A 57671-nucleotide genomic window follows, 5' to 3' on the forward strand; every position below is an offset into this window, starting at 1 on the left:
ACGACATGATCAAAATTCAGCAAATAATTCAGCGGCAGGCTTAGCAAGATCAGGGCATAAATCGACGCCAGCATGACCGATGAAAACATCATGGAAAACGCATGCATGCGCCTCATCAAGGGCATGTCCTGCTGCCACATCTGCCCCAGGTGCTTGAAGGCACTATGAATCAGCCCCCGCCCCCAGCGTTCCCGCTGCACACGGAAGGCGCTGATGTTCTCGGGCAAGGTGGACATGGACACCACATCGCGCAAATAAGCGTACTTCCAGTCACCAAACTGGGCCCGATAACCCAGGTCCACATCCTCGGTAATGGTGGAGGCATTCCAGCCACCCAGGGCTTCCACGCAAGCGCGTCGCCAGACACAGGAACTGCCACTTAAGGAAGCCATATCCCCGTCTTCGCTCAGCCCCACCGTCACATATTGCTGGTGGCCCATTTCCATGGCCTGAAAACGGGTCAGAAAAGAGTGGTCACGGTTTTCATAGCCAATACCCGTCTGCAAAAAACCCAGCTTCGCGTCCTTGAAAGGCGGAATGGTTTTCTGCAGGAAGTCGGCTGGCGGTAAAAAGTCCGCATCAAAGATCGCAAAAAACTCGCCCTGGGAATGCTGAATGCCATGCACCAGATTCCCGGCCTTGTAGCCCGCACGATCAGCACGCTGAATGCGGCGAATGGGCACACCTTGCCGAGCACACTGATCCACCTTGTTCTGGGCCAACAGCGCAGTCTTGTCTGTTGAGTCGTCCAGCACCAGAATTTCCAGCGCGGACACCGGATAATCCAGACGACAAGCCGCATCGATCAAACGCTCGACAACAGCAGCCTCGTTATAAATCGGTAATAAAACGCTGACCTTGGGATACCAATCCTGCTGCAAGGAGGCGGACGTCTGCACCAGCTCGCTTAGCTTACGACGCTCCACCCGTCGCGAGATCAGCAGTACCCGCAGTTCCAGAACCACGTACAGGGCAAAGGCCCCCACAACCAACAAGAACAGCGCCTGAATCAGGTACGCAAAAATGCTCACAATCATGAAAACAAGCGCACCCTAGAAGCCGACCACATCAGCCAGCTCCTGGAGGCGATGCTCCCAGGTGTGGAACTGACGCACATACGCCGCCCCCGCCGCCGCACGCTCGCAATCCTGCGCGGTGGGGCCCTGGCGCAGACGTGCAAACAACTCAGTGGCCTGCTCACGGGAATGCACCACGTGGCAGAAATCGCGGAAATAACGATCCACCGCACGACCGGGATTAGTCACCGCAATGCCCCCACTGGCCAGAATCTCCAGCAAGCGGCGCGAGCACATGGTGTCAGAATCCGTGACCGAGTTCACGTTCAGGCACATCACATGTTCTTTGTAGATACGCCCCGTCTCGCGGTGCGGAACCTGACCATGAACCTGCACATGCGTCGAGCGCGGAAAGCGGAATTCGATATGCCGGGACAATCTGTCGTGATTTCTGTCGTAGGCATTAAGCTGCATCTGCGCATCTTCACAGGCCCCGAAAATCATGTCCAGAAAGCGCCTACGTTCACTCAGGATGCGGCGGTAATAACTGCCCGTAAAGCACCCTTCCTTGCGTGTGAAATCAAAGCCCGTGAAGTTATGAAACGCAGGCTGATACGGCATGCTCAGGGTGTTCACAGGCACATCAGGATTCAAGCGAGCACGATAGCGCGGCAGGCAATCACTGTCCGTGGTGAACACATAATCAAAGGCCTTGGCCACATCAATGAAGTGCTCGAAATACGCCCCGTCGTCCTTGTTCCAGAACACCGTGGGCACACCCTGATCCTTAGCGAACTGCACCAGCTTGTAAATCGTGCGAGGCGTACGCAAACGGATCAGTCGCGACTGCTTGGCCAGCTCGTAGCGCCACGCGCCACCCAGCCCATGGAACACGGACTCCACAAAAAGCAGATCAGGCTTCCAGGAGGAGATGACCTCCTCGTAATTGCGCGGGTTCAGAATACGGATAGAGCATTCGGCTGACAGGCAGTCTGCCGTGAAATAGTCCGACACCAAGGCTACTTTCAATTGCCCAAACTGCCCCGCGGGCTTGCCGTCTTCGCTGACGGTTGGGTGCGTATAGATGCGCGCCCCCAAAGCCCGGATTGCGCGACCGATCATGAATTAGCCCCGGCCGGCAAAGCATGCACCACAAAGTCAGCCCAACTGCGACGCTGCGTGGCCTCTTCACGTGCCAAGGCACCATCCTGGGCCAACACTTCCGGACCTGCCTGAAAGGTTTCATCCAGCACACGAGCCAAGTCCTGCACATCACCTGCTTTAAAAAAACGCACCGAACGACATGGCCCAACTTCGTCTTGAAACACCGGCAAATCCGGCACCAGAACAGGCTTGCCCATCGCCATCGCCTCAACCAGCTTGATGGGGGGGACAATACGGCACACCTCAAAGGGACGGCGAGGAATACATACCAGCGCGGCCTTGGCCTGCAAGGCGCGAGCCTCCTCAGGCGAGACCCGACCAGCAAACAGCACATGCTTTTCCATACCCAGGCTTTGCACCTGAGCCTGCAACTGAGCGCGCGCCTCCCCATCCCCAATAATGGTCAGGGTCACATCCTTGCCACGGCCAGCCAGATCCGCCACGGCGTCGATCAAGACATCCAGCCCTTCATAAACAATCAGGGAGCCAGCATAGACAATCGTGTTGGGCTGCACATCCTGGGCAGCGCCAGGGGTAAAGCGCGAGGGGTCGACGCAATTGGGCATCAGGCCCATGCGTGCCGGGTCAACATTCCAGTGCTCGCGAGCGTACTGCCCCAACTGCTCGGAAATCACAAACAGCCGGTCTGCCTGACTAGCAACCAGACCTTCCAGCTCCAGACCCTGCTTGAAGCCCTGCGAGTCACGGAACTCCGGCATGCGGGAGGCTCGGCTCAGCTCCCACAAACCACGCATTTCATATTGGAACGGAATACCTAACTGGCGCGCGGCGATCAAGGCTGGCAAGGCATTGACGTGGTTAGAGGCAGCATGAATGACGGCGACACGCTGTTTGATGGCTTCTTGAGCAATGGAGGCGGCAGCTTCTATGGCGAACTGCATGACGGGGCGGTTATTAGCCGGACGTTGCACATGAACGTACCGGACTTGATCCACCGCTGTTGTCTGCGCTGAAGCATCAGCCAATCTATCCTTGCGATCCCACGGATAGCCAGGGCGAGTCAAGACACACACATCGCCACCGGCCTCCTGCAAAGCCTGAGCGATAGCATGTGTACGAGTGGTATAGCCACTGATGTGATACGGCAAGGCACTGGCCGCCACGTACAGCATGCGACCTTGTATCGGTTCATAAGGGGTTTGCACCGCGCCACGCTGCTGCGTCCTGCGACGCAACATGCGTACGGTCAAAAACCGATTAAAGGCTAACCAGGGTTCACCCAGTAGCCTTTGTAAGAATTTCAGCGCCATCGCCTTAAGCCTTTGCCTTCGCCTTCTTGTTTTTTTTCGGTGGAGGCGTGTACTGCGCTAACGATAAATCCACGGACTGCGGCGTGGATATCTTGCCTCGAGCATGTAAATCCAAAAACTCTGCTGTCGTTATCACATCGTAATCCTTGGTCAGGCGCGACAACATCTTGCGATACCCTTCCAGACGGCTATCGTCCCGGTACTCGCCCAAACCGTTCTCGTCCCAATACAAAAGAGACCAGGAGTGCAACAAGAACACGGCAAAAGACGGGCTACCGCTAACAGCATTTAGCAACAAATTTCCCCACCATGGCCGGAACCGGAAATAGCGGGACTCTGGGTAAGTCAGGCGAACCCACCAATCTGGCTTACCTAACTTACCCAGAATCCGCTTCTCGGTCGTGGGAACCTCAATGACGCCATTGGACCAAACATAAGGGTCATTGGTGGCCTCACTGTATACGCATTGGCCATTGTGCACAGCACATATCGAATTATTAAAAGACAGTGGAATTCCCACTTCCTTCAATGCCCGGATCGTATCGGCATTCCAGCGAAATGAACCTGCACGATGCGCCAGAACCGGTTTCCCCGTCTGCTCAGTCAACAAATCTGCAAAGTGCCGAAAAACAAACTCGGCCCGAGCCTGGTCCGTGTACTGGTTCATGTACTGCGGACGGTTGGACAGGCCATGCTCTTCCCAGAAGCTGTCAGGCAAATACTCAGGATGCGTATGCAGCTGCACGTCCTGGCCCTGCTCATCCAGCCATCGTACGACGTCCTTCAGCTCGTCCAGGTAGGAGTAGGCCCCACACAAGTCTGTAAAAAATACATGCTTGGCACCGAACTCATCACCGATCTTGCACATCTCGGCAACACCAGCTGTGCCCTTCGGAAATCGCCCCCAGATCAGACGATTGACGTGGTCCGTAGACGCGCGCTTGGGCAGCGCCTCCGTATCCACCGTAATCATTGCGTAGCGCTCCCTCATACCTGTGCTTCTACCTGCTCTAAATTAACTGTTCGTGAAATGTCGATTTTACCCTGCGCATGTAGCTCCAAGAATTCTGCGGTCGTGATGACCTCACAATCCTTGACAAGGCGGCGCAAAAATTTGCGGTAACCCTCCAGCAATCGATCATCTCGATATACCGCGTGTCCTGCTTCATCGCGCTCAAGCAAAGACCATGAGTGTAAGAGCACCACCGTGACTGGTGCTGGCTTAGGTGCAAAAGGATGTTTCCAAGCAGGGATGGGGCGTGAGCCGAATTTGAAGTATGGAGACTCGGGGTAAGTCAGGCTGACCCAACGATCCGGGCGAAAACCAGGAACGCCGGGTACCCAGCGCTCAGTAACAGGGACTTCGATGACACCGTTGGACCAGATGTAAGGAAGACAGTCAGGCTCACCGTGTACGCCTCGACCACTTTCCATGGCTCGCATGGATTGGTTGAATGACAAGGGAATATTGAGTTCTTGCAATGCCCGAATCGTTAAGGCATTCCAACGGAATGAGCCTGCGCGGTGGGCAAGAATTGGCTTACCAGTTTGCTCAACGAGCAACTTAGCAAAGTGCTGCACAACAAACCGAGTTCGCGCTACATCCCGATACTGGTTCATAAACCGCGGAATAGCCGGTAAGCCTTGTTGATCCCAAAACACTTTGGGCAATGCTTCAGGATGGGTATGTAACTGCACATCATGGCCGTGGGTACTCAGCCACCGAATAGCTTTCTTCATATGCTCCAATTCTGCATAACATCCACACATATCCGCAAAAAAAACGTGAGGAGCATTAAATTCCGCGCCCAGCTCACATATTTCGCGAATCCCAGCAGTCCCGGCCGCATGCCTTCCCCAAACCAGGCGGTCAACATAGCTACTCATAGCTCGACCGGTTAAAGCCTCTGTGTCAACTGTCAGCAGTGCATAACGCCCATTCAACATCAAACACCCAATTCTGCAATAGAAGACCGATCTATCAAAAACAATGGAGCCCCACCACCATAAAACACCGTCCACCGCATTGCATTCGAACCAGAATGCAGCTACACCCAGCTTTAAAAATCGCAAAAACTAGTATCTAAATAACTAGCTACTATCTCAGTTTGCTTACCAGTCAAGAAAAAATCGTCTTCTACACCCCAAGTGTGAGCTGAACTATCACTGCTACGCCATTGAATAAAATTAAAAGGATCAGTCGCATAAATTCGCACCCCATCCCTTTTCATTCTAGAGATCAAATCCGAATCCTCCCCCCTATTTACAGGAGAAAATTTATATTTTTTAAACACCTCCGCCTTCAAAACGAATGTTGGTCCAGCCACAAAATCAACATCTCGATGTTTCATGCCCGGAAATCTTTTTATTAATTTATTAGACCCAGAAAGATAAACATATGTTTCCGTTTTACCAACCATACCATAATCCCCATACTGAAACGGAAGCAGCATATCAGACAAATAGTTAGAAAAATAGAAATCATCATCATCCATTTTTGCAATAAACTCCCCACGGGAAATAGCAACAGCCGAATTAAACCTTTCCCCCAAAGAATCATCGCTATTATTCACAACTATCTCTATTCTTTTTAAATTTGACTTTACGGATTTTAATTTATTATTAAGCTCATACACCTGTTCAGCTGTAAAACCTTGCACAACTAGTAATAGTTCACAATTTGAATATGCCTGCCTCGTCATATTCAAAACAATCCGGTCTATCATATGAGGCCGACATGTACATGTAACGATACTCACCAGCGGTTTAATATCATTAACCTCATACCCTAAGGCCCTTTCAATTAATCGAGCCCTATCGTGGTAAGTATGCTTAGTCATGACCTCACGGTAACCCAAATGTGACGATTTTTCCCAATAAAACTCATCAGACAAGAGCTTATTAATAATAATACTTGCTTCCTTGGAGTCGTTAGCCACGTGTACGACTCCAGGAAATTGCTCATCAATCGCTTTTGATGGGGTTGAAACAACCGGTGTACCACATGCCAATAGCTCATACACCCGTCTGGACATCATTGTGGGGGAATCAATAATCGTATTGACGTTCAAAAACACCTTGAATTTTTTGTACAGCTTCACGATTTCTGTGAACGGTACAGCGTCCCTGATGAAAGGCTGATATTGAGGGGGGAACTTATAGCGATCACCTTCAATTTTTGACATACGATCGTAAATCGCACCATTAAAATCAATAATAGATGGAAGCAACGCATCCATTTGTCGCTTACGCTCATCATGCCCCACACCATAATATGAGCCAGCAAAACACACGGACTCAGAAGGTAGCCGAAATCGATCCGACGGATTGCATATTTTTTCTTGCGCAGCAAATGGAACGGCATAAACCTCCGCCCCTGGCACATCACGAATATAGTCTTTAACCTTATTGGAGTCGGTAGTAAAGATAATGTCAGCAGATTTTGCAATCGGAAGATATCGATCATAATGCATAGGGTCTTCTTTATTCCAGAAAACCAAAGGCATTTTATTTTTCACATTATCGATCAGATCCAACAATGCCTGTGCATTCGCATGCTTGAGACCAGGAGAAGTAAAAGCATACTCCCATGTCCCTTTATTCCCCTTCCAGCAACTTTCCAGAAAGCAAAAATCCGACGAGGATTCCACAACCTGTTTTTTGTAGTTAGTTCTATTAATTGGATAGCATTTCATTTCATGCCGCCAGCACTCTTCTGATATCTCATCCAAAATAGATATTGCCCTCAATCTACCGTTCAGCTTTCCTTTATTTTTCAAGGATGCATGCTTTCCAGTTTGACTTAGCAAGGCTGCCCCCGCAGCCTTGTCCGATCCATGCAATCTTTCATAGCACAGATCTACATTAACTTTAAAAAACTCGGAGCCCAACCTTGCACTTAACTCTCTATAAAGAGCAATAGCAGTTGAATAATCCCCATTCCGAAAAGCATCTGCAGCTTTCTTTACGCCGGTTTGCGCCATGATTTTAAACTTCCACTTCCAGTTTCATTAGTCAGCAATGAATTAAGATCAATGTATTCCATCTATTTCTAGATATTCTTAGAAAATCATTCCTACGACATCAATTTTTACTGGGTGCTTGGCAATCTTCTCAGCCGCAGCAATGAAAGGCTGATGCTTAACCAGAACGCAAACCACATCGGCATTATCCAGAGCAAAGTCTAGCGACACCAAGGAGACATTATCCGCGGCTAGCTTTCCTGGCAAGGCATCCACATTAGGCTCTACAGCCAAAATCTGACATCCAAAATTGCTTAATTGCCGAGCAATCAACGCAGCAGGACTTTCTCGCAAGTCATCGATATCAGGTTTGAACGCCAAACCGAGGCAAGCCACCTTAACATCCGCCATACGAGCGTCAGAACGTACAGCCAAGACCCCGGCCATTGCAGCCTTCACTTTCTCAACAACCCATTCAGGCTTGTAATCATTGACCTCACGCGCCATCCGAATAATGCGTGCTTCCTCTGGAGTCGTGTCAACAATGAACCAAGGATCCACGGCGATGCAGTGACCACCAACCCCAGCACCGGGCTGCAAAATATTAACGCGTGGGTGACGGTTAGCTAGGCTGATCAGTTCCCACACATTAATATTCAAGCGATCGCAAATCAGGGAGAGTTCGTTAGCAAACGCGATATTCACGTCGCGAAAGCTGTTCTCTGTCAGTTTGCACATTTCAGCGGTGCGTGCATTGGTTGGCACCAAAGCGCCTTCCACAAAAATTCGGTACAGCTCAATTGCCATCTCGGTCGCTTTTTGAGTCATGCCACCAATAACACGGTCGTTGCTAACCAGCTCATGCACTACGCGACCGGGCAAAACACGCTCTGGGCAGTAGGCCACCTGAATATCAGCCTCCTCGCCTGCTTGCTGAGGAAAGCTCAGATCAGGACGAGCTTCAGCCAGCCACTGCGCCAATTGCTCGGTCGTACCAACAGGAGACGTCGACTCCAGAATAACCAGATTGCCTTTGGCCAGCACTGGCGCAATGGTTTTAGCGGCGTCGGCGATATAGCTCAGGTCAGGCTTGTTGCCTTCCAGAAAGGGGGTCGGGACGGCGATCAGAAACGCGTCAGCAGGTTCCGGGGTCAGCGTAGCGCGCAAGTAGCCACCGTGCACGGCGGCCTGCACCAGCATATCCAGTTCAGGTTCAACAATATGAATCCGGCCTTGATTGATCGTGTCGACCGCGTAAGCGTTCACATCAACGCCAATGACCTTCTTGCGGCGTGAGGCAAATAATGTTGCAGTAGGCAGGCCAATATAGCCCAAGCCGATCATGGAGAGAGTTTCAAACATGCTGGTCTTCCGAATCAAGAGATCAAGGTTTTTAAAATTTCACTAATGCGGGTAGCGGCCTTGCCGTCCCCATAAGGATTGTGCGCCCGTGCCATACGCTCATATTCTGCAGCGTCATCCAGCAGTTGCGTGGCAGCGCTGACAATGGCTTGTGTTTCTGTTCCCACCAAACGCACAGTTCCTGCATCCACGGCTTCAGGGCGCTCGGTCGTGTCTCGCATCACCAATACCGGTTTCCCCAAGGAAGGCGCTTCTTCCTGAATGCCCCCGGAGTCAGTAACCAAAAGGTCACAACGATCCATCAGGTAAACAAAGGGCAAATAATCCAGTGGTTCAATCAAATGAACATCGGAAACGTCGGATAGGATACGACGTACTGGTTCCTGAACATTTGGATTCAAGTGCACTGGGTACACCACCTGCACATCGCCACGGGAGGCAATCTGGCGCAAGGCCAGGCAGATGTTTTCAAAACCAGAACCAAAGTTCTCGCGACGATGCCCCGTCACTAAAACTAAGCGTTTGGCTGGGTTGATAAAAGAGAACTGAGCCTCAAAACGGCTACGTAGTTCCGAGTCCTGACGTACGCGTGCTGCTACATCCAGCAGCGCATCAATTACGGTATTACCCGTGATGTGTACCGTCTTGGGATCAACACCCTCACGCAACAAATGCGATTGTGATTGCTCGGTTGGGGCAAAGTGCACATCAGCCAGCACGCCTGCTTGGCGACGATTCATTTCCTCTGGCCATGGCGAGTACTTATTGTGAGTGCGCAATCCAGCCTCGACGTGGCCAACCTTGATCTTGGCGTAATAGGCCGACAAAGCTGCGGCCATGGTGGTAGTCGTATCACCATGCACCAGGATCATGTCTGGTTGCCATTGCTTGTAGACATCACGCATGCCCAACAGCACGTTACTGGTGATGTCATACAGGTCCTGACCTGGCTTCATCAGGTTCAAGTCAAAATCAGGTTTGATGGAAAAAATATCCAGAACCTGATCCAGCATCTGACGGTGCTGGCCAGTAACGCAAACGCGCGCATCAAACGCTGAGTCGGCAGCCAATGCCTTAACGACTGGTGCCATTTTGATGGCTTCCGGTCGTGTGCCAAATACGGTCAAAATCTTCATAAAATTACTTTGTATCTTTAGGGTGAACTGTTATCAAACAGGCATCTTTCTCAAACTTGTACTCTGTCAGAGCTCCGGGCACTTCGGTCAGTTTCAACTCAGAGAGCCAACGCTGCGCCGTTTCTTTTTCATCCTCACGGATGTAGTCATCCAGAACAAAATCAATATGGGCTTTGGGAAAGCTATCGGCGATGATCGGTCCAGCTGGATAGCGCGCCTGCGGCCCCGTCGAAGCAGGCGGGCCATCGACAATAACCAAAATGCGTTTGAAGACCGGACTCTTGCTACGCGCAAGTTCGTTTAACTTTTTGCGGCAGTCGTAATAATCCTGTGCCGCGCCGTCCAGCCCCTTCCATTCCGCCAACGGAGCTAAAACCAAATCGACAGACTCACCAAGCCCCGCTTGATCCAAATGATTTTTAGTTTGGTTGTAATAGCGCTCCAGATGGTCAAAAGACACAAAACGAGGAGGCTTGTTTCCTGTCCGCTCTGCTGCTGTAGCCAAGGTTTTTGCCAGCAGAACCGTAGACATGCCAGAACCAAACTCCACAATCAGATCATATTGTTCGAGCACAACTCGTTGCATCAAAAACAAGGCAAAGTCCGAAGAGACAGGCCAACTATGGCTTTGGCTATTAAAGGCAGGTAGGCTACCCGTAGCCAAATACTCCTGCATGCCAATAAAAGACTGAACTTGACGAGTTGTATTGGCACTATTGCTTTTAATCAAATTTTCAAGATAGCGGCGCACTCGCAACAACTCGTCAGTCTGCTGTTTGGATTGCTGCTCCGCTTGCTGCTTCAGCAAAGCAGCGAGCGCAGTTTCAAGAGAGGGTTGTTGAGCGGCCAGCACTTGCGCTTGATCCTTGATACTTTGCATCTGCTCAGAGTGCACGCGCAGCAATTCCTCTTCCTGTTTTTTTGCTTGTTGTTTCAACAAATTCGCTACCTTTCCCTCCAGAGCGGGTTGTTGAGCGAGCAGGGCCTGAACCTGATCTTTAAGACTTCGCATATGCTCTGTATCGCGTGCCGCCTGAACAGCCAGCAAACACTCCAATTCTCGTTGACGAGCCTCCAAGTCCAACTTGGATTTTTCAAGAGAGTGGAAATCTCGTGCCTGCTGCAAAAGCTCGCCTTGCCTTTGTGCCGCCAGACCGGCCTGCTCATCCCGCAAACGTCCTAGCTCACGCAACTCCTCCTGCAAGCTATCGCGTTTAAGTTGCTCTTGCTTGACCCGGGCTTCCAGCTCCTCACCCAATTGAGCCATCTCGGCAATACGTGCCTGCAAAGCACTACTCTCTAAAGCCAACTCTTGCTTCAATCCATCATGCTCTTGTTCAAGCGCATCAAGCGCAGCTTGTAATGACTCGCCATGCTCCAGCCGCTCCCTCGCCAAAGCGTCCACTACTTCATACGCCTGCTGAGTGGAATGAAGTGTGGCCTGCAATGCAGAATATTGCTCATACATCTGCACTGCCTGCTTTTGCGCTGTTTCCTCCTGTGCTGCAAGCTTGGACGCAAACGCAGCGCATTCTTCCTTCTTCCGTGAAACAAGCGTAGTCAACTCATCGCGTTGTTGGGTCAACTCGGCAATACCTGCCTGCAAGGAAACAGATTGCTCAAACCACTGCGTTGCCAAGTCCTTCTGCTCCTGATGCAACTGCTTGAGGTCACGCAGTGAGGACTCCAAAGTTTCATTACGTACTCGCTCTTGGTTGATAAGAGCATCGCGTTGATCTCGCTCTTTATGAGCACGCAAAAGCTCTGCCTGTAACGCCTCACAGCGTGTGCGCAACTCGGCAGCCACCGTGTTCCCGGTGTCATGCTCTGTCTTTAATGTTGCAATCTCATTTTGCGTCAACGCTAACTGCGACTGGAGCTGGACAAGCTGAGTACTTAGCGTGTCCCGCGACCTCGCCAACTCCTGCCATTGATGCTGAAGCTTCTCTTGCTGTTCAGTGTGGGGATAAAACTCTCGTGCCTGGTTGAAGCGAGCACGCTTTGATTCAATCTTTAGACGATCTGCCTGACGAGCTTCGGAGTCACTGAACTTGATATCTGCTGGCAGTAAAGTCAGCAAGGCCTCGGCCTCCAGTAAGGCACCTGCCTCATGCAAACGAAACGCCAACCATTTTTGCCGAAATGGCTTGGGCTCCAATCCGAATGCCCGCCGTGCCATCGCGGCCGCAAGCTCAGGCGCAATCGTCATCTGGGTACGAGCCAATGCTGTCCAAGCACTAGCCTGCAGGGTCACAGAAACGGCAGCTCTGCTCAACAAAGACTCGACGGCAGACTCGCCCCCTTCTTTGAAGGCTGCAATGACCCTATCAAAGGTTTCCCCCCCCAATGAGGCTGGCACCACCGCTTGGCGATTCTGACGCCAGGCTTTATGCAGACGCTTAGGCACAGAAAGCATTGCACCCGCAGAGCGACTGCCATCAATCAAAATTGCGCCCAACTGCCCCGCCAATGCATACGTGGACTGCAGCGCATACACGTCACTTTGCGCGGCTAACAAGGCTTGGCAACGCAGATTTTCTGCGTACGCGTCGATCAGCCGCTCATCAACTGGCGCCAACTGAATAACCGTAGTCGACATCGCCTGTTCAGCTGCAACGGCAGACAGCGTCGATGTCTGATAATGTCGGCGCTCCAGCTCCTCCTGCACGAGCTGTAACTGATCAAACAACAAACGATTCTCTTCCTGCAAATTGCGCGAACTCATATTTTTTTGCTTATTAGTAAGTAGATCTGGCTGAGCGGCAGTCGAGACTGTCATAAGTGCTCTCCTACAATTATTTTTAATCTACGTGATCCAGAACAATGCTCTTGAGCAGCTTCAGAATTCCGGCCAGAATCAGTGCCAACAGCAAGGTCACCAAGGTGTTGTAGAGGCGGCGTGGTTCCATCGGATACTCGGGCAAGGTGGCGGACTGCAGCACAGACACTTTCTCCAACATGCGGGTGGCGTCAATCCTGCCTTTCTCCAAAGCAGTCAAAGACGACTTGTAGAGCTCTTGTGTGAACTTCACATTCATATCCAAGCGATAAAACTCTTCTACATAGGCATTCAGAGTTCCACCTGACGGCGTCGCCAACTTCAGCTTTTCTTGCTTGATCTGCTCGTCTACTGCTTTCAAAGACTGTTTAAGCATCAGGATATTGGGGTGGTCCCGATCCAATGACTTGGGCAAAGAGGCCAATTGGGTTTGCAACTGAGCCCTCTGCCCTTCCAAGGCAGCCACAATCGCATTAATACTTTCTGCTGTAGCCTGGGGGGACAATAAACCGGCTGCATTCTGATAGTTCAGCAGATCCTGGCTGGCCTTTTGAAAACGCTCCTGAGCCTCGTCAACCTGGGTAACCAAAAAATCGACCTGAACTTGGGCCATTTCATGCCCCAAGACGTTCATATAACGCTCGCCTTCCTTAACCAGCAGCTCAGTAATAGCCTGAGCCATCTCGGGGTTGTAAGCTTGGACCTTGATGCGTAACACACCAGAGAAGTCATCAAACTCCACTTCTACACGACGCAAATAATGACGATGGAACCACTCTAACGAAGCATCCTGGAACCACATGCGCGACACCAAATCATGGTCCGAGGAGCTGTAATGCGTACGCAAGTCCAAAGACTCATCAAGCTTCTTGAGCATGTCCACGGACAGCAAATAATCACGCAATAACAACTGGTTCGCACGATCCACAGTAGCCACACCTGACACCAACATTCCTAAGTCAAAGGAGGGGGCTCCTACCGAATCGGTCTTTCGGATAATGACGTTAGCCTCGGACACGTAGCGGTTCGAGGCAAAGATCAACCAGTACGCCGACGTCAAAACCGCCAAGATCAGAACCACACGTACGGCATGATCAAATAAGCGCAATGAAAACCATGAGCGGAGGCGGACCCCGAAAGAAGGTTTCTTTGAAACAGCCTTATCGGGAACGGCACTAGCAGCCTGCGTAGTGACTTGAGGTGTATCTGTCATTTTGGAAGTGAATCCTTGTAGGCGTTGAGCGCATCGTCAATCTGGTCAAACCAGTGCGCTCGCCCTTGATGCAGCCAGACCCCAGCCTGGCAAAATTGTCTTAAGGTGTTATTGTCGTGGGCCACCATAATAAGGCCCGCGCGATTGGTCATAGTTTTAAATGCGTCCGCGGCTTTTTTACGGAATGCGGCATCACCCGCTGCCGTCACCTCGTCCGAGATGTACACATCGAAATTAAAAGCAAACGACAGCGCAAACTGGAGACGGGACCGCATTCCAGAGGAATAGGTGTAGACAGGTTCCTCAAAAGCGCGACCCAGCTCAGAAAAATCTTTAATAAAAGCGAGCCGATCTGCCAAGTCTTCCTGATGCCCATGAACCCGGCACACAAACTTCGCGTTTTGACGGCCCGTTAAGGTGCCCTCCAGCCCCCCATTTCCCATAGGCCAAGAAACCCTGCACAACCGCTGCACAGTCCCCTTATTGGGATGATCCACCCCGCCGATCAAGCGTAGCAAGGTAGATTTCCCGGCACCGTTAGAACCGATCAGACCCACATTGACCTTGGATGGGATTGTCAGATTGACCCCTTCCAGCACCCAACGGCCCACGCCATGGGCGGTTTTGTAGCGCTTGTAAACATCATTGACGACGATCATTTCATCACCAACTGCTGTGTAAAGCGTCTATACAAAACCAGGCCCAGAAATAGACTGACGATCCCCCACAGATACAGGTATCCCATGCTGACGCCAGGCACCATGTGGTAGTAATTCGCAAACCCTTTGCGCACCAACTCCAGTCCATGCACCAAAGGATTGAACAAAAGCAGATCCCGATAAGGCTGGGGAACAGCAGAAATCGGCATGATGACCCCGGAGATCAAATACAAAGGCATCATCATGATTTTCAGTATGTGCTCAGTTTCGCGCACCAAGGCCATCAATACAGAGGCGACTAAGCCATAGCCCACGCCAAAGAGCCATAACCCAAACATCGTCACCACAACCTGCAAAGGATCGTCAGGCCGCACGTCATGCCCGAGCAGTGCCGCGCCCGTCAAAATAATTGCGGACACTAAGGTCATTAGAAATGCTTCCAAGACTCCACGAGCTATAGAGGTATCAAAAGGTTGCACCTGTCTGTATGCAAATAAAGGCTTATTGCTATCGACCGCGTACATCACCTGCATCGCTGTACGGCGAAACATGAAAAACGCCAGCATTCCCACCATAATCCAGACAGTGACATCAATGCCACCGACTGTACGCAAACGGATCACGGTGAAGATGAACGTGATGAAGCTGATATGCAGCACCGGTTCCATCAACAACCAGAACCACGCTGCACGCATATCAAACAGACGATCTAGCGCTTCACGCAAAACCAGCGCCCGCCAGACTGCCCAGGTGACGGCCATGGGGCTGCGCACCTGCTTATTCATCTCGGCCTCTGTTGAAGGAGTTGTTCTTAAACATGCGCACGATCACTTCATCATGTTGTTCAAGGTCGTACTAGGCACAGCCACCGACACCACTAAACGCAGGAATTTCTGGAACTCCGCCGCTGGCGAGTTCGAGACATAGATCACGTCCTTATCCTGCACCGGGAAGTTCTGTGTGACAAAGAAAGAAGCCGGATCACGCAGGTCGATTTCATACACCACGGGCACGACGCCCTTCTTGTCCAGCAGAGTCGATTCAGGCGCACCGTCCACCAGCGCAACATCCTCAAAGCGGAAGACAAACACACCGCGGGCATCAGCTCGAGACGTATCCAGGCCCCCCGAACGCGCCAGAGCCTGTACCAGGGAAATGCCCTGAGCTTCAAACGGAATTTCTTCGTTCTTGCCTGTGGCACCCAAAATGGAGAAGCTTTGGTTCTGATACAGCGCCGTAATCACATCGCCCGGTTTCAGCATGATGTTCTGGTTTGGATTACGAATAATCGTATCCAGCGCCATCGTAGATGTGTTCAGCTCTCGCGAGAGCTGGATGGCGATGCGGTTGACTGCTTGCTTGACGCCACCACCTGCGGCCAGAGCATCCAGCAAACGCTCACCTTTAGGCGTCAAGGGCATCAAGACGCTTTGATTGACCTCACCCACCACCGTCACGTTGGAGGTGTTGTTCTGAATGACGCGCACCAGAACCTGCGGATTATTGGCCTTGCCTTGCAAGCGCTTGGCAATGCTTTCTTCAATCTGTTGGGTGTTGCGGCCTTTGACGGCAATACGCCCCGCAAAAGGCATACTGATCATGCCATCGGGAGTGACCATTTGCTGAGGGAAGGCGACCGCATTGGTGGTTGCTGCCGTTGCTTTGGGATCCAGCGAGATCGTGCCAAACAGCATGGCAGGCGGCGCTTCCCAAACCGACACTTCCAACACATCACCAGGACCAATCAGGTAGTTGTTCGAGGCCGTGCTAGGGAACTGAGCGGCGAAATCACCCATGCGCTTTTTAGCGGCCAACTTCTTGGTCAACTCGTCTGTCACATTGACCAGGGTGATGCCTTCAATACGGCCTTCACGTCGTTCTTGTACTTGCTGGCGGCTGGGGCCATCGGCTGGCATCCAATCCGGCATCGTGGCGCATCCGGCCAGTACAGCAACCAGGGTGCTGGCAAGTACGGGGCGTCCTAATGCTGCAATCTTGCTAACTGCTGTGTGTAGTAATTGAGCCATGCTTATTTCTTCATGAGCGTGTGAACGGTTTCACACGCCAGGTCTATGTCATCCTGGCTATGCGTGGAAGACAGGAAAAAGCGCAAACGCGCTGCTTTTTCTTCCACCGCAGGATGGATAATGGGTTGCACATTCAGACCGGCATCAAACAACTGGCCGGACAGTTTGACTGCTTTAAGAGAACTGCCTGTAATCGCGGGAATCACGGCGTAGCCTTCGGCAAAGCCGGTATTGATTCCCATCGAGCGCATCGAATTCAGAAACTGGCTGCCACGCTCTTGCAGGGTATGCACACGCTCGGGTTCCCGGCGCATGATCTGCAAGGCTTTAAGCGAAGCAGCCGCCAGCACGGGAGAAATCCCCACGCTGTACACAAAGCCGGAGGCGGCGTATTTGAGCAGCTCCACCAGCGCTCGGTCGCCAGCGATATAGCCGCCGCAGCTTGCCAGGGTCTTGCTCAAGGTGCCCATCCAGATATCGACATCGCGGCCTGCCACACCAAAATGCTCATGCGAGCCGCGGCCTGTCTTGCCCAGCACGCCCAGGGCGTGGGCTTCATCGACCATCAAAAACGCTTTATACCGCCGCTTTATGTCAATAAATGCAGGCAGGTTCGGAATGTCGCCATCCATGCTGTACAAGCCTTCGATCACAATCAGCACACGTTCAAACTGGCCACGAATCTCGGCCAGAATGCGCTCCAGAGCGGCGCTGTCGTTGTGAGGGAAGGAACGGCGGGCGGCACCCGATAACTGGATGCCTTGCAAAATACTGTTGTGGATCAGGCTATCGTGAATCACCAGATCCTTGGGACCGAACAAGTAACCAATGGTGCTGACGTTGGTGGCATGTCCACTGACAAAAACCACGCAATCATCCACCTCATAGTTCTGCGCCAGCTCTTCTTCCAATTCACGCTGGACGCGGCGCTCGCCTGCTACCAAACGGCTGGCCGAAGCCGATGTGCCGTACTGGTCCATCGCAGCTTTGGCGGCCGCATTCACTTCCGGGTGTGCAGAAAGACCCAGATAGTTGTAATTGGCAAAGTTCAGATAGTCGCGCCCGTCGATACGGGTGCGCGCAGCGGCCACACCATCGTGGCTGCGGAAAAAGGGGTTACGCACGCCCATACGATCAGCCATGGCCTTGGGCACCAGCATTTTTTCGTAACCGGGATGACGGTCAAAGCGGGTGTAGGACTCCGGGATATGGCTGGCCGCCCCCTGATGGGTGGCGGACTGCTCGGCCATGCGGCCATTGCTGGCCGCTTGCCCGGTTTTACGTCCCAGAATGCGCTGTATCAGTTGTGCTTTACTGCCTGGCGCTAGATCGTTCTTACTCATTGATCAGTGATGTTCCTGTTTCTGCCAATCGCTGTACATCTTTTGCCAAGCCTTGCAAGTCAGCCTCGGACATATCGTCCCCGTGCTGACGTACGACATCGGCTACCAAGTGCCCAGCGTCCTGCTCTGCCGAGTCCTCGCCACCGGCCGTCAGCTTGTCCACAATGCGGGCCGCGACGTTCCAGACGGTGGGAGAATCGTTCAGCACCATGGCGGGCAACTGCACGCCAAAGCGTTGCTCCAACCCCAGGGCCAGTTCCACAGCCATCAAGGAGTCCATGCCCAGATCATGTAAAGAGCGCTGGGTTTCAATACGGTCTACTTCGGTGCGCAGAATGTTGGCAACTTCCTGCGCCACCCACTCGGCCACCAAAGCGTGAATTTGCTCGGGAGTTTTACCCGCGATCAAGGTGTGAATATCCTGGCCATCGCTGCCTGAGTCGTGATCCTTGCGGGCACGGTTCAAGATAGCAAAGCGTTCACTTTGGGCCGAGGCCAACAAGCGTGCCAAGGCATTCCAGTCGAAGTTGGCCACAATGGACACTTCGCCATTGACGGCCAGGACGCGATCCAGTTGATCCAGTGCCTGATCCGACTGCAACGGTGCCTTGCCCAGACGTTTGCCCAAGCTGTCCTTCACAGTTTCATTGCGGGTCAGGTAACCTGCGTCGCCAATCGGTCCCCAGGCAATGCAGGACGCCGCCAGACCCAGGTTCTGGCGCAAGCGCGTCAAACCTTCCAGGCCCGCGTTGGCGGCCACATAGTTCGCCTGTCCGGGGTTACCAATAGAGGTCGTCACAGACGAATACAGCACGAAGTGGGACAGCTTCAAATCCTGAGTAGCCAGGTGCAGATTCCATGCACCCACCAACTTGGTTTGCAGTACCTTGTTCAAGCTATCCTGATCCATATTGGCGATCAGGCGATCATCAAACACGGCGGCAGCATGCAGCACGCCAGTCAGTGGGCTATCACCCGTCTGAATCTGCGCGACAACAGCTTGTACTGCTGCGGAATCCGTAACGTCACACGCCACGAATTGCACGCGACAGCCTTGTGCCTGGAACTGCTTCAGCAGCTCTTGTGCACCAGGGGTCTCGGCACCGCGGCGACCAGCCAGGACCAGAGAGCGCACGCCACGCTTGACCAGCCATTGGGCGGAAGCCAAACCGAAGCCAGACAAGCCACCCGTAACCAACCACGTGCCCTGTTCGGACAAGTCGAGAGGAGCAGCGATTTGTTTTGCAGGCAAACGGGGTTGGGCATCCTTCAGGGAGACCACCAGCTTGCCGATGTGACGAGCCTGCTGCATGGCGCGGAATGCATCAACCACATGCTCGGCACCGAAGCTGCGGTAAGGCAGTGGGAACAGCGCGCCATCATGGAAAAGCTCCATGACTTCCTTGAACAAACGTCCCGCCAAAGCTGGGCGTCCCGTCAGCAGTTGGTCGGCATCAATACCGAAGTAGCTGATATTGCTCTTGAAGGGACGTAGACCAATCGGCGTGTTCTCGAAGAAGTCACGCTTGCCCAACTCCAGGAAACGGCCAAAAGGACTCAGGACGTCCAAACTGCGGCGCATGGCCTCACCCGCCAGCGAGTTCAGCACTACGTCCACACCTTCACCGCCAGTGGCGTCCATCACGTCCTGAGCAAAGCTCAGGCTGCGCGAATCGAACACATGGTCAGCGCCCAGCAAGGAGGCGAATACGCGTTTCTCGTCCGTGCCAGCAGTGGCATAAATCTCTGCGCCCAAATGACGGGCCAGCTGGATTGCAGCAATCCCCACACCACCTGCGGCACCGTGTATCAACACTTTTTCACCGGGCTGGATATGAGCCAGATGCGTCAGGGCGTAGTAGACCGTGAAGAACACCGTTGGAACGGTGGCGGCAGCTTCAAAATCCCAGCCTTCAGGCATGGGAGCGATAGCATCCGCACGTGTCACCACATGGCTGGCAAAGCAGGAGGAACCAAAGCCCATCACCGGCTGGCCTACCATCAAATTGGTGACATCAGCACCAACGCGTGTAACCACACCCGAGAACTCCAGACCCAGGCTGGCACCGGCAAAACCGTTTTCGACGGCTTCGTCCGGCAACAAGCCCATCAAATACATCACGTCACGGAAGTTCAGGCCCGCGGCCATGGTACGGACTTCAACCTGATCTGCAGCCAGGCTCGGCGCTTGAACAGCTTGCCATTCCAGATTGCGCAGTTGTCCGGGCACCTGAAAGTCCAGCTTGAAATGGGCATCCTGGCTTAGCTGGGCGGTCGCTGCCGCAGTAGCCTCTTCCAGTACCAAGGTATGGCGTGCGTCTTGAGACAAGACAATTTCTGTTGCTTCATCCGGCCACAGCAACTCCAGTTCCAGACGCTGAGCGACATCGCTGGCATTCACATCACCGGCCAGATCAATCAATGTGCAGGACAAGGCGGGCAGCTCGTTCATCACGACGCGACCAAAGCCCCACAAGGCCGACTGGGCGGGATTCACCGTCCAATCCAATTCCTCTGCCATCGCCGGCAAGGCGCCGCCTTGCGTCACCAGGAACAGGCGACTTGCAACGGTACGGGCGGACAAGTCCTGCGTCAGGCTCAGCAGTTGCGCGCTGGTCTGGCTGACCGCAGCAGCAGTATCGGCCCAACCCAGCATCTGCACTACATTCAGAGGACTCTCATCAGCCAGAATGTCTGCACTGAGCGGCCAGATTTGAGCGTTAACTGTTTGGCCAGCTGCTTCCAAACGGGCTTGCAACGAATGGGCTTGAACTTGAGAAGCCTCATCAAACAACAAGACCCATTTCGCTGCAGCGACGGCTTCCTGGTTTGGAATCGCCTGCGTTGTGGCGGCCTTGGCCAGCAACAAATAGGCACCTTCACTCAATTCCTGTGCGGCAGGCTCTTGCGCAGTTTGCACCTGCTCAAAACCTGCTTGCTCCAACGCCGTGTGCCAGCCTTCGGGCGACAACAAGGAGGAGGATTGCGACTCACCGGCGGCGTGCCACCAGCTTTGGTCCAGACCGGACAAGAAGTCTGCATGCCAGTCAGGGTGACACTCGGCCACCAGCAAGACCCCACCCGTCGCCAGCCATTGCTTGCTCCGCATCAGGGCGGGAGGCACATGCACGGTACGGTGCAGGCTGTGGCGCAAAATCACGACATCGAACTGGGGCTTATCGACCTGCTCCAGTTGCCAGTCTTGCAGATCAAAACCGAGCACCTGCACGTTGGCCAAAGCATGGTGCTGCGTTGCCTGACGAGCCTGCAAATCAGCATCTGGCAAAGCCAATACGTATTCAAACTGGTCTTCGGACAGGCAAGCAGCCAGAGTCTTGGGCAAATCGCTTGGGCCTACGGCGACTTCCAGTACGCGCAGCCGCTGGGAGGCGGGCAAGTTCGCAGCCAGTTCTCGCAACTGGGTTTCCAGTGCCAGACGCACACCCAGATACATGGGGTCATCGTCATACAGCACTTCAACCACGGGGGAACGGCGCAAGGAAGCCAGCAGTTTTTCGCCTGAAATATCGCCACGCAACAAGGCCGGCAATTGGCGTCCGACCGAACCAATCTGGGTCAGTTGCGGCAAGCTGCTAGGCGAATCCTGCAAAATTGTGCGCCACAAGTCCTGGGCGGCAGGCATATCGGCCTGCTCCACCACACGATAGCCTTCGTCATCTTGCAGCAGCTCTTCAGCGCGCAACAGCTCGCTTAGCCAGCGGCCATACGGGCTATTCAATACTTCGGTGCTGAGTTCGGAAGGCTTTACGTTCTGGAAGGCTTCATAAATAAAGGACAGGCTCAAGGCATCCAGCAAAGGCAAAGTCTGCTGGAACCAGGTTTCTCGCTCTTGCTGCTGGTCAGCCAGTGCTGCCCAGCCGCTTTGGGCCAGTTGCTCAGGCGAGAGCGTAACGGCAACTCGCTCATCGCGAGGATGAGGACGCAGATAAGGGGTAATTTGCCAGTTGGACACCGCGTGACGATCCTGGCGCAAGAAATACGCAGCACGGAAACGGCAGGCCTGGGCGCTGGCCAACAAACGGCCATCAGCACCATACAACTCGAAATCCGCCAGTACCGAACGGGCACTGCTACGACGCAGGTGTGCACGAAAATGCGTTACCTGCCCTTTCGTAGACAGGGTGAAACGGCCTACTTTCACAGGCAGCAAGGCCACACCTTGGCCTGCTTCAATATCTTGTGCGAAGAAATCCACCAGGGACTGGTAGCACACGTCCATCAAGGCCGGGTGCAGCAGATAGCCGTTTTGCTCCAGGCTGACGGGCATCTCCAGTTCGGCATTCAGGTAAGTACCTTGAACCTGCGAGGCTTTCAAACCCTGGAAGGCCGGACCGTAATCCAGACCCAGGGAATGCGCCAAGCGATAGTGTCGATCGCGATCAATCTGCAGTTCAGCCGAGGCCAGGGGCGAGAGCTCCGCCACGGGCATGCGTTCATCCGAAGCCAGAATACGACCGCTGGCGTGTACCACCCACTCGTCCTGGCTCAAGCGTTGGCGACTCTTGATATGGAAGCTGCCATCACGCGGGCTCAGCACAAAACGCAGGCTGCGGGCATGTTCACCATCAAAAACCAGCGGAGCCAGAATATCCAGCTCGTCCACCAGGATCAGTGCTTCGCCCAGCCACTCGCGGGCTGCAGCCAAAGCCATTTCCAGATAAGCGGCACCTGGGTACACCATGGCACCACCCACTTTGTGATCCGCCAGCCAAGGCAAAACCACCGGGTCCAGCACGTTTTCCCAGCTGATATCGCTATCCGGCAAACGCCAACCCAGCAAATCATGCACACGACGACGCTCGATGGAGCGCATCCCTTCTGTGCTGTTCTTGTACCAATGACGCTCGCGCTGCCATGGGTAAACGGGCAGCTCCACTGGATTGCCAGCAACGGGAAAACGGGCTTTCAACTGGGTCGGCAATAAAGCCAGGGTATGCAAGGCCGTATCAGTCAGCCGCTGCGGGCCATCGTCATGCTTGCGCAAGCTGGACAACACCACACCCTGAACCTCACACTGAGTCAGGGTTTCACGAATGTAGCGCTGCAAAATGGCGTGCGGGCCAATTTCCAGAAATACGCGGCAGCCCTGGTTCGCCAGACAGGCAATAGCCTGCTCAAACTGCACGGGTTCGCGAATATTGCGCCACCAATAATCCACGCCCAGCTCTTGCGGGGACAGTTCGTCGCCCGTAACGGTCGAGACAAAACGGGCTTGTGGAGCCTGCTGACCGGGCTGCAAATCGCCCAGGCTCTTTTCCAGATGCGGCAGCAAGCCATCCATATAGGGACTGTGAAAGGCGTAATCCAAATCCAGCAGGCGGAAGAAAACGCTTTGGCCTTCCAAGGCAGATTGAATGCGCAGCAAGCCGTCCAGACTGCCGGACAGAGTGATATTGGAAGGGCTGTTTACCCCCGCCACATTCACGCCCAAGTCCGCACCCAAGCCTTCCAGCAAGGTGTTCACCGCTTCCTGGGACAGACCGATAACGGCCATCCGGCCTTGGCCACGAGTCAGACCTTGAGCCTGACTACGGGCACAAATAACGCGTATGGCTTGTTCCAGATCCAAGGCACCAGCGGCCCAGGCAGCAGCGATTTCGCCCACACTGTGGCCAGCCACGGCATCAGGTTCAATGCCATCTTCGCGCAGCATGCGCGTCACAATAACCTGTACAGCAAACAACAAAGGCTGGGCGACTGTCGTGTCGTCCATGCGGGAAGCGGCAGGTTCGGCCTGCAATTGCTCCAGCAGCGAAAAGCCCGCCAAGGGCTGCATCATGGCGTCCAGTTCGGACAGCAAAGCCGCAAAACGAGGGGACTCGCGCAACAAGGTCACGCCCATGCCCAGCCACTGCGCTCCGTTACCGGCGTAGACAAAGGCCAATTGGCCTTCTTTGCTCAGGGCGTCTACGGTTTGCAAACCTTGTGGGGCTTGGCCTTGCGCGTAAGCACGCAATTGCGCCACGCCTTCTTCAACCGTTTCGGGCTGAATGATCAAACAACGAGCCAAAGTCTGACGACGGTGAGTGACCGCGTAGCTGACATCGTAAAAATCTTGCGCCGTCTTGCCGTCCAGCAAGTCCGCATAATTACCCGCTTGCTCACGCAGAGCGGCTTCTGTCTTGGCCGACAAGACCAAAGGCGGCAAACCCGAGTTCGGCACCGTTGCCGATTGGGCAGTTGTCGCTACAGGAGCCTGCAACAAGACGTGGGCGTTGGCACCACCAAAGCCAAACGAGTTAAGTCCTGCGACCAAAGGCTTGCCATCGGTGCGCTGCAATTCGCGGCCCTGGGGCAGCAGCTCCAGATTCAAACCATCAAAATCAATGGCGGGATTGGGGGTATTCAAATGCAAAGCAGGCGGCAAGGCTTGGTGCTGCAATGCCAGCACTGTCTTGACCAGGCCAGCCATGCCGGAGGCCGACTCCATATGGCCCAAGTTCGCTTTGACTGAACCAATAGGCAAACGCTGCTCGCGCGATTTGCCATACACCGCGCTGATGGCGGTGGTTTCAACAGGATCGCCTACGGCTGTACCGGTACCGTGGGCTTCTACAAAGTCAACATCAGCCGCTGTCAGGCCACTGCGCTCCAGCACGGAGCGCATCAACTCAATTTGTCCCTGGCAGCTAGGAATAGTAATGCCGGTCTTGCGAGCCCCATCGGCATTCACGCCTGTTGCCAAAATGACGGCCTGTATCTGGTCGCCATCGGCCAGCGCCTGCTCCAGGGGCTTGAGCATCAGTACCGCGCCACCTTCGGACCGCACGTAACCATTACCAGCCTCATCAAACGCCTTGCAACGGCCATCTGCCGACAGCATCGACGCTTTGGTAAATCCAACAAAGGGATAAGGGTGCAGCAACAGATTGACGCCACCGACCAAGGCGGTTGAAGCCTCGCCATTGCGCAAACTTGAGCAGGCTTGATGCAAAGCGACCAAAGAAGACGAGCAGGCGGTATCCACCGCCATGGACGGACCGTGCAGGTCGTAGATATAGGACAGACGGTTGGCGGCGATACTCATGGTATTGCCGGTCATCATATGGGCTGTCAGGCTGGACAAATCATCCAAGCCGCGCATGCCGTAATCCAGGCCGGAAATACCAACATAAACCGCACAGTCACTACCGGCCATGCTGGAGGGCAAGACGCCCGCATTCTCCATGGCTTCCCAGGACAGCTCCAGTAACAAGCGTTGTTGGGGGTCCAGCCAGGCGGCTTCGCGAGGGGAAATGCCGAAAAAGTCCGCATCGAACTCGTCGATGCGCGACAAGACACCAGCCGAAAAAGTAATGCTACGCCCCGGCTCGGACCTTTTATCGTGTTGCAACTCGGCCGTCGCCCAGCGATCCGCCGGGATTTCCGTAACCAGGTCGCGTTTTTCAATTAAGGCATTCCAGAACTGGTCGGGCTGCGACAGGTCACCCGGAAAGCGAAACGCCATACCAATAATGGCGATTGCTCCAGACGCAGTATTGCTTTTATTAATATCCGTACGGGATGCTTCTAACTCCTTAGCACCCTTGCCTGTATTTTGAGACACGCACCCTACCCTTTCGATCTTTACTGACTTGCCCTGTCACCGCGGAGCACGGAATAGTCATATTTGATAAAACGCTATTTCGGACAACGACTTCTGACATAGCCGTGTCGCAGGCAGCACACCAGTAAACAATGGCGAAACTTACATCCCGTTACTATGATTTACAAACCCCAATTACATGGAATATATATAAACTCTATGCAATTCGATGATATTTATTTTCGAATTTTATTTAAGCAATAATGCTAAAAATAAAATATTCAAATAAAATATTCCCTGACGATATTATTCTATTTATTGTTAACCAAAAAAAACGAGTGTTTGAAAAATAACAAAGCCTTGGGTATATTTACCAAGGCTGTCTAATCAAGACACTAGGCAAAATATCAAAGATTTTTTTATTTCGTCGCCACCTTTAGCGAAATAAAAACTTCAATTCGACATTAAGCAAAGACTGTTCTTCGCCAAAAAATCCTGCCTACTTGGCGGTAGCCTGCTGCACTGCAAAAAGATTAGCAGCTGCGAATGTTACCATTACGCAGTTGTTCTAATCTATAAAGAATTGAAATTGGGCAGGGCCGCACTGTAACAATCCGATGCTGTGCTAAAGCCGCCAGACGAGCTTTTTCAGGACTATCAGGCAGCTTACAAGGCAGTCATAACTTACACTTGCTGACGTTCCAATAGGCCTGACACAACCATCAAGTCGTAGTGAAAAACTCATTTTTGATACAAACACGACATACGCGCGACGAGCGCGAACCCGTTACTGGTGCCGGTATACAACGACCTTCCCCCATGACCTGACCATGTGTCACCAAAGCAGTGTTTTCCCTTAGCCGCATCAAAAACGCCCAAATCAGGGCGTTTTTTTTGGGGGTTATCCCTCATCTATAGCTAGGTCCACCTAGGCTCTATACGAATTGTCTTATGACAGGGCTGTCGCACGCCGTTACATTGAAATGGCTTCATCTAATAATTAATCCACTCTGGAGACATTTCATGGGTACGAACGCGACCACCGCACCCGTCGACGAACGATTACCGAACGGCAGGCTTGCTGCGCTGGGCTTGCAGCACGTTCTGGTAATGTACGCCGGTGCCGTCGCGGTTCCACTAATTGTGGGCCGGGCATTAAACCTGACGTCTGAAGAAGTATCGATCCTGATTGCTGCTGACCTGTTTGTCTGCGGCATCGTGTCCATCATCCAATCGATGGGCTTTACGCAGTATTTTGGTATCAAGCTGCCCGTCATGATGGGTGTGACCTTTGCCGCTGTCGGCCCCATGGTCTCCATGGCACAGGCCAACCCCGGCCAGGAAGGAGCCCAGTTGCTCTTTGGCACGGTCATCGGGGCAGGGATCATCACCATGATCATCGCCCCTGCCGTCAGCCGCATGCTGCGCTTTTTCCCGCCTGTGGTCACCGGCACCATTATTGCCATGATCGGCATTACGCTGATGCGAGTGGGGATCAACTGGATTTTCGGTAACCCTGTTGGCCCTACCGCCCCCACGGTCATCAACCCCGACCACCTGGCCTGGATTCAGCACGCACAATCGGCCGCGGCCATGCCCGGCTCGGCCTTGCCCCCACCTCCAGAAGGTCTGGCCCTGAAAGCAACGGTACCGAACCCGCGCTACGCCAACCTGACTGGCCTGGGTATTGCCGCCATCGTGCTGACCTCGATTCTGCTGATCGCCAAATTTGCCAAAGGCTTTCTGGCTAACGTGGCCGTCTTGCTGGGTATTGTTATTGGCGCCGTTGTGGCCTCGACCATGGGCATCATGACCTACGAGAAAGTCGCCAATGCAGCTTGGGTTGATCTGGTTCTGCCCTTCCACTTCGGGATGCCCAAGTTCAATATCCTGCACATTGCGACCATGACACTGGTCATGATTGTGGTGCTGATTGAGTCTACCGGCATGTTCCTGGCTCTTAGCGACATGACAGGCAAGAAAGTGGATCAGAAAGATCTGGCACGCGGCCTGCGCACAGACGGTCTGGGCACCTTGCTGGGCGGTATCTTCAACACCTTCCCCTACTCCAGCTTTTCGCAAAACGTGGGCCTGGTTGCCGTGACAGGCGTGCGCAGCCGCTTTGTCTGCGTGGCCGGGGGTGTGATTTTGATCATTCTGGGCCTGCTGCCCAAAATGGCTGCCCTGGTTGAGTCCCTGCCCACCGTGGTTCTGGGCGGTGCCGGGATTGTGATGTTCGGTATGGTGACGGCTACTGGTATCCGCATTCTGTCCGGCGTGGATTACAAGACCAACCGCAACAACTCCATGATTGTGGCTATCTCCATTGGCGTGGGCATGATTCCTCTGGTTGCGCCCAACTACATGCAGTGGATGCCTCACGCCATTCACCCGCTGATCGAATCGGGCATCCTGCTGACCTCGATTGCTGCCGTTCTGCTGAACTTGTTCTTTAATGGTGCTAAAGAAGATACGCATGCAGCGGTAGAAGCAGCCAAGCACGCGGAAGCCTAAAACGCTTGCTCAGCTTGTCTTGAAACCGGCCTGTCCCATTCATGGACAGGCCGGTTTTTTATCGTCCGGCTTCTGCCATCACGAAGCAAAGCGCCGCGCCCCCGCCACGCACAAGGCAGCGCCTAAAGTCACCCAGATCATGCTGGCATTGACGGACTCACCCAGCAAGGCGGCAGCCAGTCCCAGGCCCATAAAAGGCTGCAACAACTGCAGTTGCCCCACTGCGGCAATCCCTCCCTGCGCCAACCCCCGATACCAGAACACAAATCCCAGGAACATGCTGAACACTGACACATAGCCGAAACCTAACCAGGCTGCTGTATTCACATTGCTGAATGTTTGCGGCCAGAACCACAGCATCATGACGAACATGAAAGGCGAGGAGAGCACCAGGGCCCAGCAAATAACTTGCCAGCCACCCAAACGACGCGACAGGCGTCCACCTTCGGCATAACCCAAGCCACACACCACCACGGCGGCCAGCATATACAGGTCCCCTTGCCAGGCCGCATCCAGACCTTCTCGCGCAGCATAGGCCATCACCAGCAAGCAGCCCAAAACAGAGCACAGCCAGAACACGGGCTTATGCCGCTCTCCGGCCAAGACTACCCCGAAGAGGGCTGTGCACAAAGGCAACAAGGCGACATACACAATAGAATGCGCCGAAGTGATGTACTGCAAGGCCAGCGCCGTCAACAAGGGAAACCCCAGCACGACACCAAAACCAACCACGGCCAGGGGTAACACGTCTGATCGCTTTGGCCGTGCCACACGCCCGATCAGCAACCAGACCGCTGCCAACAAGGCGGCGACTACCGCTCGCGCGCCAGTCAGGAAAAAAGGATCCATACCCAGCACAGCAACACGTGTGGCCGGCAGAGATCCGGCAAAGATTGCTACGCCTATAAAGCCATTTAGCCAGCTGACTGCCTTGCTATCCATCATTCACTCTCCAACAAAGATGCTTGTCAGTACAACACAGCTATGCCAGCATACACAGGCACAGTCCAGTACAGTTTTAAAAAACTGTACTGCTCACCGGACCCATACACCGTACCCGAGCCAGCCTCATGTCTGCTTTGACCCGTATCGACTACATCATGCAATCCGTACGTGATCGCATCGCGGCACGGACCTACCCGCCCGGTACCCGCCTGCCATCCGTACGCGCACAAGCAAAATCGGCAGGCGTGTCGGTATCCACGATTGTCGAAGCCTATGGCAGGCTGGCCGCTGAAGGTCTGATCGAGGCTCGCGCGGGTTCCGGCTTTTATGTGACGGCTCCTTTGGCTCCACTCAGCTTGGCCGCCCTGGAACCAGCTCTGGAAAAGGATATCGATCCTTTATGGATCTCGCGCCAATCTCTGGAAGCCGAGGCCGATGTCCTGATGCCCGGCTGCGGGTGGCTGCCCTCGGACTGGATGTATGACCAAGGAGTGCGCCGCGGTTTACGTAAGGCCGCCCGTAGCCCCAGCGCGGACTTGACGGACTACGGCTCGCCTCTGGGCCTAGAGCCCTTGCGACAAATGCTGGCCCGTCGTCTCGTGCAGTCCGAAATAGATGCTGCCCCGCATCACATCATGCTGACCGACTCGGGCACTCAAGCTATTGACCTGCTTTGTCGCTTCTTTCTGGAGCCAGGCGATACGGTCCTGGTGGACGACCCCTGCTACTTCAATTTCCATGCGCTGCTGCGAGCGCATCGGGCCAAAATCGCCAGCGTGCCCTACACCCATCAGGGCCCTGATCTGGCGGCCTTTGAGGCTGCCCTTAAAGAACACAAACCCCGCCTGTACATCACCAATTCAGGCATACACAATCCAACCGGCGCACGTCTTTCGGCCATGACCGCCCATAGCGTGCTGGCCATGGCACAACGTGCCGACCTCTACATTATTGAGGACGATATTTTCGGGGACCTGGAAACCCGGCCCGCTACCCGACTGGCCGCGCTGGATGGGCTGTCCCGCGTAGTACAGATAGGCAGTTTTTCCAAAACACTGTCGGCCGCCTTGCGCTGCGGTTATATCGCAGCCCAGACTCCGTGGATCGAGAGCCTGGTCGACTTGCGTACCGCCACCAGTTTCAGCAGCAACCGCCTGGCCTCGCATATTCTGAACAGCGCGCTTGGCGACAGCGGCTATCGCAAACATCTGGAACGAGTTCGATACCGGCTCTCCAAAGCCATGGATCACGCCGTGACACAGCTGGAGCAACTTGGCCTGACGCCATGGCTGCGCCCACGCGAGGGCATGTTTCTCTGGGTCCGTCTGCCGGCCGGAAATGATGCCTTGAGCCTGACACGCGCCTGCCTGCCCCATGGCATCGTGCTGGCCCCTGGCCCTGTTTTCAGCCAAGCTCCTGATGCTGCCCAGTTTCTGCGTTTCAACGTCGCTCAATGCGGGGACAAACGCGTCTTCAACGTCCTGAAACGGGCCCTGAACAACGAGCTGTCTGTTTAAAGCATCAAGGGATTTCAGATCCTTCCACTTGAACGTTCCGCATCGATGTCCTGGTCGCGGCCAGAGGATTACAATCGGCTCTGTTATGCGGCCCATGCGGACCGCCGCCACCAATCTGACTCCCATGTCCCCCAAAGACTTACGCGATTTATTCCTGCTGGCCGCCATCTGGGGCGGCTCGTTTTTATTTACGCTGCAAGCGGTCCCCGACTTTGGCCCCTTTCCCCTGACCGCCATACGGGTCGGTGTCAGCGCCCTGGCCTTGATGAGCTACATCACCGTCACCGGACGCTTGCCCATCTTTCTGGCGAACTGGAAACCCATCTTTGCGCTGGGCATTCTGAATGCCGCCGTGCCCTTCTCCTTATACGCCTTCGCAGCCTTGCGACTGGAGTCTGGCTTGCTGGCCGTCTTGAATGCCATGGCTCCCTTGTTCGGCGCACTGGTGGCACGAGTCTGGTTGAAAGAGCGCCTGACACCCAGCCGGATTCTGGGCCTGTGTCTGGGCTTCCTGGGCATTCTGATTCTGGTGTACGACAAGCTCAGCTTCAATAAAGGCGCCGAAGGCTGGGCTGTGCTGGCATCTTTGCTGGCCACAGTGTTTTACGGTATTGCCGCCAACTTTACCGCCCGCTATCTGCGCGGCGTGCAGCCACAGGCAGTAGCAGCAGGCAGCATGGTCAGCGCAACATTGGTTCTATTGCCCGCAGCCATTTACTGGTGGCCCGCACAGTTTCCGGGCCTGCATGCCTGGGGGGCTGCGCTGTCCTTATCCTTGCTGTGTACAGCAGTCGCTTACCTGATTTTTTACCGCCTGCTGTCCAATGTCGGCCCCTCCAAAACCATTACGGTGACCTTTTTGGTGCCGCCTTTTGGGGTGTTGTGGGGTGCCTTGCTGCTGGACGAGGCCCTGACCGCACAGATGCTGATCGGTATGAGTACCGTTCTGTTCGGGACATTGCTGGCTACAGGGCTGATCGGAAAGCGCAAGACGACGTAAGTCAGCTACGCCGCCTTCGAGCGTCTTCGTTCTCGGTTCTCGGTTCTCGGTTCTCGGTTCTCGGTTCTCGGTTCTCGGTTCTCGGTTCTCGGTTCTCGGTTCTCGGTTCTCGGTTCTCGGTTCTCGCAGCCTATTTGAACTCGTGACTGACGCTGGCCGTCTTTCCTGAGCGCACTCGAATTGTTGTGCTGAACTCTGGCAAGCCCGCATTTTTGATGACGATACGGTGCGAGCCTGGAACCAGTGACAAGGACTTCAAAGGCGGGCTGACACCTTGCTTTCGGCCATTCACATAGACCTCCCCCCAAGGCCGTATATCCAGGGCGATTGTGCCCTTGGCAGGTGGCGCGGGCTTGGCGGCGACCGGCTCCAATTGCTCCACATGATCGACTTGCGCGGTAGGCTCAGAGGATTCGGTTTGTGTGCTTGTGGCAAGTCCTGAAGCATCGGCCGAGGCAGTCCCGGTAGTTCCCATTGTTCCGGCTGTTCCGGCTGTTCCGGCTGTTTCGGCTGTTCCGGCAGCATGATCAGCCAAAGCCAGACGCGCTGCATCATCCGATGTGTTTTGTGTTTGAACTGGCAAAGCAGGCTGCAAAGCTCCCGACTCGGCCAGCAGTTTCAACTCCGGTGTTGTCGCGGCTTGCGAGCCCGAAGCCTGGGCTAATTGCTGCCCTGCCACCGAGTCATTTTGTGTATCTGTCGACTGCGACCCAAGCTGATCTGATCCTGCCTCCAAAGGCTGCCCCGATTGAGGTGCAGACGCCCCCCCTGCCCCCAAAGCAGCCACATCATTCGGCTTGGACTCCCCAGCCGCCACCAGCCCGCCCTGCAACTCCGACGTGATTGATCCCGGTCCCGACCTTGATGTGGACTCCTCAGGCGTGGCGCCCACCACCGCCGGACGATTGGCATCAGACGCTGCAACAGCGGGCCCGGAAGTATCGCCATCACCGCTCCAATACGCCGCCCCCAGCCCTGCCAGAACGACTACTGCCAAACCCGCCAGCCACAATGGCAAGGAAGACCGGCGTTCAGGCGTAATCGGCAGCACAGTTTGCGCAGCGGGAGCATGTGCGGGCACAGGCTCTGGCACTTGCCCCAATCGTTCCAGCCTTCGGTAAGAAGCCATGGATTGAGGCCGCTGCACCCAGTCAAGGGCCAGCCCCTGCAACATGGCCTGCGTCGGACCGTCCGCGTCCTCGTCCATCACCACAGGATCTTTCAACTGCCGCCAAGGGGCGGCCATCAGAGGAAAGCCCGTCGTCAGTTGCCAGCGCAAGGCCGCATAAGCGTAAACATCCGTCCAGGGGCCAGCAGGCCGCACAGGATCATCCACATATTGCTCGGGGGCCGCGCAAGGCTCATCAAAGGCCATACCCTGAGCACGCGCCTGTGCCAGACTGCGCTTGTGCATGTTCTGCTCCAGCGGCAATAACTGAACCAGACCTTCATCACTCAAAACCACCGTATCCAGCCCCAGCACGCCATACCATTCCTGGTGCTCATGCAGCTCGGCCAGTTGCAAGGCCAATTGATCCAGAATCACCAGCCGTTGGTCCAGCAGCAAAGAGTCCAGAATCTGCCCCAAAGGGCGACCCTGGACATCCTTGGCAGAGTTTGTACGTTTCATGAAAGGTCTCACCATGGTTGATAGGCGCGGCTTGCTGCATCTGCCGCTGTTGCTGACACGAACAAGCGCCGAAACAGGGCCAGACTTAGCTCGCCGCTGTGCGTCACGCTGCGCCAGCCAGGATTGTTCATGCCCAGGCACCACCAGTAACTACGGTGGGAGCCGGGCTCCAGACAAGGCTGCAGGACAGCCCACGGGTCTTGTGGCACAGACGGCGCACGAGAGCCGTACAAAACATCCAGAATGTCCTGCCCGGCATCACGCTGCTCGGACTGGGCGGCAACACTCTCCGCCAGCAAACCGGCATAAGGCACGGCACTACACAAAGTTTGATCCAACTGGGTTGCCGCCCAGCAAAACCGCACCCCTTGCTGCAAGGACAGGCCCAATTGCTCAACCATATTGGCCAGTACAGGCAGACGGACACGCTGACATTGCTCGGCATTCAAAGGCACCAAAGCGCACACCAGATACTCGCGCCCAACCCGGTCCTGACTGGGCATGACCGCTCCTGCTTGCACGCCCCCTTGCGGCAAGGACATCAGAAATCCCCAGGCCTGGACAGGCGAGCTGGGCATATTGGCTCCAGCAGTCTTGCTGGGCGAACGAATCTGGCTGACACCACTGCTGAACCAGCGCTCCCACGGCAACAAAATCGGCTCGGGCATACGTCGACGTACAAAGTCCCCCATGGCCGGAATCTTGCCGTACCACATCACCTCCGGGCTGGAGTCGAAATCATCCTGGCGCATCTCAATGGCTCCCCGGGCAGCTAAACCCTCTCATCTCCGCCAAACGCCACGGATTCCTGGAGCTATTGGCCACCACATCCACCACAAACTGACGACTCCCCAAAGCAAAAGACAAGCGCTGTGCCCCGGCAGACGCACCCGATACAGGCTGTGCCTTGTCCAGCAATCGCAACAACGCCCAGGCACCGGTCGCCCTCATCCCCGAGCCTTCGGACTGTGGCTGTGCCTCCAGACTGACCTGACGGCCCCCGCGCGGCCCCGGCCACTGTACCCCCATGGCAACCTGTGGGCCATGGGCATAACGCAGCACCTGGCCATCCACATCCAGCAGCACTTGCGACAGTTCTGCATCCAGCTGAACCGGAGTGAACGCCATATCAATACGCGGTTGATTACTGCCTGCCGGGAAGAACACATCCCGAATCACAGCCGCACGCTGAAACGCATCCAGATAACGGAAGTTGGCCGCTGCCTGCCCATCTATGCCCGGTTTGAAACGCCAGCGTCCACCTGACATATCCACCTGATGCATCAGATGCTCTTGAAAAAAGGCATCCATCAAGCCACCCGGCGCAAACATGCGGGCAAAATCATTAGGTGCGACATCCTGCCTGGATTGAGCGGCGAAGGGATATCGACCGGCAATCGCACTACGGCAAAACTGACCAATAGTGGCATTTACCAACTGCCCCAAACTGGCTTGAGTCCGCGACGCGATCTCGGCAGAAGCACCTACCGAAAACTGATCCAGCGCATCACGCAAAGGCCCAGGCAACCGACCTGCCTCTGCCTGCAACTTGGTCAAGACATTGGACTGCGGCGGTGTACCCGCGCTGCGCAGAGCAGCATCCGAGGAGGTCAAGAAAGCATAGAACTCATCCAGCAACTCCAGGGTGCCATCAATAGGCGCTGGTGCCCCGCCACTACTGGAGGCCAGACGGTGATAAGGCTCGAAGTGCTGATCCACAATCGCCTCTACCTGCTTGGCCTGGGGCTCATTACGACGACTACCCTCCAAGCCGACCGGGCCAAACATCTGCTCCAACGCCTGCCGGGTATCGTCCAGCCGCACTTTGGCTTGTGCCCCCAAAGAGGCCCCCTGCTGCGCATCCTCTCGCAACAGACGAGTTTGCAAAGCCACCTGCTGGACCAACTGCTTCAAGGGAGAATCGGCCATGGACAAGGTGCGGGCCAGCTGAATGTTTTCCAGCAAGCTGCCGCCTTGCAGCAGGCGCAAATCAGCCAGATACTCATCCCACACACGCACATAATCCAGCAGATACAGACGACGCAGCTCCTGGCTTGCCGCACGACGCGCCGCCTCGGACTGCCCTGCGCCCGTATCCAGCCCCAGAATCCAGCGGTCATCCTCGCGCATCTGCTGCAATTCGCTGTCGATACGTGGTTCAACCACGGTCCAGTACCCCTCGTAGGTGTACAGACCGTCTATCCCTTCGGTTAACGGTTTGCCACTTTCGCGCTTGAATACAGAGGCCGCGTATGGCCCGGCCATGCCTGAGACCGACATAGGTATCAAACCGGGTGTGGCGGCCAGAATACGGCGCATGCGGCTATAAGTGCGCTGCTCCAGACTGATACGCGCCAGACGTTCCCGGCTTTGTTCAATCAAGGCTTCATTGCGCGGGAAGGGATTCAAGAGCAAGCCCGCCTGCGTCACTGCACGGACATGGCTCTCCAGCCTGTCGTATTGCGACTGGGTAAAGCCAGCCGGCAAGTCCTGCTTCAAACTGCCCAGCAACCAGGTCTGCAAATGGGCAGCGTCATAGCGCCGCGTGTCGTATAGCATCAAATAGGCGCGCAGGGCCTCGTAGCCGTACTCCAGGTCCTGCGCCTGCTCGCTACGCAACACGGTTTCGATACGACGCGCCAGCAAGGGGGCCAGCAATTTCTCCAAAGCGCGTTGGTAGACGGTATCGGCAGCGGCCTTCATCTTGTCACCCTGATACAGGCCCATGCGCCGCTCCAAACCGGGCGCATTCAAGGGAAACTGATCGCTTTGCGGCAGCAACGACAACATATCCAGCAAAGGCAGCAAGCCGACCGCCGGGGTGGTATCCAGCACCTGTGTTTGGTCCGCCTGTTGCTGAGCCTGCGGAACACGTCCTTCAACCTGCTCCACATAGCTGCGGTTCAACAGAAAGCTGCGACTCCAGGCCAGCCCCAGTAGCAACACACCCACCGCCACCAGACCGTAGACCAGAAAATGACGCAAGCGCACGCGGCGCTCCCAGCGCTCGTCGCGGCCTGCAACACCGGCCTCCTGAAAGATCAGCTCTTTCAGCAGCTGGGTCAGAAAATAGCTGCGGCCCTGACCGGCCACTGGCTGCGCTTGATCCGCCTGCACATCCACTTCCAGATACTCGCGCATGGAGTCCCGCACCTGATCCAGACGCACACCTCCTTGCCGACCACTGGTGAAGTACACGCCGCGCAGCAACAGGGGTGCCTCGAAGCGGGACTGGCTAAACACCTGTTCCAGAAACTCCTCCAGCACCGGCCCCAGGCGAGCAAACTGTTGTGGCAGCAGATAGGCTTCGGCACGCACGCTTTCGTTGGGCTGCTCGGCCATCACGGCCGCCAGACCACGCTCCAGGCGTTGATGCAAGGCTTCGTACTCGCGCCCATAGGTATGCGACAAGGAAAATCCCGCTTCGCGCGAGCTTTCATAAGGCAAGGTGAAGCCCCAGACCTGCTCCAGTTCCTGACGATCACAATGGTCGAAATACTCCTGAAAGCCCTGGAGCAAATCCATTTTGGTGACCAGCACATAGATAGGAAACTGAATCCCCAAACGCTCGCGCAATTCAGCCAGGCGCTGGCGCAAGACCTGCGCATGATCGTGACGTTGCGCGGCCGTGCTGGACAACAAATCTGGCACGCTGATAGTCAGCAAAGTGCCATTTATCGGCTGCCTGCGGCGATAGCGCTTGAGCAGGCCCAGGAAACCACGCCATTCCTGCTCATCTCCTACCGGATCACTTTCATGCGTGGTGTAGCGTCCTGCCGTATCCAACAGGACGGCTTCGTCGGTAAACCACCAGTCACAATTGCGCGTGCCCCCCACACCTCGCAGAGACGTTTTTCCGTAGCGCTCCGACAAGGGAAACTGCAAGCCGGAATTGACCAGCGCTGTGGTTTTACCTGCTCCGGGTGCACCGATGAACACATACCAGGGCAACTGATACACGTACTGACGCGACAGCAAGGAGCGCAAGCGTCCGCCCATATGCGAACCGAAGCGAATCCGCTTGAGCAGTTCGATGGCCTCATCAAACTGGCTTTGCAAAGGATGCGGCGTAGCCGTATTGCTCGATGCTGATGCCTTCTGCGCCGGGCGGCTTAATTGGCCTAGCAACTGCGCGTTCAAGCGGCCTTCACGCCAGCTGCGCCACAACAAGCGCAGCAACCAGAACACCACCACCACAGCCATCGCAATCCAGCGCGACGGCTCGGTTTCCAATGGCCGGGTTTGGCCAATCGCCAACAAAGGCCCCAGCAACCAGATCAGCACCAGCAGAATCAGCACACCCACAAAGGTCCAGACGCTACGGCTAAAGACCAGACTCAAAAGACGTGTCATTGCCCGGCCTCCTTGCTCAAGGGCACGATCGTGATCTCCACCCGTCGGTTCTGTGCCCGACCTTGAGCGGTGCCATTGTCTGCCACAGGCGCAGCATCGGCCCGGCCTTGTGCGCGTACACGTTCTGGCTGACTCAAGCGCTCCTGCAAGACGGCCTTGACCGAATCGGCACGAGCCTGCGAGAGATGAAAATTGGAAGGAAAGCGCACACTGCGTATGGGGACGTTATCGGTATAGCCATCTACCAGCACCAAGCCCGGCGCGGCTTCCACTGCATCTGCGATACGTGCAATAACGGGAAGCAACGGCGCACGGATCTGGTCAGCTCCTGAATCGAACAGGCCGTCGCCGCGCAGGATAATGACGCTGCGATCGGCCTGATCTCGCACGGTCAGCAGACCCTCGGCCACCTCGGGGGCCAGCAGCTCTGCCAAGGCCAAAGGTGCTGGCGGTGCGACGCCACTAGACGGTGGTTGGCCCTGTGTCTGCAAGGCCGGCAGGCGCAAAGCCACAATGTCCTCGAAAGCCCGATCAGACTGCCGGTTCAGCAACAGACTGGTACCCAGATACATCAACAAGCACAGCAGCAAGGCCACACAAACGGCCACCCAGATAGGCACAGGCAAAGGCTTGCCAACTTTCTGCGCCGGGTTGTCGCGCCAATGCGGGGACAGAGCGGCTGGTACCGTCTGCCCATACTGGCGCAAGCTCATGTACAGCCGTTGGCGCACGGTTTCCAGCTGGCTGGCGCCCTGCTCATGCACGCGATAGCGGCCTTGAAAACCCAAAGCCAGGCAGAAATACATTAGCTCCAACAGCTGTAAATGCGCCGCCGGGCTTTGCATCAATTTATCCAGAAGCTGAAAGAACTTCTCGCCGCCCCAGGTTTCATTATGAAAAGTGACCAGCAAAGTGTGCGAGGACCAGACTCCGGCTTGCCCCCAAGGGGTTAGCGCGGCCGCCTCATCCAAGGTCGTGCACAGGCAATAACGAGCCGCCAAAATGGTTTCATTGGCCACGGGCACGGCCTGTGCGCGCAACTCAAATTGACGGATTTCAGCCACCAGCTTGGCACGCAGACCTGCCGGGTCTGCATGTCGGGCGCTGCGGCGTATATCGGACACCATCACCAGCAAAGGGTTGGCGGCCTCCAACAGGGGATTGGCCCCCTGCGGAACAAAGCGCGGTGCATCCGCCCGCGATCGGCGCTCGTCCGGGACCGGGCCGTTATTCCAGGAAACTGTCTCGTTCATAGCCATGCTCCGGGTCAGCGGCGTATTGCCCAAAACTCAAGTTGCAGGCCGGGGAAGTCTCCGGCCAAATGCAGGGCCAATGCGCCGTTCTGCTCCAGCTGACGCCACAGCTCGCCGCCTTTTTCCAGCTCGAAGTAGGTGAATCCTGCGTGATACGGCAAGGCTCGTGGCGCGACAGACAAAGGCTGCAAACCGATGCCCGGCAATTGCAGATGCACCAGATCGCGGATGCGTTCTACCGGCCCCAATTTCACCTGTGCCGCAAAATGCTGCCGCACGGTTTGGGCGGGCAAATCGGCTTGCACGGCCAACACAAAACCCGCCTGCCGCAAGAGCGCACGATCCGCAATCTGGGCCAGACGTACGCCCTGCCCCTTGTCCTCCAGCGCAATCGACACCGCCTGCTGCTCCAGGACCACGGACAGAGCACGGCGCAACTCCAGCACCAGCGGCAAAAAGGACTGGGCTAGATCGTCATGCTGATAGGAAGGCCAGATCAGCGGCTGACGCCCGTCCTGGGTGTAGGTAGCTAAAGCACCATGCAATTCCATCCAGGCCTGATACAGCTCGCCAGGATGTACGTGTACGCGCTGCTCCATGGCCCACAAGGCAGCCCGATAGCGATTGACCAGCTCCAGCATCATGAAGTCGGCCACATCGCCCTGCCCGCGCCCTCCCGGCCCCAGACGTTCCGCCAAAGCTTGGGCACGGGCCTGCAATAACGCCTGTACATCCGCGCTTAGAGCACTTAGCCGGGCATGGGCCTGAATGGACAAGATAGGGGGAATGAAATCCGGGTCCAACACCAGCGAGCGGTCGGGTCTGCGCTCCATAATGCGGACCACGGGCATGGCTACACTGTCTTCATACACCTCGGATTCGGGCAGCAAAACAGGCTGCAAACGCCCCAGCTGCGACAGGCAGGGTTCAGGTGACAAACCACTGCTGTCATACAAATCCTGCTCGCTGACCACATAACGCGAACGACGCGAGCTGTGCCCATCAAACTGAATCTCTGCTCGCCCGGCCTGACGACGAGGCAGCACCAGCATCAGACGCTCGGGACGCACCACTTCGGGGGCCGTCCAGGCCACAATCTGCATCGCTCCCGGCCTGCAATCAAAGGGCGTGCCATCCGGCAACAAACCGCGCGCTTCGCGTAAGGCGACACTGCCCATACTCAGGGCCTGTTCGTCCAGACTCAAGGTTTCAAAGCCCCAGCAAAACGGCTGCGCAGCCCGCCTTCCGGCGTGGGCATAGTGCTCCAGATAGCGCTCCATCTGCTGAAAATGCTGAGGCCGTAAAAACAGCCCTTCGGTCCAAATGACTTTATCCATTGAAATATTCCGTTCCACGCCCATCAATCAACGACATGAATGGCGTTCTTGCGTAATTGCAGACTGACCTGGACGGCGTCCGGGGCCGACTGCCAGAACTTGTAGATATTGGTGGTGCGCGACTCGGGCAGCGGCAAGAGGACACGCCACACACTGGCATCCAGCTCGCGATACCCTACGACCACGCCAACAGCGGTGGCTTGCAAATCGCCCGGCCGTTTGAAGGTATGGGTCTGGCCGGGGCGCAGCACGATCTGCTCCACATTGAGCAGATCCGCCTGCAAGGCTTGTTGCGGGTCGGACTGCAGGGCGAAGAAGTCCCTGGATTCAAAGGTGCTGCCCGAGCGCAGCTCGAACACAAACACCTGTACCGGGGAAGGCCGACCCGTGGCATCCGGGTTGAGCTGTTCATCCGCAGTCAGAACAATCTCGTAGGGCACGGCCATGCGACTGGAGGTGGACGCGCACGAGGCCAGCAACCCCAGCATCAGCAGCGCGCACAAACGAAGCAATCGGCGAACGGTCACGATGTCTCCTTGAATGGCAATGCGCCCCATCTAAAAGCATGAATACGACAACTTTGTTAAGGACACGGGGTGTTTCGGTGCTTACCCTTGCGCAACAACTCTTACAAAACCGTCCGCGTCATGTCATGTGGCTGTCTTTTTCCTTTCCTAGTCTTGAGGGCAAGTACAACTTTTCTTTTTCCTGCCATGTATTTACCTGCCCGCCTGATCGTTCCGGCTCTGGCCCTTTTACTGACAGCCTGCGCCCAAACTCAGAACAAGCCAGTGGCTGTTTTCAGCCCGGCTGCCGAAGCTGAACTGGAGCAATTACGCTCTGCCTTTAATGAAGGTGACTACAGCACCGTGATCCGGCAAGTGGGCCGCTCCAGCACCCTGCCTGCTGCCGCACCCAATCAATACAGCGAAGCCTTGAAACTGCAGGCCTTCAGCTTTTGCGTGCGCGACTACACTTTTTTGTGTGAAGAGCGTTTCAAGCAGGCACGGGCTGTAGACCCTGGCTTTACCCTGGCCCAGGCCGAGCGCGGTCACCCCACCTGGGGCCCGGTTTATGAAAAAGTGGCAGGAGCACAGCCATGAGCACAGCTGTAGATTGGCGTTTGCAAGCAGAGTCCGGTGGAGCCCCGCGCCCTGTTCCTGAACCCGGTCTGGTCTGCGGTTCCTGGACTCAGGCTGATCTGGTTTTGCCCGATAACAATCAAACGCCGCCCGTGCTGTCTTACCTGCGTCGCCAGCACGATGTGCTGACGATTCAACGAGCTAGCGCAGACGGTCAGGTCGCCGTGAATGGCATCGAATTGGCACTGGCACAGGTCAAGACCTTGCAGAATGGGGATCGCCTGACCTTGGGGGAAATGCACTACCGGGTGGAATCGGGAGTCAGCCCCGTCACACAGGATGAAACGCCTTTGGCAGCTGCGCCGGCGGCCGATCCTTTCGCAGATCTGCATGTTCCCGGCATGGTCCCGGTCGGTGGTCCCATGCCTGCGCCCTCGGACAAGCACCCCTTCGATACAGCAGCCAAACCAGCCAGTTCACCCAGCACCGACAGCACCATTCCGGCAGCCAGTTGGCAGCCAGATTTGGGTCGCGCCCCGGAGTGGGTCAGCACCTTGTCCGACAAGGAAAACGAGTTCGATCTTTTGCAGGGAATGCGTCAGGCCTAAGCCTTAGCTGCGCGGATCTTGCCAATCTGGACGGCTGTCCAGAAACAGGCACAGATCCGCTCTGTCCTGTGTGCCGGGCTGACCTAGCCAGGTCTCCTGGCCCAGACCCAAGCCCGCCCCCAAACCCAGATCAGGCTGCTCGCTGGCTTGTAACACCAGTTGCAACTGAACCGACCACTCCAAGCCCAGATACAAAGCCAGGCAATAGCGCAATTGTCGCCAGGCCGGACGACCTGGCAAGAAGCGTCCATAGTCCTGCCGACTCAAAGGGCCAATCCGTATTCGTATGGTTTGCTGCACATCCAGAATACGTGCGCCAAGAACGGTATTTTTCCCAAGCCCCGAACAACTGCGGCCCAGGCTGACCTGAGTTTGATCATCCAGCGGCACCCAAGCCGGCACGTTCTGCTGAATGCTGACGGGCAGTTGGAAATAGCTGGCCAGAAGCGATTGCAGAGCAGGCGCGCTACGGGTTTGAGACGCCAGCGCGGGTGCCTGAAAATGGACCGCATGGTCGCTCATGGGAGCCGATTCGCTCTGGCTCCCGACTCCGGCCAGGCTGGCCAGCCAGCGTGTAAAACCATCCTGATCATGTTCCAGGTCACAGACTGCCTGCGCTTGTGCCCAGGCTCTGAAAAACAGTAAAAACAGACGGTGGTGAAACTGGTCCAGAAAGGCCACACCAGCGCGGTCACCAAAGTTGCGACTACGCTGAAAAAAGTACTCCGTCATGTGCAGCGGCAAAGGGCCGTTGGGCCCCCACAAACCAAAACCCTGCACATCCAGATGCAGTTGTTCATCGTCCCAACGAGCGGTTTGCACACTGGAGGCCGCAAAAGCCAAACTAGGCGGCTGACCTACCCGCACATCTTCTTGGCGAGGCGTAGGCGCGGTTCCCAAACGAGGCTGGCCTTGGGCGGCTTGCAAGGCATCGACGGCCCGCAAAACCCGAAACAGATCATGGCCATAAGGCCATTGCTGAATGATACGGCCCAGCTCTTCCAAAGAAGCCTGGGGCTTTAGCTGTTCCTGCTCGGCCCGGTTCACAGCACCGCCCGCGTACCTGCTTGCGGCCCCCACGCTCCCAGTTCCACCCCTGTCTCGGAACGAAACTGGGTAGAGACAAAACTGTTCAGGCTGACATGACGGGCCAGATAACGACTGAGCACGGCGGCCAGAACAAAGGGACGGCCACCGGGAAAACCACTTTGGTCCAGCGTGACCTCAAAATGCACGCCACGCGCCATCACCAAGGGTCCTGGCACCGGCATGGCCCTCTGCACAGGCCGTGCCTGCACCGCCACAATGGAAGCCAACTGACGCAAGGCACCGGCATCAGCGCTGTCCACATGCGGGGCCAGCAAGGCACGCCAGCGACCTGCAGCCTGCTTAGGGTCGGACTGGGCCACACCCAACTGGGCCAGACTCATCTGTGAAATCAAATCCCAGGCCTGACGGCCGCCGGTTGATGCAGGTCGAGGACGGGTCAAACCACCCAATAAACTGACACCGGCCACAGGGGCCGAAACTTGCAGGCTGAAGTCAGACTCGGGCGAGCGCGGTAGCAGCAAGGGCAAATCACGGTTGCTGCACCAGGCCGTGACGCTGATCTGATTCATGCCGAAAAACTCGGACTGCTCGTGCTGATTCACCAGAGATAAATACACTTCGCTACCGCCATAACTGCTGCGGCCACCCCAGCGTTTCTGAGTATCAGACACGACACGCGGTTCGCGTCGCACAGTGTAGTAACTGCCATAGCGTCCTGCATCCTGCGCCGTGCTGGCATACAAGGGGCGAAACAGCACATCGTCCGTGCCCTGTCGGCCATGTCCTTGCACTTGCTCCATCAGGCAAACTTCAAAGTCCATGGGACGCGTTCTGTCCATGACCACATGATGATCTGTTGCCTGAGGGCGCAAGGCCATGCGTTCACTGCGTCGACGAAATAAATTCACGACAGGCGTGCAATACAAACGCACATGGCCAGGGCCAACGCGTGCCGCCAGATCGGGCCAAGCCTGCTTAAGGACAATATGCAGGCTCCAGCGGCGGCTTTTTCGCTCCTGCGCACGTCCTCTGGCGATAGCTGCTTGCAGACCACGCAGCCGTACAAAAGCAAAACGGCCCGGCAAGGCGAAATACTCCCGCAGCAAGCGATGGCCGGAGAACTCGTGAGACACCATGGGCAAGATGGCTTGATCATCTTCCAGGCCATCGTGTGTCAGACAATCAGACGTAGCCAGGAATTGTGGGGCCTCGTCCTCCATTTGGATGAACACCCCCAACGCCTGCCGCAGCAAGGCATCCAGCAGCAAGCTGCTGTCAGATTCCGGGCCGTCCAGATGCAGGCTAAGCTCATCCAGAGCCAGCTCCTCCAGTGTCAAACCGCCATGCACCGTGAAGTCCAGTTTCAAAGCCGAACGGGCTTGTGCAGCCTGCCGGCTACCTAAAGCCGCCAGAGGCAGATCAGCCGCCACATCCCCCAAACGGACTTGCGACAAGCTCATGGGCCACAAGTCCACGGCATGGCAAGTAGAAAACTCGCAGGCGGTTTGTTCTCCGGCTGGAATACGGGAGCGCAAGGCGGTGTGGCGCGGCATGGTAAAGCCTTTGGCCAGAGCACCTTCGCTCATGCTGGGACGAAACTGCACCAGTCCCATGCTGGGGGTGGGCATCAACCAGGAAGGCTGAATCACATCCAGCAACTGCTGGCTGAGACGGGGAAATTCCGCGTCCATCTTCATCTGAATGCGAGCCGTCAGAAAGCTGAATCCTTCCAGCAGACGCTCGACATAGGGGTCCGCCACCGCCGTATCGTGCACACCCAGACGGGCCGCCACTTTGGGGTAGGCTTGCGCAAATTCGGCTCCCAGCTCGCGCAGGTAAGCCAATTCACGGTTGTAGTAATGCAGCAGCTCCGGATTCATCCCGACGCGTAACTCTCTTCAAGGTCCAACTGCCCGCTTTCCAGATCAATACTGGTGCGCAGCAAGAATTCCTGCGGATACGGCTCGCACCAGACATGGCCCTGAATACGCAAGCTCAAGACGTTATGCAAATCGCGCTGAGCCCTGTGATCCAGACAATGCACCTGCAAGGTATCGGGCAGAATACGCGGCTCGAAATGCAGGATGGCGGTACGCAGCGCTTCTTCCACATCCAGCCATTCCACTTCGCTCATGGTCTTGCCCGCCAGCGGGCTCATGCCGTAGTTCAGGCAGGAGCGGCGCACATGAGCCAAGGCCTGCATCAAGGGGGTAGCGCCCTGATTGGGGGTATTGAGCAAATGACCCAGATCGCGCAATACCGCCTGACGCATCTGGTACTGGCTCATGGGCTGGGGAGGTTCCCAGGTTTGATCGGGCCGCTCGTCGGTCAGCCTGTCCAGCAGACAAGGTTGCAAGCGATCCGCCTGACCGCGCATCAGCGCGGCCCCGCGGCGTCCCGGTAAGCGAAAGCGGTCCATAGCGGCCCTGCCTGAAAACCCAAGCCCGATCAGGCTTCTTTGTTTTGCTTGATGTCCCAGGCCACCAGCGTTTCAGCACCTTTGCTGCCGCGGTCGGACTGTTCCCAGTACTGCTGTTTGACGCGTGCGGCCTGGAAGGAGTAATTGACCATTACGCTTTCCACATCGCGCTCGGCATTGAGCTGAACCGAAGTCACCAGCACTTCTTCCAGGGTGATTTTGGTGTATTCCACCTGCTCGCCACCGGCCTTGCACACCGACAGCTCCACCTTGCCCAGGTGCTTGCCGCTGGCGCAGTGCTTCATCACGGCAGGCGCGGCCTTGTCGATGCGAGCGACCACATGCAGATCGTTGAAATTGGCCTTGCCCTGGCCACCGCCACCGCCCGAGCTCATGCTGCCCGGTTGCGAGGCACCCCACGAAAAGGACTGGATATCAGTCCAATCCTTGTGATTAGAATCTTTGGACTCGCCATTGGCGCCTTCAATTTTCATGAACATATCAACAGACACGCTTTTCTCCTTGGAGGTCGAATAAGGCCATCAAAAGGCCAGGGTGGGAATCAGTTCTGCTCGCCTTTGAGCGAAGGCAAACGGGACACCAGGCGCAGGGAGACCGTCAGGCCTTCCAGCTGGTAGTGCGGGCGCAAGAAGAACTTGGCAGCGTAATAACCGGGGTTGTCCGGTACTTCCTGCACCGAGACTTCGGCGGCGGCCAGCGGCTTGCGTGCCTTGGTTTCCTGCGAAGAGTTGGTCGGGTCGCCGTCCACGTAATTCATGATCCAGCTGTTTAGCCAACGCTCCATATCGTCGCGCTCGCGAAAGGAACCGATCTTGTCGCGCACAATGCATTTCAGGTAATGCGCAAAACGGCAGCAGGCAAACAGATAGGGCAAGCGCGCGGCCAGACGGGCATTGGCGGTAGCGTCTGCGTCGTAATATTCCTGGGGCTTCTGCAAGGACTGGGCGCCGATAAAGGCCGCAAAATCGGAATTCTTGCGGTGTACCAAGGGCATGAATCCGTTCTTGGCCAGCTCGGCTTCGCGGCGATCACTGATGGCAATTTCCGTGGGGCATTTGATGTCCACACCGCCATCGTCCGTGGGGAAGGTATGGCAAGGCAGGTTCTCGACCGCACCGCCCGACTCCACACCGCGAATTGCCGTGCACCAGCCAAAATGCTTGAAGGATCGGTTGATATTCACCGCCATGGCATAGGCCGAGTTGGCCCAGGTGTAGCGGTCGTGGCTGGCTCCGTCGGTGTCTTCCTCGAAGTCGAACTCATCAACCGGGTTGGTACGTGCACCGTAAGGTAAACGCGCCAGAAAGCGGGGCATGGCCAGGCCCAGATAACGGGCATCGTCGGATTCGCGCAGGCTTTGCCAGGCGGCGTACTCGGTGTTGGAGAAGATCTTGGTCAGATCACGCGGATTGGCCAGCTCCTGCCAGGACTCCATCTGCATCACGGAAGGCGCCGCTCCCGCGATGAACGGGCTGTGGGCCGCCGCGCCAATACGGGCCAGTTCCCCCAGCATCTCTACATCCGGCGGACTGTGGTCGAAGTGATAATCCCCCACCAGGCAGCCAAAGGGCTCGCCACCAAACTGGCCGTATTCCTGTTCATACACCTTCTTGAACAAGGGGCTTTGATCCCAGGCCACCCCTTTGTAGCGCTTCAAGTTGCGCGCCAATTCCTTCTTGGTCGCGGGCATCACCCGAATGCGCAGCAGCTCATCAGTTTCGGTGTTGCTGACCAGATGGTGCAAACCTCGCCAGGCCCCTTCCAGCCGCTGAAATTCGGGGTGATGCAGGATGTGATTGATCTGCTCGGTCATCTTCTGATCGATCTGGGCAATCACCGCCTGAATGGTTTGATAGGCGTCATCGCTCAAAGTCACGGACTGGTCCAACGCCTGCTCGGCCAGCGTGGTGACGGCAAACTCAACCGCCTGCTGAGCCTGCTCGGTTTTGGGACGAAACTCTTGCTGCAACAGGCTGGACAGTTCATCCAGCTGGGCCGTGTCGCGAGTGGCGGTCAATGTCTGGGTGGAAGTCATGGGGTGGGCTCCTTATGCTTTGGGCTCGTTGTCCTGATCGGGCTGGGACTCGTCCATCGTCAGGGCCTGGGGCGGGCGACCAGCCAGGGCGCGCAAGAGTTCGGGCTGCTGCAGGAGACGGGACAAGAGTTCTTCCGCCCCACTTTTGCCATCCATATAAGTCAGCAAATTCGCCAGCTGGGTACGAGCTTCCAGCAGGCGAGCCAAAGGTTCGATCTGACGGGCCAGTTCAGCCGGGGAGAAGCTGTCCATGGAGTCAAAAGACACTTCCACTCCCAGCACGCCATCGCCCTTCAGGCTGTTGGGAACCTGCATGTTCAGCTTGGGTGCGATGGACTTCATGCGGTCATCGAAGTTGTCCACGTCGATTTCCATAAACTTGCGCTCGCCCAGCTCCGGCTGGTTCTCCGTATTGTGTCCGGCCAGATCCGCCAGCACACCCATCACGAATGGCAGTTGCACACGATGCTCGGCGCCGTACAGTTCAACGTCGTACTCAATTTGCACACGCGGAGCCCGATTGCGCCCAAGGAATTTCTGGCCGCTGCCAGAATTGGATTTCACAGACATCAGGTCTTCTCCAGTTGATTTATGGAATTAAGAAGCGGCTGTCGCCACTTCGGATCGAGGCATGAAAACCTGGATCTGATCCCAGGCACCGGGAGCCAGGTCACGAATCAGCTCGTGAAAACCCATGGGCACCAGTTGCTGGGCACGACGCAGCAGCAAAGGGGCAGGATGGCTGGGTTCGTGCTGCTCGAAATACGCCACCAGTTTGTCCAGCAACAACACCACCTCTTCACGGGATGAAACATGCAGGTTTTGCCAACTCGCCAAGCCCATCACCGGAGCGACCTGATGAGCAGGTTGCGGGGGCACAGGAATGGTGGGGTCGCTTGCCTGCACAGGCTCGGGAGCGGAAGGAGCAGATAGTGAGGTTGCCGCGTCCAGCACTGCGCAGGCGGCTTCCACGGTGTCCCAGGCTCCGTCCAGACGCACGGACCACTCGGCATCCAGATGGCGATGCACCAAGGCCTCCAGCTCATGGCGGAACTGACGTAGACGACTCAAGGCCACGGTCTGGCTTTGGCCGGCGGCAAAGGCACGGCGCAGCTCTTCAACCAGACGGTCACGACCCGGCAGGCCGCTATCTTTCTGACTGCCATCCAGCACATAGCCGACTTCACGTAAATTCAGTTGACGATGCCCCAGGCTGACCACGGGAGCCTCACGCATCAGGCGACCCAGACCATCAATAGCCGAGAGCCCGGCCAGCGCATTGACGCGCGGCAAGGGGTCCAGCTCGCCATCGTCGTGCAGACGCGGATGAACGTGCTCCCAGCCTTGTTGCAGGGCGCTCAACAGCCAGTCGCACACCTCCCCCAAGGCGGGCAATCCACCTGTCTGCAATCTCGCCTGGGCCAGTACCACCAGCAAGCGAATATCTGCCGAGCGGTCCAGCAAGTCCTGCACCAGGCGCACGATGCGCGTCCAGTCCGGAACCTGAGCCGGGATAATAGTTTGGCCAAACTGCTGCTCGCCCTGTACTTGCAAGGCCTGCATCAAGGCCAGAAAGTCGGCTTCGTATTCCAGGTTGTCGCCGTAATGGGCATTGCCGGTAGCCAAAATCCAGGCTGGCTGCCACTGCTCCTGTATTCCTTCGACCATAGCTGTCGTCTCGGATAACTGATCACGGAGCCAGTCTAGGAACTGAAGGTGACACCTTTTTGACGAAAATTTTTCCTTACTTATTTTGCAAAATGGATGTATTTACGCTCTTTTTGAAGCAAATAAAGAAAAAGCGCCACCCGCAGGCAGCGCTTTTCAAAGGAAGCAAATAGAGATCAGCTAGGTGCTAGTCGTCCAGCCCCTGCTCCTGTCGCCAGTGCTGGTAGCGCTGCTCCAGAACCGGCCGCAAGGTTTCGTAGCTGTCCCAATCGTCAGGCACGTGATAGATGGATGGCAAAACCTCGTCGTCCAGCGTATCCACGTAATCATCCAGATACAGCTCGTCGTAGTAAAAATCGCTAAAGGCTTTGCCCTGCTCGGACATGTCTTCGCTGACCAGCACATCGTCGCAACACTCTTGCAGCAGTTGCGAGCCTTTGATCATGTGATCACGGCACTGGCGCACCTCGTTGGGGTAGCGGTCCATAAAAGCATTGGCCAGCAGGCCTTTTTCCACCAGCCAGGCCAGATACATGCCGATGTGCGTGCGACCACCTTGCGGGCCCAGATCAGAGGGGTAGTCCCCGCCCACATGCCAGTCCACAGCGTCATATTTAACGGGATCAGTGTGCGTTTTCAATGTCGAACCTCCGTAGGTATGCGTATGTTCTTGGGAAGTGGCTGCTTGGGTGCATTCTTGCCAATCAACTCTGCGCCCTTGCTCTCCATTGCCTTGTCCTTGGCCTTCTGGGTTGCGGAGCGGCGCGCTCCCCCGCTCTTGACTTCGACCGCCCGGATTTTGCCCGTGTTCTTGTCCTTGATCAGTATATCGATCACACGGCGAGTCAATGGTGTTTTCGCAGACACCTGCGTGCCCATGACCTCGTGGCCTTCCTGCTTCAGCTCGGCCTCGACCTCGCGCTCTCGCTGCGCACCCCGACGCCGGTTGCGTTTCAGCTGTGCCCGCTTGGCTTCGCGTGCCGCTGCCTTGCGTGCCGCATCCGGCCCACTGCCCGACACACCCTTGCCGCCTTTACCGGCGCCGCCCCCGGCACCACCGCCACCTAGCAACAGCACTTTGAACTGGCTGGGCACTACCCGCATGCCCACCGTATTCACCGTGTTCTGCATGCTCAAGCTAGTCAGACGGGTCGCCGGGATTCCCTTCCACAGCACATTAGGCACACAGGTAATGGAGCGCGAACGCGACATCACGGTTTGCGAGATCAAGCCCAAAGCCACACCCGGATTGTCACCATTACTCAAGGGTATCGTTGTGAGCAAGTTATGGGCAGGCCCACCCTGCAACAGGATGTTCCAGGCATTGGGAATACCCATCAGGCCCGTTGCGAAATTGGGGTAAGGAATCGGCAACAGAGCCGGTGGTGTCTTGCAGATGTCGGGGAAGGCAATATCCATGCCGCCCCGTTGGCAATTGGCAAACATCAGGGCTCCTTATTCAAGATTCATGTGACGCGCGGTCCAGCTCTCAGACTCATGCAAGGCCGGGTCATTGGGCAGGCAGCCTGCGGCCTGTTCTTGTCCGGCCTTGTCCAGCAAGCAACGATGAAACTGGGTGCGCTCAAAATGTGCGCCATCCCAGCGAGCACGGCGGCAATCTGCATACGAGAAATCCGCATAGCGCAGTTGGCTATGCTCGAAACGGGCCCGCTCCAACACTGCCTGCGCGAAGTAGGCCTGCTGCAAAAAAGAGCCACGAAAATCTGCCTCGGGAGCGTGGGCTTGAGCCCACAGACTTTGTGTCAGATCCGCCTCCCGAATCTGCAGTCCTTGGGCCTGTGCCTGAACAAATAAAGCCTGCTTGGCTTGGACCTTGTTCAGCACGGCCTGATTCAAGATGGCAGACTTGAAATTGGTGCCGCAAAGACGAGCGTGGCTTAGATCCGCTTGAGTAAAGTCGGACTCCATCAAGACACTGCCGCTGAAATCCAGCCCCGACAGGTCCATGCCCTGAAAATTGCAGGTTTTGGCCGTCACCCTGTGCCAGCGACTACCGGCCAGAGTGCTGCCCCGCCAGTCCATTTCGGTGACCACCACATCTTCCAGACGGGTCGACTGCAAGGACAAGCCCCCTGCGCGGCAGCCAGTCCAAGTGCAACGCTGCAAAAGAGCTTGGTCGAAGTTGCCCGTTTGCAAAATGCATTGCGCCCAGTGACTGTCGCTCCAGGCTCCGCCTTGCCAGATAGCGCCCTGTAAATCACAGTCCTGCCACATCACCTCCCTGGCCTGGACATGCTTGCAGGACAAGCCGATCAACACGCATTCCATAAAGGCGCAGCCATCCAGCACACTGGCGTCCAGTACTGCTCCGCTCAAGTCACATTGATGAAAGCGGCTACCCGCCAGATTGACGCCCAAGGCTTGCACACGCGGCAGACGGCAAGCGATGAACACCGCTCCTGAATAATCGCCCGGTGGCAAATACAGATCGCTGATGTCCAGCCCCAGCAAAGGCTCGCCTTGCCGAATGCGCAAACGCAAAGCATGTGCGTCCATCAGACTTGCCCCCCGGCAAGATCGCGACGTGCCGTGCGTAAATACAGATTGCGGCTGCGGGTACGCGCATCCGTTTGCAAGCCCGTCAAATCAGCGCGGAAGAAGTTCACGGTGTCCAGCATCGTGCCTTGAACATTCGCGCCCCCGACCAGGCTATTGCTCATATCCACCTTGTTCATGATGGCTTGGCCAAAGTCAGTCTCGATCAGAATGCAGTCGCTCAGGCGGGCCTGCCTCCATTGCGACCCCTGGAGATTGGCACCGGATAAATCACAGCGAATCAGTTGGGCCTGTTCAAAACAGGATTGCGACAAATCCAGCCCACGCAAATTGCTTTCTTCCAGGCGGGCACCGCGCCAGTCTGACCCCGGCATGTCCACGCCGGACACCACGCTTTGACGCCAGCGGCTGTTACGGCAATCGAGCACACCGTCCAACAGACCCAGCAGCCAGGACGTGTCCTCCAGGCTGGAGCCCCTCAAGGACAGGTCCCGCAGATCACAGTCCAGCCATGCGCATTGCTGTAACTGGCAATCCAGATAAGACAATTCGGACAAGCGCGAGCGCATCAAATATTGCACGCCACTTAACTGCGAGGTCTCGAAGGTGCAGCGCAGCAAGTCCACATCCAGCCACTCCTGCTCCTGAAGGTTCGACTGCTGGAACAAGACATCCTGCCAGCTGGACTCGCGCGGCTGCCATCGGGCCGCCTGCACCTGACGAAACTGTACGGATTGCAGTACTGCCGCGCTGAAATCCACATCATCCAATTGGGATTGATTGAATTGAACCTGCTCCAATCGCGCCCGCACAAATGTGGCTCCCGAGCAATCAGCTCCTGCAAACGTGCCTTGCCGTAGAACCGCATCGTTAAAGCAGGTGCCAACACAGCGCACCCCGGAGAAATCGAAGTCCTGCAAATGCAAACCGCTCAAGTCCAGGCCAGACAGATTGCGAGTTCCGGCCAGAATCAACTCCACTCGCCTGCGCAAACGCTGCTGACGCAGATCAGAGGCAACAGGCGGTGCAGGGGCATAAGTTTGCATCGCACGTCTGGCCTGCTCCATGGGTTTGGATAGCAAGCCGGACACAGGCGCCTGGTCGCTGGCCGCTGCATCCAGCTCATACAACATCTGCTGCGTATCGCGCGCCGTAACACGGGTGCCGGCCTGATCCTGAAATGGAGATTCACGCTGCAAGTCCTGCACTTTCGCCATGCCCTCTTCCATCTGCTGACGCGCCTCCCATTGCTGGCGATTGGCTTGGCGCACTTCCTGCACCCAATCCGTTCGGTCCACATCCATAGGTTTGGGAGGCCCAGCCTGCGCCAAGGAAAACAGCTCGTTCTGCCAAGCCGGGTGTTCCTGTGCCGCGTCCTGCGCCCAGCGCTCCAGGCGCATCCGCATGGTCAGGGACAAGGGGTCGTCTGAGTTAGTCAGAGAATCATCCAAAGGTCCGCAGCAGTCAGCAGGTAATAAATCCTGATCACGCAAGGCAAATAATCCGGCCTGATCGCCTTCGCTACGCAAGCGCAGCACTTGCTCGTAATGGTCCTGACCACGCGGCTGCCCCAAGGGCTCCAGGGCAGGCATTAATAAGTTCACATCTTGCGCCTGCGCATCCTGAAGCGGCACGCTCCCTTGGTACAGCAAGAGCATGTGGCCCAAATCAGGAAAGAACCAGACGGTGGTGTGCCGCAGGTCCAGCTTTTGCAGACCAGGTAGACGACGATCCTGATACCAGCAGATCGCCTCCCACTGCGGCAAGCTGCCACTCCACCGGGGTCGCTGGGCGTGCAGATGGTGTAGTTCCCAAGAACTGTCTGCGGGCCAATGACCTTGCTCACGCCACCACTGGTCCGGTTCAGCAGCATTGAAAAAATGTGGGTCCAGGCTGTCCAGCATCATGCCTGGATCGCCTTGCTGCCAGGCGGGGTCATAACGGCCCGCCAAACGAAAGCGACGTGGTCGCAAAGGCGATACCGGCCCCAAACCCGCTGGACGGCCCTGCTGGCCAGAACGGTGCAAGCGCCCTTCCCAAGGCTCTACCTGCGGCAAGCAAAGCGGTTCGCCCGGACTGGCTGCTTCCATTCCCATGCCGGCGGGATTATCGGGATACTGCGGCCCGCCCCAGCTACGGCTTCCGTCCAAAGGCACGCGGGTAAAAGGCTCTGCCTCCCCCGGTCTGCCTTGCCGCCACTGACGTTGCCCAAATACAGCCAGCTGCTTTTCTATCGGGCCGACACGTGCCTGTACTGCCAGTTGGGATACCGGCTCACCACCAGGAGCGCAGGCATGGCCAGAGACCAGAAACTCTGCACAAGGTTTGGGCAAGGCCAGATCCAGCACATCGTCGTCCTGCATCAGGCCGGATACGCTTTGCCACATACGTGCATCGGTGCTCAAGACATGCGGGGCATCCATGGAGCACCAGGCCTGTACCGACACGCTTAGCGCGTGTTGTCCACGCCAGCTCCAGGGACGTGCCAAAACACCCAAGCGCAAGGGCTTTACGATGCGCATGGGACTTGTCCTTTGGGAGAGCACGAGCAGGACTGACTTGGAGCAGGAGCACTGCCTGACTGCTCCGGACCCGCGTGTGCGCCATCCCGGATCAACTGCGAAGCCAGCGCCACCATCAATCAATCCCCATAGGAGTTGGCGGCGGGTTTCAGCTGCAAGGTCACCTGTTCACGGTTCAGAGCACACAGCTGAGCATTGGCCGGATCGCACAGTACGCTGACCCAATTACCCGGCTTGAATCGCTTGCTCAGTTCGGGCTGCACCAGCACATCCACATGGGTTTTCTGACCATCCACGTCCAGGCCCAGGCGCACTAGCGGATAAGCAGATTTGAAGACTTCTGGCAGCAGCTCGTCCTGAGAGACGATCATTGCCTGTTGTGGTACGACCTCGGCACGATGCAGGCGCTGATACAAGCGTTCCTCAGGACGAGCACGCCAATAGCGCGTAAAACCCCTGTACCCCGCCACAAAACCGCCCACTGCGATCAGCATGGGCAAGATGACCAGATAAGGCAGCCAATCTCGCCATTCCAGGGCAATACCAATCGAAATCATGATGGCTCCCATCAAAGCGCTGAAAGCCATCCATATAATCTGTCCCAGCATCGTCGCGGACGTCCTTAAAAAAAGATGTGCAAGCCGGACTTGGCCAAACGCAGAGCCGAACTGCCGACGCGCACCGCCTGCTTGCCCAGATACACCGCACTGGTCTTGATCGCCGCGTAAGCTTTCTCGTCCTTGAAGGCCGAGTGGTCCATCTTCATGACGGCAGCCTGGAAATTGACCAGATAGCCCTGCGCCCGAATACCCCAGGCATCCAGCGAGGAAATCGTGCCGTTCAGGCGGAACCCCGTCACTTTTTCGGTATGCGGAATCCACCATTTTTCAATACCTGTGACATTCACCTTCCAGCTAGGCGTGGTGATGTTCACGCCCGCTGCGGCGGTAATGTCCACAGGACCGGAAATGCTTTTGGTCAGATTGCCAGTCAAGGTGTCAGTGATATTGCCGGTGGTGGTCAGGTCCACATCACCTGTAATGGTTTCTTTGACATCGCCAGTCACGGTGTAATCCACCGGGCCGGTAATCGTGCGGGTGTAATCGCCGGTTTGGGTGGAGTTGCGAGTGCCGGTGATGGAATCCGTGACATCGCCCGTGACCGTATGAGTGACCTCGCCGGTGATGGTTCGGGTCAAATCGCCGGTCAAGGTGTCGGTGACATTGCCCGTCACGGTACGCGTCACATCACCGGTATGAGTTCGGGTCTGCTCGCCTTCTATGGTTTCAACCAGATCCCCGATGACCGTACGTACGACGCCGCTATTGAATGTCTCGGTTTCCAGATCCTGCACCGTTGTTGTGCGGGTTGCCGTGACACTCAAGGTGTCATGGCCTGTGACCACAGTAGTCCGGTTACCGTCGACGGTATGGGTTTCATCACCCTCGACTTCCGTATCCAGATTGCGCTCGGCATGCAGCCAGATACGCTCCTGCCCGGCTCTGTCCTCGAACATGAAGGCGTTGGCGTTGCTGGGATCACCGTCTTTGGAACGACTTAAAAAGCCGCTTTGTGTGGCATTGTCCGGAAGGTTCCAGGGCGGCATATTACTGGCGTTATACACACGACCGACGGCAATGGGCCGGTCCGGGTCACCCCCCAGAAAATCCACAATCACTTCGTCGCCCACTCGGGGCAGCTGAATGCCACCAAAGCCGCCACCTGCCCACGGGCTGGAGACTCGCAGCCAGCAGGAGCTGTTTTCATTGGCCTGCCCATAACGATCCCACAGGAACTGAACCTTGATGCGACCATATTGATCGGTCCACAGTTGCTCGCCGCTCTTGCCCACCACCTTGGCGGTTTGCGGGCCGTAGGTACGCGGAATAGGTGTGCGTCGCAAAGGGCGATACGGCTGGCTGGACGGGATCACCAGAAAATCAATGAAGTAGTGGCTGGCCATGCCGCTCTCGCCGGTATGGCCTACATCCAGAAAGTCGTAATCGACCTGAGTCACCAGATAGTCGCGGTTGTCCTCGGGGCGCGGATGATTGCGCACGGACAGCAAATAACCCGGCGCGACACCACGCGCGTTGGTCTGGGCCTGTGCCTGACTGCGGACCGCCTGCAAGGCTTCCAACCGCAAGCGGGAGTAATGTTCACCATGTTGAGGCTCGGTGTAGCCACCCGCCCATTCGTAGACTTCCAAATCACCCAAGGCGTGTTCAGCCGGGTTGCTGCGCGTGGCGTCCAGGCTGGCTCCCGGCTTGCAATAGTCGTAGTCAGCGGTCGCGTAGCGGCCCGGCGTGACTTGCTCATACGGGTGCCAGGCATGGATATGCTCAACATCGGGATGCGCTACCCGATCGGGGGAAACAAAGGGCAGCTCAGAAAGCCAGGGCGCAGCCGCATGTTGACCCACATCGTCGGCCATCACCAGGGTATGGGCGCCATTACGGTGCTCGAACCAGTAGTAAATCCCCTCGCGTTCCATCAAGCGGCTAACAAACTGAAAGTCGCTTTCCTGATACTGAACGCAATAGGTTTGACGCGGATAGTCCTGCGTCAGGCGCGACTCCCAGGCAAAGGGGTAGCGGCCCAGCACATCCTGCAAGACCTCGGGCACGGTCTTTTCCTGAAAGATCCGGCTGTCCATGTTCTGGCTCAAGAACCAGAGCCAGGGGCGCAAGGTGGCCCGATACGTGTAGAAGCGATCGCTGCGGCCGGTTTTACCCATCAGGCGAAATGCACTGATACGACCATCCAGAAAGCGCGGCACCGCAAAAGGCGTTTTGATTTCCAGGCTCAGGGACTCGCCCAGCAAGCTGCGCAAATCCAGCAAGGGGGTATTGCAGACCACATCCACCTGCAATTCAAAAGGCTGGGACAAGGCTTCCCGACCTTGCAGAGCCTGAAATAGCAAGACTTCCGGCCCGAGCGGGCTATGCACTTGTACAAGGCGTTCTGTCAGCATACTTACCCCATATGGATTTGGTCAGCGTCGACTTTGACCAGCTCGCGCGCAGTCATCAAGGTATGGCGGGCATGCAAACGCATTTGATGCTGGGCCTGCACGTCCATGCGGCCCCCACGCCAACGCTCCTCTTTTTCAGTCAGACGAAATACGTGATTGCACACTTGGGACAGGCGATCCGCCACGGTTTCCTGCACGCGCGACAAAATCCGCAGCGTGCCTGCGGTCAGGCTCATCTCCCGGCCAGACTGGCGCAAATGGCCACCTGCCTGCAAAGTCAGGTCCGCCTCGGACTGGATATGTACCCCACCCTGCGCCGCCTGCACATGCAAGCCTTGGTCGGCGACCAGATGCAAAGCCCCACCCTGGGGACGCTCCAGCACGGCGAACACATAGGCCTGCTCGCCATCGGCACCGCCTACCCAGACCTTGTCACCCACTTGCGGCTGCACCAGGCAACTGACGGCCTGCGGCACAATCCAGCAGCGCTCGCCGCAGTCGACTTCAAACTGCCCCGACTCCAGACGAGCCTTGACCCATCCCTGCCAGAACATGGGGGGAACATGCAGGCTGGACACCATGCGCGAGGGCAATCCCATACATCCTCCGTGTGAGCTGTTCAACACAATGAAAAGGACTATGGCCCGAGCCCATGTCTACTCTATGACAACAACAAAACTTTACTTTTTTGACATTTAGGGGGTTTTAAGCAAATTTGCTTACACGTATTGTGCTATTGCCCGCCGAT

Annotated in this window: 41 protein-coding genes (1 of these 41 only partly in view); 5 read left to right on the forward strand and 36 right to left on the reverse strand. The window is 56.3% G+C overall.

Annotation, left to right across the window (positions count from 1 at the left end; all coding sequences use genetic code 11):
• From N879_RS15185 to N879_RS15255, 15 genes are all read right to left on the reverse strand, one after another.
• Positions 1-1037, reverse strand: partial view of a glycosyltransferase gene (locus N879_RS15185; RefSeq protein ID WP_021447223.1) — the 5' portion only. 442 nt of this gene lie to the left of the window's left edge; 1037 of the gene's 1479 nt are visible here — the first part of the coding sequence; its start codon is at positions 1035-1037; its stop codon lies beyond the left edge, outside the window.
• A 15-nt stretch (positions 1038-1052) separates the two neighbouring features.
• The gene (locus N879_RS15190) at positions 1053-2138 is read right to left on the reverse strand and encodes a CgeB family protein (protein ID WP_021447224.1); all 1086 of its coding nucleotides are present in this window, start codon (positions 2136-2138) and stop codon (positions 1053-1055) included.
• On the reverse strand, positions 2135-3451 hold the full coding sequence (locus tag N879_RS15195; RefSeq protein ID WP_021447225.1) for a glycosyltransferase: 1317 nt from the start codon (positions 3449-3451) through the stop codon (positions 2135-2137). Before N879_RS15195 ends, N879_RS15190 begins: the two co-directional genes overlap by 4 nt.
• A 4-nt stretch (positions 3452-3455) precedes the next feature.
• Positions 3456-4442, reverse strand: coding sequence for a hypothetical protein (locus N879_RS15200; RefSeq protein WP_009463501.1), 987 nt, complete (start codon positions 4440-4442; stop codon positions 3456-3458).
• Entirely contained in the window at positions 4439-5338 is a 900-nt protein-coding gene (locus N879_RS15205) for a polysaccharide deacetylase (RefSeq protein ID WP_235484317.1), read from the reverse strand. Before N879_RS15205 ends, N879_RS15200 begins: the two co-directional genes overlap by 4 nt.
• Positions 5339-5511: 173 nt before the next feature.
• Entirely contained in the window at positions 5512-7434 is a 1923-nt protein-coding gene (locus tag N879_RS15210; protein WP_009463505.1) for a glycosyltransferase family protein, read from the reverse strand.
• 78 nt (positions 7435-7512) lie between these two features.
• The gene (gene wecC, locus N879_RS15215; RefSeq protein WP_021447228.1) at positions 7513-8775 is read right to left on the reverse strand and encodes a UDP-N-acetyl-D-mannosamine dehydrogenase; all 1263 of its coding nucleotides are present in this window, start codon (positions 8773-8775) and stop codon (positions 7513-7515) included.
• A gap of 14 nt (positions 8776-8789) precedes the next feature.
• The gene (gene wecB, locus N879_RS15220) at positions 8790-9911 is read right to left on the reverse strand and encodes a non-hydrolyzing UDP-N-acetylglucosamine 2-epimerase (RefSeq protein WP_009463511.1); all 1122 of its coding nucleotides are present in this window, start codon (positions 9909-9911) and stop codon (positions 8790-8792) included.
• Positions 9912-9915: 4 nt separating this feature from the next.
• Positions 9916-12690, reverse strand: coding sequence for a hypothetical protein (locus tag N879_RS15225; protein ID WP_152978326.1), 2775 nt, complete (start codon positions 12688-12690; stop codon positions 9916-9918).
• Positions 12691-12712: 22 nt separating this feature from the next.
• Positions 12713-13798: a chain length determinant protein gene (locus N879_RS15230; protein ID WP_009463517.1), complete on the reverse strand. Its 1086-nt coding sequence runs from the start codon at positions 13796-13798 to the stop codon at positions 12713-12715.
• A 101-nt stretch (positions 13799-13899) separates the two neighbouring features.
• Positions 13900-14562, reverse strand: coding sequence for an ABC transporter ATP-binding protein (locus N879_RS15235; RefSeq protein ID WP_021447231.1), 663 nt, complete (start codon positions 14560-14562; stop codon positions 13900-13902).
• A complete protein-coding gene (locus N879_RS15240) occupies positions 14559-15347 on the reverse strand; it encodes an ABC transporter permease (RefSeq protein ID WP_009463523.1) in 789 nt (262 codons plus the stop codon). Before N879_RS15240 ends, N879_RS15235 begins: the two co-directional genes overlap by 4 nt.
• Positions 15348-15389: 42 nt before the next feature.
• Positions 15390-16589 (reverse strand): polysaccharide biosynthesis/export family protein, encoded by a 1200-nt coding sequence (locus N879_RS15245; protein ID WP_235484318.1) that lies wholly within the window; start codon positions 16587-16589, stop codon positions 15390-15392.
• A 2-nt stretch (positions 16590-16591) separates the two neighbouring features.
• Entirely contained in the window at positions 16592-17932 is a 1341-nt protein-coding gene (locus N879_RS15250; protein ID WP_009463527.1) for an aminotransferase class I/II-fold pyridoxal phosphate-dependent enzyme, read from the reverse strand.
• The gene (locus N879_RS15255) at positions 17925-25499 is read right to left on the reverse strand and encodes a type I polyketide synthase (RefSeq protein ID WP_235484319.1); all 7575 of its coding nucleotides are present in this window, start codon (positions 25497-25499) and stop codon (positions 17925-17927) included. Before N879_RS15255 ends, N879_RS15250 begins: the two co-directional genes overlap by 8 nt.
• Positions 25500-26501: 1002 nt before the next feature.
• Here N879_RS15255 and N879_RS15260 point away from each other — a divergent pair.
• Positions 26502-27992: a nucleobase:cation symporter-2 family protein gene (locus tag N879_RS15260; protein ID WP_009463529.1), complete on the forward strand. Its 1491-nt coding sequence runs from the start codon at positions 26502-26504 to the stop codon at positions 27990-27992.
• 78 nt (positions 27993-28070) lie between these two features.
• On the opposite strand, the gene N879_RS15265 is transcribed toward N879_RS15260, so the two are convergent.
• Positions 28071-28934 (reverse strand): DMT family transporter, encoded by an 864-nt coding sequence (locus N879_RS15265; protein WP_031232945.1) that lies wholly within the window; start codon positions 28932-28934, stop codon positions 28071-28073.
• A 128-nt stretch (positions 28935-29062) separates the two neighbouring features.
• On the opposite strand from N879_RS15265, the gene N879_RS15270 reads away from it, so the two are divergent.
• Together N879_RS15270 and N879_RS15275 are read left to right on the forward strand one after the other, a co-directional pair.
• Positions 29063-30454, forward strand: coding sequence for an aminotransferase-like domain-containing protein (locus N879_RS15270; protein WP_021447234.1), 1392 nt, complete (start codon positions 29063-29065; stop codon positions 30452-30454).
• A gap of 94 nt (positions 30455-30548) precedes the next feature.
• Positions 30549-31454 (forward strand): DMT family transporter, encoded by a 906-nt coding sequence (locus N879_RS15275; protein ID WP_021447235.1) that lies wholly within the window; start codon positions 30549-30551, stop codon positions 31452-31454.
• 130 nt (positions 31455-31584) lie between these two features.
• Here the strand turns inward: N879_RS15275 and N879_RS15280 are convergent, their stop codons facing one another.
• From N879_RS15280 to tssJ, 6 genes are read right to left on the reverse strand one after another with little or no spacing between them, the layout of a single operon-like run.
• Entirely contained in the window at positions 31585-33084 is a 1500-nt protein-coding gene (locus tag N879_RS15280; RefSeq protein ID WP_009463541.1) for a PEGA domain-containing protein, read from the reverse strand.
• A gap of 8 nt (positions 33085-33092) precedes the next feature.
• A complete protein-coding gene (gene tagF, locus N879_RS15285) occupies positions 33093-33836 on the reverse strand; it encodes a type VI secretion system-associated protein TagF (RefSeq protein ID WP_009463543.1) in 744 nt (247 codons plus the stop codon).
• Position 33837: 1 nt separating this feature from the next.
• Positions 33838-37437, reverse strand: coding sequence for a type VI secretion system membrane subunit TssM (gene tssM / locus N879_RS15290; protein WP_021447236.1), 3600 nt, complete (start codon positions 37435-37437; stop codon positions 33838-33840).
• A complete protein-coding gene (locus tag N879_RS15295; RefSeq protein WP_009455550.1) occupies positions 37434-38690 on the reverse strand; it encodes a DotU family type VI secretion system protein in 1257 nt (418 codons plus the stop codon). The genes tssM and N879_RS15295 overlap by 4 nt, the downstream gene beginning before the upstream one ends.
• A gap of 14 nt (positions 38691-38704) precedes the next feature.
• The gene (gene tssK, locus N879_RS15300; RefSeq protein ID WP_009455549.1) at positions 38705-40027 is read right to left on the reverse strand and encodes a type VI secretion system baseplate subunit TssK; all 1323 of its coding nucleotides are present in this window, start codon (positions 40025-40027) and stop codon (positions 38705-38707) included.
• A gap of 23 nt (positions 40028-40050) precedes the next feature.
• Positions 40051-40554 (reverse strand): type VI secretion system lipoprotein TssJ, encoded by a 504-nt coding sequence (tssJ, locus tag N879_RS15305; RefSeq protein ID WP_235484320.1) that lies wholly within the window; start codon positions 40552-40554, stop codon positions 40051-40053.
• Between the two features lie 186 nt (positions 40555-40740).
• Here tssJ and N879_RS15310 point away from each other — a divergent pair, with 186 nt between their 5' ends.
• Positions 40741-41130 (forward strand): TssQ family T6SS-associated lipoprotein, encoded by a 390-nt coding sequence (locus tag N879_RS15310; RefSeq protein WP_009455547.1) that lies wholly within the window; start codon positions 40741-40743, stop codon positions 41128-41130.
• Positions 41127-41717, forward strand: a complete 591-nt coding sequence (locus tag N879_RS15315) for a hypothetical protein (RefSeq protein WP_009455543.1) — start codon at positions 41127-41129, stop codon at positions 41715-41717. The genes N879_RS15310 and N879_RS15315 overlap by 4 nt, the downstream gene beginning before the upstream one ends.
• Before the next feature lie 3 nt (positions 41718-41720).
• Here N879_RS15315 and tssG read toward each other — a convergent pair whose 3' ends face one another.
• From tssG to N879_RS15385, 14 genes are all read right to left on the reverse strand, one after another.
• Positions 41721-42797 (reverse strand): type VI secretion system baseplate subunit TssG, encoded by a 1077-nt coding sequence (gene tssG, locus N879_RS15320; protein WP_235484323.1) that lies wholly within the window; start codon positions 42795-42797, stop codon positions 41721-41723.
• Complete coding sequence (gene tssF, locus N879_RS15325; protein WP_009455539.1) at positions 42761-44647, reverse strand: type VI secretion system baseplate subunit TssF; 1887 nt, start codon at positions 44645-44647, stop codon at positions 42761-42763. The genes tssG and tssF overlap by 37 nt, the downstream gene beginning before the upstream one ends.
• Positions 44644-45186: a type VI secretion system baseplate subunit TssE gene (gene tssE, locus N879_RS15330; RefSeq protein ID WP_021447237.1), complete on the reverse strand. Its 543-nt coding sequence runs from the start codon at positions 45184-45186 to the stop codon at positions 44644-44646. Before tssE ends, tssF begins: the two co-directional genes overlap by 4 nt.
• 29 nt (positions 45187-45215) lie before the next feature.
• Positions 45216-45698: an Hcp family type VI secretion system effector gene (locus N879_RS15335; protein WP_009455532.1), complete on the reverse strand. Its 483-nt coding sequence runs from the start codon at positions 45696-45698 to the stop codon at positions 45216-45218.
• A 50-nt stretch (positions 45699-45748) separates the two neighbouring features.
• The gene (tssC, locus tag N879_RS15340; protein ID WP_009455530.1) at positions 45749-47242 is read right to left on the reverse strand and encodes a type VI secretion system contractile sheath large subunit; all 1494 of its coding nucleotides are present in this window, start codon (positions 47240-47242) and stop codon (positions 45749-45751) included.
• A gap of 12 nt (positions 47243-47254) precedes the next feature.
• Positions 47255-47812 (reverse strand): type VI secretion system contractile sheath small subunit, encoded by a 558-nt coding sequence (gene tssB, locus N879_RS15345; RefSeq protein WP_009455528.1) that lies wholly within the window; start codon positions 47810-47812, stop codon positions 47255-47257.
• 27 nt (positions 47813-47839) lie between these two features.
• Positions 47840-48910: a type VI secretion system protein TssA gene (tssA, locus tag N879_RS15350; RefSeq protein ID WP_009455526.1), complete on the reverse strand. Its 1071-nt coding sequence runs from the start codon at positions 48908-48910 to the stop codon at positions 47840-47842.
• A 187-nt stretch (positions 48911-49097) separates the two neighbouring features.
• The gene (locus N879_RS15355; protein WP_009455524.1) at positions 49098-49550 is read right to left on the reverse strand and encodes a DUF7832 domain-containing protein; all 453 of its coding nucleotides are present in this window, start codon (positions 49548-49550) and stop codon (positions 49098-49100) included.
• Positions 49547-50356, reverse strand: coding sequence for a DUF4150 domain-containing protein (locus tag N879_RS15360; RefSeq protein WP_009455523.1), 810 nt, complete (start codon positions 50354-50356; stop codon positions 49547-49549). Before N879_RS15360 ends, N879_RS15355 begins: the two co-directional genes overlap by 4 nt.
• 9 nt (positions 50357-50365) lie before the next feature.
• Positions 50366-51427 carry a pentapeptide repeat-containing protein gene (locus tag N879_RS15365; RefSeq protein WP_009455522.1) on the reverse strand — a complete coding sequence of 354 codons (1062 nt, stop codon included), beginning with the start codon at positions 51425-51427 and terminating at the stop codon, positions 50366-50368.
• Entirely contained in the window at positions 51427-53949 is a 2523-nt protein-coding gene (locus tag N879_RS15370; RefSeq protein ID WP_009455521.1) for a DUF2169 family type VI secretion system accessory protein, read from the reverse strand. Before N879_RS15370 ends, N879_RS15365 begins: the two co-directional genes overlap by 1 nt.
• A gap of 119 nt (positions 53950-54068) precedes the next feature.
• The gene (locus N879_RS15375; protein WP_128831597.1) at positions 54069-54536 is read right to left on the reverse strand and encodes a hypothetical protein; all 468 of its coding nucleotides are present in this window, start codon (positions 54534-54536) and stop codon (positions 54069-54071) included.
• A gap of 35 nt (positions 54537-54571) precedes the next feature.
• Positions 54572-56923, reverse strand: a complete 2352-nt coding sequence (locus N879_RS15380; RefSeq protein WP_009455517.1) for a type VI secretion system Vgr family protein — start codon at positions 56921-56923, stop codon at positions 54572-54574.
• 2 nt (positions 56924-56925) lie between these two features.
• A complete protein-coding gene (locus tag N879_RS15385) occupies positions 56926-57522 on the reverse strand; it encodes a DUF3540 domain-containing protein (protein WP_009455515.1) in 597 nt (198 codons plus the stop codon).
• Positions 57523-57671: the final 149 nt, after the last annotated feature.

Source organism: Alcaligenes sp. EGD-AK7, from assembly GCF_000465875.3.
GTDB lineage: Bacteria > Pseudomonadota > Gammaproteobacteria > Burkholderiales > Burkholderiaceae_B > Alcaligenes > Alcaligenes phenolicus.

Coding starts and splice junctions, on each gene's coding strand:
- N879_RS15190 (WP_021447224.1), bottom strand. CDS start 2,138: ATGATCGGTCGCGCAATCCGGGCTTTGGGGGCGCGCATCTATACGCAC.
- N879_RS15195 (WP_021447225.1), bottom strand. CDS start 3,451: ATGGCGCTGAAATTCTTACAAAGGCTACTGGGTGAACCCTGGTTAGCC.
- N879_RS15200 (WP_009463501.1), bottom strand. CDS start 4,442: ATGAGGGAGCGCTACGCAATGATTACGGTGGATACGGAGGCGCTGCCC.
- N879_RS15205 (WP_235484317.1), bottom strand. CDS start 5,338: ATGAGTAGCTATGTTGACCGCCTGGTTTGGGGAAGGCATGCGGCCGGG.
- N879_RS15210 (WP_009463505.1), bottom strand. CDS start 7,434: ATGGCGCAAACCGGCGTAAAGAAAGCTGCAGATGCTTTTCGGAATGGG.
- wecC (WP_021447228.1), bottom strand. CDS start 8,775: ATGTTTGAAACTCTCTCCATGATCGGCTTGGGCTATATTGGCCTGCCT.
- wecB (WP_009463511.1), bottom strand. CDS start 9,911: ATGAAGATTTTGACCGTATTTGGCACACGACCGGAAGCCATCAAAATG.
- N879_RS15225 (WP_152978326.1), bottom strand. CDS start 12,690: ATGACAGTCTCGACTGCCGCTCAGCCAGATCTACTTACTAATAAGCAA.
- N879_RS15235 (WP_021447231.1), bottom strand. CDS start 14,562: ATGATCGTCGTCAATGATGTTTACAAGCGCTACAAAACCGCCCATGGC.
- N879_RS15240 (WP_009463523.1), bottom strand. CDS start 15,347: ATGAATAAGCAGGTGCGCAGCCCCATGGCCGTCACCTGGGCAGTCTGG.
- N879_RS15245 (WP_235484318.1), bottom strand. CDS start 16,589: ATGGCTCAATTACTACACACAGCAGTTAGCAAGATTGCAGCATTAGGA.
- N879_RS15250 (WP_009463527.1), bottom strand. CDS start 17,932: ATGAGTAAGAACGATCTAGCGCCAGGCAGTAAAGCACAACTGATACAG.
- N879_RS15260 (WP_009463529.1), top strand. CDS start 26,502: ATGGGTACGAACGCGACCACCGCACCCGTCGACGAACGATTACCGAAC.
- N879_RS15265 (WP_031232945.1), bottom strand. CDS start 28,934: ATGGATAGCAAGGCAGTCAGCTGGCTAAATGGCTTTATAGGCGTAGCA.
- N879_RS15270 (WP_021447234.1), top strand. CDS start 29,063: ATGTCTGCTTTGACCCGTATCGACTACATCATGCAATCCGTACGTGAT.
- N879_RS15275 (WP_021447235.1), top strand. CDS start 30,549: ATGCGGACCGCCGCCACCAATCTGACTCCCATGTCCCCCAAAGACTTA.
- N879_RS15280 (WP_009463541.1), bottom strand. CDS start 33,084: ATGAAACGTACAAACTCTGCCAAGGATGTCCAGGGTCGCCCTTTGGGG.
- tagF (WP_009463543.1), bottom strand. CDS start 33,836: ATGCGCCAGGATGATTTCGACTCCAGCCCGGAGGTGATGTGGTACGGC.
- tssM (WP_021447236.1), bottom strand. CDS start 37,437: ATGACACGTCTTTTGAGTCTGGTCTTTAGCCGTAGCGTCTGGACCTTT.
- N879_RS15295 (WP_009455550.1), bottom strand. CDS start 38,690: ATGAACGAGACAGTTTCCTGGAATAACGGCCCGGTCCCGGACGAGCGC.
- tssK (WP_009455549.1), bottom strand. CDS start 40,027: ATGGATAAAGTCATTTGGACCGAAGGGCTGTTTTTACGGCCTCAGCAT.
- N879_RS15310 (WP_009455547.1), top strand. CDS start 40,741: ATGTATTTACCTGCCCGCCTGATCGTTCCGGCTCTGGCCCTTTTACTG.
- N879_RS15315 (WP_009455543.1), top strand. CDS start 41,127: ATGAGCACAGCTGTAGATTGGCGTTTGCAAGCAGAGTCCGGTGGAGCC.
- tssF (WP_009455539.1), bottom strand. CDS start 44,647: ATGAATCCGGAGCTGCTGCATTACTACAACCGTGAATTGGCTTACCTG.
- tssE (WP_021447237.1), bottom strand. CDS start 45,186: ATGGACCGCTTTCGCTTACCGGGACGCCGCGGGGCCGCGCTGATGCGC.
- tssC (WP_009455530.1), bottom strand. CDS start 47,242: ATGACTTCCACCCAGACATTGACCGCCACTCGCGACACGGCCCAGCTG.
- tssB (WP_009455528.1), bottom strand. CDS start 47,812: ATGTCTGTGAAATCCAATTCTGGCAGCGGCCAGAAATTCCTTGGGCGC.
- tssA (WP_009455526.1), bottom strand. CDS start 48,910: ATGGTCGAAGGAATACAGGAGCAGTGGCAGCCAGCCTGGATTTTGGCT.
- N879_RS15360 (WP_009455523.1), bottom strand. CDS start 50,356: ATGTTTGCCAATTGCCAACGGGGCGGCATGGATATTGCCTTCCCCGAC.
- N879_RS15365 (WP_009455522.1), bottom strand. CDS start 51,427: ATGGACGCACATGCTTTGCGTTTGCGCATTCGGCAAGGCGAGCCTTTG.
- N879_RS15370 (WP_009455521.1), bottom strand. CDS start 53,949: ATGCGCATCGTAAAGCCCTTGCGCTTGGGTGTTTTGGCACGTCCCTGG.
- N879_RS15375 (WP_128831597.1), bottom strand. CDS start 54,536: ATGGCTTTCAGCGCTTTGATGGGAGCCATCATGATTTCGATTGGTATT.
- N879_RS15380 (WP_009455517.1), bottom strand. CDS start 56,923: ATGCTGACAGAACGCCTTGTACAAGTGCATAGCCCGCTCGGGCCGGAA.
- N879_RS15385 (WP_009455515.1), bottom strand. CDS start 57,522: ATGGGATTGCCCTCGCGCATGGTGTCCAGCCTGCATGTTCCCCCCATG.